Genomic DNA, 57,671 nt, shown 5'->3' with positions numbered 1-57,671 from the left:
AATTGGCGCGCGCCAGCCACTGATCCTGTGGCTGTCGTGCGGCCAGCGCATCGTCGATCTCGACTTCGTCAAACCCCGACCGGCGGGCCATGGCGTATTGATCCGCCAGCACATGTCCCCTGGCGCGCAGACGACCGCCGTAGCCGGCCAGACGCAGGTGCCGTGCAATGGTGAAACCACGCCCATCTGCAAAGTTGGGAAAGTCGATGCGGATCATTTTCAGCCCCGGAGGGAGGGCGATCTCGGATGGATCGGTGTCCGATGCCAGATCCAGCGCCAGGGGGTCGTTTGCGGCATCGCCGGGCACACAATAGCCGTGCGTCCAGTCATCCGGCCCAAAGCCGGTATCGGTTACGATCACTGTCATGTCGTTGCTCCTGTCCGGACCATCTTGCCGTTCACAAAATGGATGCCGCATTCGTCCTTGGTCTGATCGCGCCATCGGCCGGCGCGCGGGTCTTCGCCAGCGGCCACCGGCGAAGTGCAGGGCGCGCAGCCGATCGAGGGATACCCCTTTGCCACCAGCGGGTGCCGGGGCAGGCGGTTCTCGTCCATATAGGCGCGCACGTCGTCGGGGGCCCAATGAGCCAGCGGATTGACCTTGATCCGGCTGGTTCCCTCGTCGACCTCAAAGAAGTCCAACGCAGCACGGGTGCCCGATTGAAACCGTTTGCGCCCGGTGATCCAGCCGTCATATCTATCCAGCGCCCGGTTCAGCGGTTCGGTTTTGCGCAGTGCGCAGCAGGCATCTGTGTCACGCTGGTGCAAGGTTCCGTCCGGGTCGCGCGATGCGATGTCATTGGCGCGGATGATCCGCAAATTGCGCAGGTCCAACCGCTCGGCGACCTCGGCCTGATAGACCAGGGTATCCGTGAAAAGCATTTCCGTGTCGATGAACAGAACCGGTGTACGCCGATTGAGCACCGCGACCATATGTAAAAGCACCACCGATTCGGCACCGAAACTGGATACCAGCGCTATATTGCCGGCATCGCGCAACGCTCCCTGCATCACAGACGTCGCGCTGTGATGACGGTAGCGCTCGTTCAGATCGCACACCCGCTCTTGCAAGTCGGTGGCTGGCGGCGTTTTTGTGTCCGGGGTTTGGGCCGTCCCGGTTCTGGAAAAGCTATTGGCATCAAGCAGCATGGGCCCGAGCCTCAGGATACAGCACCGATTTGAACGGTGCCAGACCAAGACGCCGATAGGCCTGCAAAAAGCTCTCGTCCGCATCCAGCCGCAGGTCCAGATATCCCTGGATCAGCCGCTCGATTGCTGGAACGATCGCGTCAGCTGAAAATCCGGGGCCTGCGCGCTCTCCCAGGGTTGTGTCCTGGGTGCCGTCCCCGCCCAGCGTGATCTGATAATTTTCAACTCCGGCGCGATCCAGCCCAAGGATGCCGATATGTCCGACATGGTGATGCCCGCACGCGTTGATGCAGCCAGAAATCTTGATCTTGAGCTGGCCAATGTCGTGCTCGATCTTCAGCTCGTCAAAGCGGGTGGCGATTTCCTGGGCAATGGGGATCGAGCGGGCGGTGGCCAGGGCACAGTAGTCCATGCCGGGGCAGGCGATGATATCACTGATCAGGCCGATATTTGCCGTGCCCAACCCAAAGGCTTTCAGCGTCGCATGTACCGCGGGGAGGTCCGATTTGTGCACATGCGGCAGGATAACGTTCTGCTCGTGGCTGATGCGCAGCTCGTTATGACCATACTGTTCGGCCAGGTCGGCCATCGCCCGCATCTGTTCGGCGCTGGCGTCGCCTGGCGTGGCACCATGCGCTTTCAGGCTGATGGTGACGATGGCGTGCTGTTGGTTCTGGTGCTCTGCGAGATTGGTATCTGCCCAGCTGCGAAACACCGGGTCGGTGTCATATGCCTGCTCGTAGGCGGCCAACGACGCGTTGCGCAGCGACGGGGGGGCAAAAGCCTTTTCGATCACATCCAGCCGGGCCTGATCGACGCCGGCAAAGGTGGGGCGCAGACGTTCGAAAAGGGTCTCCACCCGCTCGCGGATGGCTTGGATGCCATGTTCATGCACGGTGATCTTGATGCGGGCCTTGTATTTGTTGTCACGTCGACCCAACAGGTTATAGACGCCCAATATGGCCTCGAGGTACGGCAACAAATCGGCCTGGGGCAGGAAGTCGCGAATCACCTTGCCGATCATCGGAGTGCGGCCCAGGCCGCCGCCAACGAGGACGCGAAATCCGATTTCGCCATCCTGCCGCACGATCTGCAGACCGATATCATGGGCTTTGATAACGGCGCGGTCATCGCCGCTGCCGGTCACGGCAATCTTGAACTTGCGGCCCAGGAACTGGAATTCGGGATGATCGGTCGACCATTGCCGGATCAGCTCGGCCACCGGGCGCGGATCCAGAACCTCGTCCGCTGCGGCACCGGCAAAGTGATCCGCGGTCACGTTGCGGATGGTGTTGCCACTGGTCTGGATCGCATGCAGGCCCACCTCGGCCAGCGCATCCAGCATGTCGGGGATCTCGCTGAGCTTGGGCCAGTTGTACTGAATGTTCTGGCGCGTCGTGAAATGCCCATAGCCCCGATCCCACCGTTCGGCGAGAAAGGCCAACTGCCGCATCTGGGCGCTGTTCAGCGTGCCGTAAGGAATGGCGACACGCAGCATATAGGCATGCAGCTGCAGATAGACGCCATTCATCAGCCGAAGCGGTTTGAATTCATCTTCGGTCAAAGATCCGTCAACGCGGCGCTCGACCTGGGCACGGAACTGGGCGTTGCGTTCTTTCAGAAACGCGGTGTCGAACTCGGAATAGCTATACATCTTGTCGATCCTTTCGTGGCCACGAAAATCAGCCGCTCAGCCCTTTGGCTGCGCAAGCGTTTCCTGCTTGCCGTGAAAATAGTTTGAGGGTCCGGTGCGCCGAAATTCCTCTCGGAAATGGGTCGGTTGCGGGCCATCGCGTGTCGGCTGCACGTCCGCCAAATAGGCTCCGACGACGCGATCGACCTGTTGTTCGGCCTCCAGCAGGCGCAACTGCCCATGTGCTTCGTCGGTGATCACCTCGGCCTGGGCCAAATTGCGGGTCCAACTGTCATTGGCTGCCAAATAGATTACGTCCCCAATCAACAGATCGGAGGCAGTGACGACCTTGGGATCAAATTTGCGCGGCATCGTGGTTTCTTTCTGTGATCTTCAGCGCAAATATAGGAAATTTTCCCAATGATACGCTAGATGCCTTGCCAAATAAGGACATATGTTCCAAGTAGTCGGAGCGTTTGAATGAATGGTCTGCACAAGGGGGTGAAATCGGAATGGACGTACGGATCGATGATGTGGACCGGAAAATTCTGGCCGAACTGCAACGCGATGCCAGCCAGTCTCTGGATGAGATCGCGCGGGCGGTCGGCAGTTCCAAGACACCGGTGTGGAACCGTATTCGCAAGCTGCGCGACGCTGGTGTGATCGGCCGGCAGACGGTGGTGCTGGATGCGGAAGCATTGGGGTTTGAGGCGTGCTTTTTCGTGCTGATCCGCACTTCGGAACATGAAGCCAGCTGGCAGGCGGCCTTTCTGAAGGCCCTGCGCGACCGTCCCGAAGTGCAGGAGGCGCACCGGTTGGCGGGTGACATCGACTATATCTTGAAAGTGCGGGTGCAGAATGCCCGTGCTTATGACGCGTTTTATCAGGCGCTGATTTCCGAAGTTCGGGTGCACAATGTGACGGCGCTTTTGTCGATGGAAGAAATCAAGTCGACCACGATGCTGCCGCTATAGTGGCGGCCAAAAGGAGCGCTACAGCGCATATCGGATTCATAAGGGTGAGGAGCGACGCGACATGGCTGACTTTGGGACTGGGCCGAGCGCAAGGCGCGCAGGGATTATCACAGTGCAAATCCAGCGGCTGGCCAAGTCCTGCGATGGTTTGCTAGCCTTACTAGAATGAACGGGCCTCGAACGCATCGGTATTGGGTGGTGCTGGCATTTTTGCTGGCGGTGTCTGTGCTGACAGGAGGCGTCTGGCGTTATGGGTATTTGCAGGCACTGGATCAGTTGGCCCAGCGAGCCGAGGCCGATTTGACACTGGCCAGCGATCGGCTGAGTGCCGAGTTGCAGGTTTATCAGGAACTTGCGGTGCTGCTGACCGATCATCCGATGCTGACAGGGCTTGATGATCCGGTGCGCCATACGGATGCGCAGATGCAACTCCTGGAAATGGCGGACAAGACCGCCGCGCTTGATATTGCCTTTGCCGATGCTTCGGGGCGTATCCTCGTCAGTGCAAACGGGCTGACGGCAAACGATGTTTCGGAGGCGCCCTATTTTCGCCGCGCGTTGCAAGGGGCCTTGGGGTCTGATCACGGGATCCGCCCGCCGCTGAACCGGCGGGCCTATTATTACGCTGCTCCGGCCTTTGACGCGACCGGCCGGGTGCGCGGGGCGGTGGTGGTGGTTGCCGATGTCGCCAGTATCGAACTGGCCTGGCCCGGCAGTGCACCGGCGGTGTTCTTTACCGATGCCAATGGCGAGGTATTCATCACCAACCGCTTTGAATTGCTGTTCTGGACCCGGCCCGCAAGCGGCGTTGGGCTGGCCCCGCCCGAGGGGCCGGCCCTCGCATTTCGTGCGACTCAGACAGGGGGGCATGACATTTGGAATATTCGCTGGGGGCCTTATGTCCCGAACCGCGCCTTGCATCTGCAGCGGCATCTGCCGATCGTTGCCCTGACCGGTGAGATCCTGGTCAACGCCGCACCCGCACGGCGGCTGGCCGGGTTGCAGGCGTCCGCAGTGGCCGCGATCTGTCTGGCTTTTGGAGCGATGCTGTTTCTGGCCACCGAGCGGCGACGGACATTGGCACAGGCCAACGCGGTTCTGGAAGGCCGTGTCGCCAAACGCACACAGGCCCTGTCGGCAGCGAACGCGCATCTGCGTCAGGAGATTGGCGAACGGATGGAGGCCGAGACGGCGCTGAAGAGGGCGCAGGACGATCTGGTGCAGGCCGGTAAACTTAGCGCGTTGGGGCAGATGAGTGCGGGCATCAGCCACGAATTGAACCAGCCCTTGATGGCGATCCGGTCTTTTGCCGAAAACGCTACGATGTACCTCGAGCGTGGGCGGAGCGATGCGGCGTCGGACAACCTGCGCCGGATCTCCGATATGGCCCGGCGGATGGGGCGCATCATCCGCAATCTTCGCGCCTTTTCCCGGCAGGAAAACCAGGCGGCTATGCAGGTCGATATTGTGGCGATCGTGGACAGCGCAATCGAACTGACCGAGGCCCGATTGCGGCGTGACGAGGTGAGTGTCGTGTATACCCGCCCAAATCACTCGGTCTGGGTGCAGGGGGGCGAAGTTCGGTTGGGACAGGTTTTTGTCAACCTGATCACCAATGCTGCCGATGCAATGTACGGGCAGGATTCCAAAAAAATCCTGATTGAGATATCCGAAACTGAATCGTTAACGGTGACTGTGCGGGATACCGGGCCGGGAATCGATATGCCCGACAAGATGTTCGAACCGTTTTATTCTACCAAAGCGGTCGCGTCTGACGAGGGCGTGGGGCTGGGGTTGTCGATCTCATACGGGATCGTGCAGAGCTTTGGCGGCGAGATTCGCGGGGCGAACATGCCGGATGGCGGGGCGATCTTTACAGTGCAGCTGGAGCGCTGGCACGAGGAACAGGCGGCATGAGTGTCCTGACTCAAGTCCTGTTGGTCGACGATGACGCCGCAGTACGTGAAGCGCTGGCCCAGACCCTCGATCTCGCCGACCTGAGGGCTTTGACTGCGGGATCTTTCGTCGCAGCCAAGGATTACATCACACGCGAATTTCCGGGTGTTATCCTGTCCGATATCCGGATGCCGGGCCGGGATGGTTTTCACCTGTTGAACTATGCACACGACATGGACCACGAGTTGCCCGTGGTTCTGCTGACCGGTGAGGGCGACATTCCGATGGCCGTGGCTGCGATCGAGCAGGGCGCGTTCGATTTTCTAGAAAAGCCCTGCGCGACTGCGGATCTGATTTCTGTGCTTGGCCGTGCGCTACAGGCGCGCCAGAGGGTTTTAGAGGCACGGGCCGAACGGCTTCGGGCCGAAACAGGCGATCCGGCTGCGCGGTTGATCTTTGGCGCATCGGATCTGGTCGAAGCTCTGCGCATGCAGGTCCGCCGGTTGGCACTTAGCGATACGGCCGTTCTGGTCAGTGGACCGCCGGGCAGCGGTGTGCCCAAGGTGGCCGAGGTGATTCACCTGTGTTCGTCTCGCGCCGGTATGGCGTTAGAGAAACGCGCTGCGGCCGGATTGGACAGGGCAGGGCTGATGGCTGCGCTGCATTCGGCGGATGGCGGTACGTTGTATCTGGACGAGATCGGAAAAATGCCTGCCGATACGCAGATCGCCTTGCTCGAGGCGCTCGAGTCCGGAGCCGGGACGCGCGTGATGGCGGGCAGCACTGCGGAACTGGACGCACATGCCTTGAACGGCGATCTGTATTTCCGCCTGCAAGCCGCCGGGGTGCGCATCCCCGCACTGTCCGAACGTCCCGAGGATATTCCGGTGTTGTTTCAGCGCTATGTCGAGCAAGCCAGCGAACAGGCCGGGCTTGCCGCGCCCGAGGTGACACCCGATCACATGGCCGCCCTGATGGCGCAGGACTGGCCCGGCAATGCGCGCTCGCTGATGAGTGCCGCCATGCGCTTTGTTCTGGGAATGCCCGGGGAGGTGTTCGAGGCAGCAGAGTTGGGCCTGGCCGAACAGATGGCGCGGGTGGAGCGGTCATTATTGATCGCAGCACTCGGGCGGCAGAACGGACATGCCTCGCGGGCGGCCGAGACGCTGAAGCTTCCACGCAAGACGTTTTACGACAAGTTGAGGAAATATGGCATCCGCCCGGAGGATTTTCGCCGGTAGACGTGTGTGGGTTGTCACACAGTTTTTGGTTCGTCTGTGTGGAAAATCGCACACAAGCGGTCGGGGGCCGCGTCGGTGTGACGTGAGGAATGTTTGATAGCGTATTGTTTATAAATGATATCGATGACGGATTTTCACTGTCCTGTAGAAACAGTTGAGCGTAACCCTTGCATTCGGTTCACTGCGCACAGGGGGCCGAATCTGGTTCCATAGGGGCAATAGCCCCACGGATTGACTGACATTTCGGGAGGAGTAACCGATGAAGAAGATGTTCACCGCCGCCACGGCGGCCGCTCTTGTCATGACTGCAACATCAGGCTTTGCCGCTTGCGACGATGGCGAGATCGTTGTGAAGTTTGCCCATGTGACCAACACCGACAAGCACCCAAAGGGCATTGCCGCCTCGCTGCTCGAGCAACGGGTGAACGATGAGATGAACGGTGTGATGTGCATGGAGGTGTTCCCGAACTCGACGCTGTACAACGATGATCAGGTGCTCGAGGCGATGCTACAGGGCGATGTTCAGATGGCGGCGCCGTCGCTGTCAAAGTTTGAGCAATTCACCAAGGTGTTCCGCATCTTCGATTTGCCCTTCATGTTCTCAGACATCGAAGCCGTTGATGCCTTCCAGAGCTCGGACACCGGGCAGGCGATGAAAGAATCCATGACTCGCCGCGGGCTGTTGGGGCTTGGATTCTGGCACAATGGCATGAAGCAGATGTCGGCAAACAAGCCGCTTCTGGTGCCCGAGGATGCCAATGGTCTCAAATTCCGGGTTCAAAACTCGGACGTTCTGAAGGCGCAGATGTCGGCCATGGGGGCCAGCCCGCAACCCATGGCCTTTTCCGAGGTTTACGGCGCGCTGCAAACCGGCGTTGTGGATGGGCAGGAAAACACCTGGTCCAATATCTATGGCCAGAAGTTCTTTGAGGTGCAGGACGGCACCACAGAAACCAACCACGGCGTTCTGGACTATATGCTGGTGACCTCGACCGACTGGTGGGACAGTCTGCCAGACGAGGTGCGGACCCAGCTGAACACGATTGTTCAGGAAGTGACCGAGACCCGCAACGCCGCAGTGGGCGAAGTAGACGCCGCTGCCCGGCAAGCGATTCTGGATGCCGGCGGAGTGATCCGCGAGTTGACCCCGCAACAGCGCGCCGCCTGGTTAGAGGCGATGAAGCCGGTCTGGACCCAGTTCGAGGGCGACGTAGGCGCCGACAACATCGCGGCGGCCCAGTCGTTCAACGCGACAAACTAAGCGCGTCCTGCGCGTATCGGTTCGGCCCGTTCAGGGCCGAACCTGACATTTCCGAACATGGAACGGAGGACACGGCACCATGTCGTCCAAATACGAAGCACACACCATGCTGGGCCGGGTGGTGAACGAATTCGAAGAATCCGCCATCGCCCTGATCCTGGGCCTGATGACCATCATCACCTTTATCAATGTGATCTTACGCTACGGTTTTAATACCGGGCTGATATGGGGCCTCGAGGCGACCTCTTTCCTGTTCGCATGGCTCGTCCTTTTCGGTGTCAGCTATGCGGTGAAAGTGACTGCACATCTTGGCGTAGACGCGGTTGTCAACCTGCTGTCGCCTTCGACGCGCAAGGTGCTTGCCCTGTTCGCAGCCATCGTCTGCGTGCTGTACGCGGGTCTGGTCATGAAAGGGGCCTGGGACTACTGGGCTCCGTTTGCCGGGCTGGACTCCACCAGCGGGCGGTGGTTCCCGACCGGCTTTGCCAACTCGCGCGATCAGGCCTGGTATGAAGTTGTGGACATCCCGTTTCCGGAATGGCTGCGTTGGATCGAGCCGATCATGAACGAGGGCGAACACTATGAGAAACTGCCGCGTTTCATCCCCTATGCGATCCTGCCCATCGGCATTGCGCTGCTGCTGTTTCGCCTCATCCAGGCCACCCTGCGCATCGCGCGCGGCGATGCGAACGGGTTGATCGTTAGCCACGAAGCCGAAGACGCCGTGGCCGAAGTCAGCCACATGAACAAAGGGGATTGAACCCATGGAAGTTGCTGTTCTTTTCCTGATGGTTATCGGGTTGATGCTGATCGGAGTGCCGATCGCGATCAGTCTTGGCATGTCGTCGATCGTGTTTCTGCTGGTCCTCAGCGATACGTCGCTGGCCTCGATTGCCCAAACGCTGTTTCAAGCGATGGCGGGGCATTACACTTTGCTGGCCATTCCGTTCTTTGTGCTCGCGTCCAGTTTCATGTCCACCGGCGGTGTGGCCAAACGGATCATCCGGTTTGCCATCGCCATCGTCGGCCATTTCCCGGGCGGTCTCGCGATTGCGGGTGTGTTCGCCTGTATGTTGTTCGCGGCGCTTTCGGGGTCTTCTCCGGCGACGGTTGTGGCCATCGGGTCGATTGTCATCGCCGGGATGCGCCAGGTCGGGTATTCCAAGGACTTTGCTGCCGGCGTGATTGCCAATGCGGGAACCCTGGGGATCCTGATTCCTCCGAGCATTGTGATGGTCGTCTATGCAAGCGCCACGGATGTCTCGGTGGGCCGGATGTTCCTGGCCGGGGTTATCCCGGGGCTGATGGCTGGCAGCATGCTGATGCTGACGATCTATGGCATTGCCAAGGCCAAGAACCTGCCCAAAGGCGATTGGCTGGGCTGGGGCGAAGTGTTCGCGTCTGGCCGCGACGCGGGATGGGGGCTGTTTCTGATCGTGATCATTCTGGGCGGCATCTATGGTGGCATCTTTACACCGACCGAGGCCGCAGCGGTGGCGGCGGTCTATGCCTTTCTGATTTCCAGCTTCGTGTATCGTGACATGGGTCCACTCTCCAGCCCGGACGGCGAACGCAACCTGACCTTGCTGGACAAACCGGTCGCGCTGATCACGGCCTTCTTTCACCGGGACACCCGCGACACACTGTTCGAAGCTGGCAAGCTGACGGTCACGCTGATGTTCATCATCGCCAACGCGCTGATCCTCAAGCATGTGCTGACAGATGAACAGATCCCGCAGCAAATCGCCGGGTCCATGCTGGCTGCCGGGTTTGGTGCCGTGGTGTTCCTGGTGATTGTCAATGTGATCTTGCTGATCGGCGGACAGTTCATGGAGCCGTCGGGTCTGATCGTGATTGTCGCACCGCTGGTGTTCCCGATTGCCATCGAGCTGGGGATCGATCCGATCCATCTGGGCATCATCATGGTGGTCAACATGGAAATCGGGATGATCACGCCGCCGGTGGGGTTGAACCTGTTCGTCACCTCGGGGGTCGCCGGAATGCCGATGATGCGTGTGGTGCGGGCCTCTCTACCGTTCCTGGCAGTGTTGTTCGTGTTTCTGATCATTGTGACCTATGTGCCGATCATCAGTACCTTCCTGCCCAACACCTTCATGGGGCCGGAAATCATAGTCAAATAGCGTGCCAGCGCGCTGATCGGATCAGCTGTAAACACCTGCGCCGCCTCTGTAACAGGGGCGGCGTTTTGCTGTGCCGGATATGCGATACGGCAACGTACAGTGTCATGCGCAGCAAGTGCCGGATGGGTTAGCGGGCTTGACAACTCAGCCAACGAGTGGAACCCTGCGAGACTTCGAGGGGGCTCTTTGATACGTGTAAATCTCTGATAGAAAGGGGAAAACCGGCGATGATCGCATGGCTGGGCGTGTGAACTCCTTTGCGTCCTGACCAGGGCGCACAAATGTCGTTAAAAAGAACTATCTACGGGAGACATCTAATGAAACATCAAACCAAGCTGACCCTGGGCGCGATTGCTGCGGCGGCGTTCATGGCTCCGGCGGCATATGCCGAGGAGTTCATCACCATCGGTACCGGTGGTGTCACCGGGGTATATTACCCCACTGGCGGCGCAATTTGCCGGCTGGTGAACAAGGGGCGCAAGGACCACGGTGTGCGGTGCTCGGTCGAATCCACCGGCGGCTCTGTCTATAATATCAAGACGATTCGCGCGGGTGAGCTGGAGTTTGGGGTTGCACAGTCCGACTGGCAGTATCATGCGTTCAAAGGTACATCCGACAATTTTGAAGCCGATGGCCCGTTCGAGGGTCTGCGCGCCGTGTTCTCGATCCATCCCGAGCCGTTTACCGTTGTGGCGCGCAGCGACAGCGGCATCAAGACGTTTGACGATCTTAAGGGCAAGCGCGTGAACCTGGGCAATCCGGGATCGGGTGCGCGCGGCACTTTTGAGATCGTGATGGAAAAGAAGGGCTGGACCAAAGACGATTTTGCGCTGGCTGCGGAATTGAAACCGGCAGAACAATCCGCTGCGCTGTGTGACAATCAGGTGGATGCGATCGTGTTCACGGTTGGTCACCCCTCCGGTACGATCCAAGAGGCAACCACTGCCTGTGACAGCGTCGTGGTGAATGTGGATGGCCCCCAAATTCAGGAGCTGATCGAAGAAAACCCCTATTACCGTAAAGCGACGATTCCCGGCGGCATGTACCGCGGCAGCGACGAAGACGTGGCCACATTTGGTGTCGGCGCGACCTTGGTGAGCTCTGATGCCGTCTCGGAAGAGGCGGTGTATACCGTGGTTGCGGCAGTGTTTGACAACTTTGAAGCGTTCCAGAAACTGCATCCGGCTTTTGCCAACCTCAAACCTGAGGAAATGGCCAAGGACGGCCTGTCGGCTCCGCTGCATGCCGGCGCAGCTAAGTATTACAAGGAAAAGGGCTGGATCGAATAAACACGACCATAGCCAAGCATCGGGGCGCGCGGGCGCCCCGATGACGCCCATAAACGGGCAAACGACATAAAAGCGCGACAAACGCGGTTGGACAGGGAGACGACCAATGGCTACAGAGAAACAGGGCAATCGAGCCTTATCTGAAGAAGAGCTACAGGACCTCGTGTCCTCTTCGGATTCCGGCGCGCGTAACCCGGTCGGAAATGTGGGTCTGTTCCTGGCCATTGTTGCGGTGATCTGGTCGCTGTTTCAGGTCATCCTTGCCTCGCCGGTGTCCAACTTGCTTTTGCCGGGCAGCGTGGTGAATAACTCACGTCAGATCCACCTTGCCTTTGCCATGTTCCTGGCCTTTGCGGCCTATCCCGCACTTAAATCCAGCCCCCGAGACTATATTCCCATCCAGGACTGGATCATGAGCCTCGCGGGGGTGTTTCTGGCGCTCTACGGGTATATCTTTTACGAAAAGATTGTGAATTCCGGTGGTCTGGCGGACAATACCGACAAGTGGTTTGCCCTGGCCGGATTGATACTTTTGTTTGAGGCCGCGCGCCGCGCTCTCGGACCTGCCATGGCAATCATTGCCATCGTCTTCATGCTTTATGTGTTTTTCGGTGCCTCGCCCTGGGTGCCTGAAGTGATCCGCTGGAAAGGGGCCAGTCTGCAAAAAGCGATGAGCCACATGTGGATCACGTCCGAAGGCGTCTTTGGCATCGCATTGGGGGTCTCGACCAAATTTGTATTCCTGTTCGTTCTGTTCGGCGCGCTGTTGGACAAGGCAGGAGCAGGGAACTATTTCATCAAGATGGCGTTTGGCGCCCTGGGGCATCTCAAGGGCGGTCCGGCCAAGGCGGCGGTTGTCGGCTCGGCCGCAACGGGACTGATTTCGGGGTCCTCCATCGCCAACGTGGTTACCACGGGCACATTCACCATCCCGCTGATGAAACGCGTGGGCTTTTCGTCCGAACAGGCCGGTTCGGTCGAGGTTGCCAGTTCGGTGAACGGTCAGATCATGCCGCCGGTGATGGGGGCTGCGGCCTTTCTGATGGTGGAATATGTCGGCATCTCTTATGTCGAGGTCATCACTCACGCCTTTCTGCCGGCAACGATCTCCTATATCGCGCTGGTCTATATCGTTCACCTCGAAGCCGTGAAGCGCAACATGCCGATCTTGGGCAACCGGGTGGTGTCGATGGGCAAAACGATCGGTGGTATGGCCGCATTTTTTGCCGGTTTCGCCCTGTTGTGTTACGGCGTGCAGTATCCTGTCAAAGCGGTCGTGGCGATGATGCCCGGGGCATCTGGCCTGGTGCTGTCTGCGCTGGTGGTTTTGGCCTATGTTGTCCTTTTGTGGCTGGCCGCAGGCGTGGATGATCTGGTGCCGGACGATCCGAATGCCGAAGAGGTCGAATTGCCCGTGGTGGGCGAGATCTACAAGGCCGGTCTGTACTATCTGCTGCCGATCATCGTTCTGGTCTATTTCCTGATGATCGAGCAGAAATCGCCCGGCCTGTCGGCATATTGGGCGACCTCGCTTCTGTTTGTCATCCTGCTGACCCAAAAACCGCTCAAGGCGATCTTTCGGGGTCAGACCAATATGTTGGAGACCTTCAAGTCCGGGGTGAGCGATCTGTGGCAGGGGCTGATTGACGGTGCACGCAACATGATTGGTATTGCGCTGGCCACCGCGACGGCGGGCGTCATCGTCGGAACCGTCACCCTGACCGGCGTGGGCCAGGTGATGGCCGACCTGGTCGAGTTCCTGTCCGGCGGTAATCTGATCCTGATGTTGGTCATGGTGGGTCTGCTATCGCTGCTTTTGGGCATGGGGTTGCCGACTACCGCCAACTATATCGTTGTCAGTTCGCTGATGGCTGGCGTGGTCGTTGAATTGGGCGCGCAATCCGGACTGATCGTTCCACTGATCGCCGTGCACCTGTTCGTGTTCTATTTCGGCATCATGGCCGATGTGACGCCACCTGTGGGACTCGCCAGTTTTGCCGCCGCGGCGGTGTCGGGTGGGGATGCGATCAAGACCGGTTTCATCGCCTTCTTTTACAGCCTGCGTACCGTGGCTTTGCCGTTCGTATTCATATTCAACACCGATCTCTTGCTGATCGATGTGACCTGGGTGCAAGGAATACTGGTCTTTATCATGGCGACCATTGCCATCCTGGTGTTCACCGCCGGTACAATGGGCTGGTTCCTGACCAAGAACCGCATTTACGAAAGCGTGGCTCTGATTCTGATTGCATTCGCCCTGTTCCGTCCCGATTTCCTGATGAACCGGATTCAGCCGCCGTACCTGCAGATCGAGCCTGCGGAACTGGTTCAGCGGTTGGATAAGGCCAAGCCAGGCCGCGAGTTGCGCATGGTCGTCAGCGGACCGGATTTTGACAGCGGTCAGATCAAAGAAACCACCTTGGTCCTGACTGTCGGACCCGAGGCGACCGGCCAGGAACGGGTCGAAGCCATGGGGCTGATGCTGCTGGACGAGGAGGGCATCGTGAAACTGGATGAGCCGATGTTCGGTACGCCGGTCTCCGCCGACCTCGAAAGCTTTGATTTTTATGCCGACACACCGGTGCAGATCGCGACGGTCAGCGTTCCTTCAGATCAGATGCCCAAGGAACTGATGTATATCCCCGCGCTGATCCTGCTGGGTCTGGTGGTCATGTTGCAACGTGGACGCGCGTCCCGAGAAGGAGAGCCCGCATGATAAAATCCGTTATGTGCGCTGTCGATGTCAGCAATGGCGACATTGACAGCACAGTGCTGGAACAGGCGGCGCGCATGGCCGAAATGGATGGTGCACAACTGGACGTGATCACGGTTCTGCCCGACTTCGGCAAAAGCCTGGTGGCTGGCTTTTTCGAAGCTGGATTTCACGAAAAGGCCGAAGCCGAAGCGGCCCGCCACCTGCGAGACCTTTGCATCGCCACGCTTGGCGAAGAGCGCAATCAATCGGTTCGCCACATCGTAGCGACCGGAACGGCTTATACGGAAATCCTGCACGCGGCGGAGATTGCAGGAAGCGACCTGATTGTCATCGGGGCCCACAAACTGGATATCAAGGATTACATGATGGGGCCCAATGCGTCGCGTGTGGCCCGGCATGCCCAGTGTTCTGTTTTTGTCGTTCGTTAGGGCAGTGGGCGGTACACGCCATCCCGCGACACAATCGAGATGCCGATGACCCAGACGGACCGGTATGACAACGCACTGAGCACCCAATCAGACGATGCCCGCCAGAGCTATGTCGCCGGGGTCGACGGGGTGCTCGGCGCGACCTACGGGACGGTTCAGGCCTTTGAACGCGCGGTTTTGGTGGACCCGGGGTTTGCGCTCGGACATGTCGGACTGGCGCGGGCGCATATGATGAGCGGTGATATGGCCGCCGCGCGTATCGCGTTGCGCCAGGCGGAAACCCTCCGGGGTGGACTGAGTGAACGCGAACTGGCCCATATCGATCTCTTTGGCCTGCTGCTTTCGGGGCAAGCTTCGCAGTGCCGTGCAGCGGTAAGGGAACACGTCCTGTCTTATCCCCGCGATGCGATGGTGGCACAACTGTGCACAAACGTTTTCGGTCTGATCGGATTTTCCGGCCACGCCGGGCGCGAGGCTGAGTTGCTGGCCTTTACCAACGCCTTGCTACCGCACTATGGGCGGGATTGGTGGATGATGAGCATGCATGCACTATCTCTGTGTGAAACCGGCCAGATCAATGCCGCAACCGAGTTGATGGACCAAGCGCTGGATCTGAATCCTGTCAACGCGAACGGATCACATTTCAAGGCACATGCCCTATACGAGGCCGGGCAGACCCAGACCGGAATGTCCTATCTGGCGGATTGGCTGGTTGGATATGATGCGCGTGCCGTTTTGCATGGCCATCTCAGTTGGCACCTTGCTCTTTGGGCGTTGCAGACCGGCGACACAGAACGGATGTGGCAAATCATCGACGATGCCGTGGCCCCCGGGGCCGCACAAGGTTTACCGATCAACGTGCTGACCGATACCGCTTCGATCCTGTACCGTGCTGAGCTGGCAGGGGTCGATGTGCCCGACGAGCGGTGGCGTCAGATCAGTGCTTATGCCGGTCGGTTCTTTTCCGAGACGGGGCAAAGCTTTGCCGACATCCATGCTGCCCTTGCCCATGCAATGGCCGGAGATGCAGATCGGCTGGCACATGTGATCGCCACGGCCAAAGGGCCAGTGCGCGACCTGGTCGAACCGGTGGCGCGGGGGTGGCATGCGATCGCGGAACAGGACTGGCAGCGGGCCCTGAACGACCTTACCCCGGTGATGGCCAGCCATGAAAGGTTGGGTGGCAGCCGTGCGCAACGAGACCTTTTGGAGTTGGCCTATCTGAACATCCTGTTGAAATTGGGTCACACGGATGAAGCGCGTCGGTTGGTTCGCAGCCGGCGGCCGGTCCTAACGGCTCAGGCACCGGTCGCGGGACTTGACCAGGGAATCTAACGTTCCGGGTTGTTGCCCGGTAGAGCGGGATGCCTCCATGACACGCGATTTAGTGGACGTGACCGGTGCGGAGGGGCAATTGCAATCCGAGTTGGGGCGGGTATCACGGGTGTTCCCGATCTGGTGGCGCCGGACCGCAGTCAGTCGTAGCCGGTCATTTCAAGATAGCCACGGCCGGTATGGCTCCCGCTGATGCTTACGGGGCCTTCCCAATAGGGAAAGGATGTTTCCATCCAGCTTTGGGCATTCAGCGCGTCGACCACGATGTCCAACTGCCGTGCGGGCAGAGCGACGCGCCAACGGGTCGGGATCGTTCGGCCTTGCACCTTTTGGCTGGTCAGGGGAGTGAGCTGCAATGCGCCATCGGGCAGGGATTGGGTGGTGCCATCCGGGGCGATCCAGGTGGCCGAGGTATATCCGGCACCGGAGTCACGCAGGCGAAACCCCATCATGCGCGCACCACTGTCAAAGGACAGCGAGAACCAGTCCCAGCCACTTTGATTCGCAGACAGGGGCTGGCTGGACCATTCCCGATCCAGCCAGCCCTGACCGGTGACCTGCACGTCCCGATCTGGCAGATACAGTGTGCCGGTGACGTCAAACGCAGGTTGAGAATAGTAATGGCTGGCCTGCCCATCGGCCGATTTTACCGAATATCCCCGCTCGCCCTGCAGGACCAGCGGCGTATCCGCATGCAGTTTCAGATCATATCGAAACTCGGTGCCACGTGCCGTCAGGGACAGGCTGTCCATGCCTGTGCCAATGTCGCCGATCATCGCCCAATCGTCGATCCAGGCTGTAAAGGGGGCCGCTATGACCCCGGCCTGACCGATCCCACCGCGCGCCATCCGCTCGGCAATATGGTGCTCCGTCGCGCTGGTGACAGCGGCATGGCCCATCCACAGTTGCGGTGTCTGCCAGCCGGTGCCGTCCTGGGGGCGCAGGGCCGATCGAAACAGGGTCCACTGGACCCCATAGGGTTGCCCATCGGATCCGGTCAGGGTCGCGGTCAGATACCACCATTCAATCCGAAACCGGGGATGCGCGCCATGGTCCCTGGGAAAGCTCAGGACCGTGTTCCGGTCCGGCACGGCAAACCCCTGGGCAGTCGATCCTAGGTCTGCAAAGCCCTGGGCCTGTGCCGCCGATCCGAACAGAAATAGCATGAGAAAAAGTCTGTAAATATCAGCTTTCACTGGAAAATACCTTTAGAAGATCTGACGGCGGCGTAGAGCGCAACCGGTGTGCCGGCAGCGCAGCGGCAACAGCCCCAGCCAGCGACGCCAGCGCAGTCAGAAGCAGCCAATCCCACGGGAAAATGTACATCGGAAGCCGCCAGCCAAAAGCATCGACATTGATGACGGCCAGCAGTATCCAGGCCAGCAACAGACCCAAAGGCACAGCCAGAACGGCGGTCAAAGCCGCCAATGCGGTGCTGCGCAACAGTTCGAGTTGCGCCAGTTTCCTGCGGGTCATGCCAAGCGCCCAAATCGGCGCAACCTGTGGCAGGCGCAGGGTCCACAGGGTCAGCAGGCTGGTCAGAATTGCAAAGCTCGCCACGCCCAGAGTCAACACGTTCAGCGCCGCAGTGACCACAAAGGTCTTTTCGAATACCGCCAGCGAGCGCGCCTTGATCGCCGACTGATCCAGCACGGCGCTGGCGGGCAGATCAAATGTCTGACGCAGATCGTCGGCCAGATCTGCTGCCCGGGCCTGGGGTATGCGGACACCAAACTGACGGTTGGCGACCCCTTTGAAATGGGCCAGAAGAACGGGCAGCGCGACGATGGCCTGACCGTTGGGATTGCCGTAATCGGAATAAACGCCCACCACCTCGGCGCTCAGCTCTGGCGTAAGGGTCATCCGCGCCCCCGGCCATAGATCGGCGCGGCGGGCCAGTTGTTCGTTGATCAATACGCCCGACCCGTCGCCCAAACGTTGCCAGACATCGGGCTGGGCGTCGATCAGTGGCCAGTGATTGCGATATGTCGGGTGATCGGCGATCCCGTAAACCCGCACCGGCTGGCCCAGGATATGGCCCTCGCCATATCGGATGGGCAACACGGCGTCGCTGCGCGGAATCAGCCAGGCTTCAATGTCCTGCGCGATGTCGTCTTTGGGGGCTGTGACATACAGTTCTGCGGCCAGCCGCTGATCCAGCCAGCCGGTAAAAGTCAGCCTGAAGCTCGAAACCATGGTGCCAACCCCGATATTGGTCGCCAGCGCCAGCAGCAATGCCATCAACGCCAGCGACAGGCCGGGCAAAGTGCTGCGCAGATCGGCCCAGAACCATTCGCCGACCACCCCTTTGGCGCGGCGCGCAATTTGCCCCAGAACAAACGCCAGCATGGGCGGCAGAAGCAATGCCGCGCCCAGCATCAACCCGGCCAACAGCGCAAACCCACCAAGCAATCCTTCAAATAGCCACAGGCCCAATCCTCCGAGGCCGATGCATATGGCTCCGGCGGTGGCCATCACCGGCATTTGCGACAACGATGCCCCCAGCCAGCGCTGCTGTCCCGGTGCCGACAGCAGCGGCAACCGGTATAGTGTGCCCAACCCTTGGCCGCCCGCGATCAGAGCACCGACCATGGCCATGCCCAGCCCGCTGACAAACCAGCTTGGGCGCAGGCTGAGTCCGCCCTGAACCGGCGCGCCATAGAGGCCACGCAACGTAGCGCTGACATCGGGCAACAGGCTTGCGGCAACCAGATATCCCATCACCAGTCCCAAGGCCCCGGACACAAGCGCCAATCCCATCAGCTCGATGAGCAGCAGGCGCGATATCGCGGCAAGGGGCACGCCCAATGCGCGCAGCGTCCGGATCGTGCCGCGCCGTTGTTCGAACGCCAGGCCGATGGTTCCGTGCACGATGAACAACCCGACCGCAAACGAGAGGAAGCCGAATGCGGTCAGGTTCATATGGAAACTGTCGGTCAACCGCGAGATGTCGGTTTCCCGTTGCGGAGCCGTCAGGGTCAGGTCGGGCACAATCTCGGACAGGGCGGGCAGATCGCGGGGTTGGTCCGACAGCACCAGCAGGCGGCTGATCTGCCCTGCGCGACCAAGGATCCGCTCCGCCGTTGCGATGTCGGTCAGGACGATACCGATGGGCAGCCCGTCGGTGCGCAAGATGGGGGCAGGGGTCTTGCCTGGCCCGAGTGCATCGACGGTTGCCGGGTGTGCAAACAGCCGTCCCGGAGGAGTCAAAACATCGACTGGTGCCAATTCGGGCTGTTGTTCCTGCATTGTGGATGCCGTCGGATGACTCAGGAAATCCACTCCCATCAGCGTCACCCAACGATTTCCCAGCCGCACACGTCCTTCCAACACCGGGCTGACCTGCCAACCGGCCCGGCGCAGAGTGACATAGCGCTTCAGCGGGATGGCGCCGGTGGCCGATGTCAGTGTCGCCAGGGACCGTGCCCCCAGCTGCTCGGCGGCCAGGGCATAGCTGGACCGGGCCTGATCGTTGATGGCTTGCACCGCCGACCACAAACCGGTTGCCAGCGCCAACCCAAGGAGCAGCGTCACCAATTGACCCGGTTGCCGGCGCCAATACGACAGCAGCGCCATGAACGCGGCACGTTTCATGCAATGCGACCGGCGCGCAAGTGCAGATGGCGGTCCAGCCGGGCGGCGATCTCGGTGGAATGGGTGACCAGGAACAGGGCGGTGCCCGCGGCGCCGACCAATTCCAGCATCAGGTCCAGGACCCTGTCGCTGGCGATTTCGTCCAGGTTGCCTGTCGGCTCGTCCGCCAGCAAAAGGCGTGGGCGCAACGCCAGCGCGCGTCCAATGGCAACCCTTTGCTGTTGGCCACCTGACAGTTGTTCGGGATAGCGGGCAACGAACTCGGATAGACCCAGGCGCTCGGTCAGGCGGGCAATCCAGTCTGGATCGAAACGTTCGCCCAGGCGGGCGTGAAACGACAGGTTCTGCGCGACCGTCAGCGAAGAGATCAGGTTAAACTGTTGAAATACCAACGCAACCGGTCCCCGTCGCAGTGCGGCCCGACCGGTGTCATCCAATCGCGAAAGCGCCTTGCCATCCAGCAGGATCTCACCGCTGTCAAAGCTGTCCAGCGCGCCGGCCAGGTGCAGCAAGGTGCTTTTTCCGCTGCCGCTTTCGCCGGTCAGGGCCAGGGTCTCACCGGCATTTAGCTGCAACGACACCCCATCCAGTACCGGCCGCGTTACACCGGTGCCGGGATATTTTTTGGTGACATCCTGCACTCTGAGCAGCATCTCGCCACCCTGCTGATCCGTGGTCGTCATGATGGGGCAAGATGGCGTTTTTGACGGAGTTGTCCACCGCTACAGCAGGGCAACGCCAAGATGTCGCGCACAGGGCGGCATTGACAACCGATGATCAAGTCCGACGGTATGATCGCAGGCGCCCAATACGCAAGGAATGACACGATGAGCTTGATGCAGCAGATTCTTTGGGGCAGCGGATTTCTGGGGCTGTGTCTGTTGCTGCATGTCGCCAGCCTGGCACTGGGTATGCATGTCCTGACCCTTGCGATGCGTTGGGTTGCGAGGCTGCGACCCGCGGCGCAAACCGCGATCGCGCTGACGCTGGTGCTGTCGACATTGTTGGCGTCGCTGACAGCGCAGACCTGGATCTGGTCCATCTTCTGGATCAGCAATGGAACCTTGCCGGATTGGAACACCGCGGTCTATTTCTCGCTGGTTACCTTTACCGCGCTTGGCTACGGCGATGTCGTTCTGGGGCCCGAGGCGCGGGTGTTTGCCAGTTTCGCAGCTGTGACCGGGCTGCTGGGGTTCGGACTGAGCTCTGCGTTCCTGGTGGCTGTGATGACGCGGCTGCTGACCGAGTTGTATCCGCGTCACAGAAGTGGGGCGAACAAGCGGGCCAAAGGCGCACCGTAACGCACGTAGACTGGCTGCTGCTTCAGGGTTCGGGTCAATTTTCTAGAGCCGTTGAAATCAGCGCGTAGCATGGCGTCGATTTTTGCCGTCGCAGCGGCGTCAAAGAATAGGGCCATTGCCTCAAAGTTCAGTCGGAAGGACCGGTTATCCATATTCGTCGTGCCGACAGCGGCAAGCCCGTCATCGACGATGAATACCTTTTGATGCATGAACCCTTCAGTATACATATAAACTCCGACGCCGGCCTCGAGCATATCGTCAAAATAGGCGAAAGCCGCCAGCCAGGTGATCATATGGTCTGCCTTTTGCGGCACCAGTATGCGCACGTCCACCCCTCTCAGGGCGGCATGGCGCAGGGCCGTTACGATATCGAAATCGGGCACGAAATAGGGCGAGGCGATCCACAGCCGCTTGCGCGCAGCCGCAATGGCGGAAAAGAACATCAGTCCGCCGGTTTCGCTGACATCGCCAGGGCCCGTGGCAACTATCAACCCGGTTGCGTCGTTGGGCGCGAGCGGCGCGTCCCAGTTCAACTGGTCGAACAGGTTCTCATCGCCCATCCAGTGCCAGTCCTCGACAAAAATCAATTGCAACTGCGACACCATGGGGCCGGCAAGCTGCACATGGGTGTCGCGCCAAGGGGAATACGCAGGGTCGCGACCCATGTATTCGTCTCCGACATTGAGCCCGCCGGTAAAACCGGTGACGCCATCCACGATCACGGTCTTGCGGTGGTTGCGGAAATTCAACTGGAAACGGAACCGGGAACCGTTGGCCGAGCGGCGGTCGAAAACACGCACCCCGGCAGCGCGTAATGCGTCGGAATATGCGTCTGGCAAATTCTTGCTGCCGATGGCGTCGGTCATGAAGCGCACCGTGACACCGCGCCTGGACGCGGCGATCAGGTGATTTTTTAGTGCGCGGCCAAGGCCGTCATCCCGCACGATATAGAATTGTATCAGAATATAGCTCTGCGCATTGTCGATGGCTTCAAATATCGCCCGGAACGTGTCGGCACCATCGACCAGTAGCACGACGCCGTTGCCGCGAAACGCGGGGAGATTGGCACAATATTCAAACGGCTTCAGGTCAATACCGGTACTCTCGGGGGCCGGGGCGTTCCGGGTTGCGAAGTCCTCGATTCCGCGGCGGATCAAGGCACTTTCCCGGCGTGCAATCCGATAGCCCTTGTACCTGTTCTGACCCAGGAACAGATACGCTGGCACGGCCAGGAACGGCGCTGACAACAGAAACACCACCCAACCGACCGCACCCTGCGGCGTGCGGGCTGTCTGCGCGGCGCGCACCGCGCAATAGGCAGCGCTGCAATAAATCAGAAGGATGGCAATACCACCCAGAACCGGCCACATTGCGCACTCCTTTATGATCGTTGTCGCCAGGGCACTTCGACTTGCAACTGAATCATCCAACGCTGACTGAAACCAGGAATTTCAACGCGTTAGATGATCGGCAATGTATCAAGTTAAAACTGAAATGCCATAGATGAAGGCATCGGTACATCCCGGATCGGGGGCGCTAGGATGTACCGGCCTTCAGGCGCCCGCACAGCCAATCGATCCGACGGCGCACAATGTCACGAATTTCTCCATGGCGCGCTGGATCCCGCAAGGTGGTGCGCCAGTGCGCAGGAGGCGATTGGCCGGCCTGACGATGCCAGCGTAACCCACTCAATACCGATTGTGCCGCCTCTGGCAGATGGTCGGGGATTACGCGCCCGTCGAGCGTGGCCCAGACCCCAGCCCATAAACGCGCGACGGACCACGGATTGTACCCGCCCCCGCCCAGCACCAACAGGCGGTCCGACAGGGGTCGCAGGGCGGCAACCGTCGCCCAATGGCAGTTGTTGGACAAGGCAAGACGGGACAGAGGATCCTCAAGCACCGCGTCAGCACCACATTGCAACACGATCGCATCGGGCCGGAAATCGGCGACCGCTGGCAGGATGAACCGATCCAGGATCATCTGGTATTCCGTATCGTTCAAGTTGCGTGGCACCGGCAGGTTGAAGGCGACGCCGCCGCCGGTGTCATCCAGTGCGCCGGTAAAGGGCCAGCGCCCCTCTTCATGAACCGAGACCAACCGGACGCCCTCGTGGCCGGACAACGCCATTTCGACCCCGTCGCAGTGATGCGCGTCGATATCGACATAGGCGATCCGGTTCAGCCCCTGTCCACGCAGAGACAGAATGGCCAGTACCGGATCGTTGAAATAGCAGAACCCGTTGGCGCGGTCCGCCATGCCATGATGCGTGCCGCCGCCGGGCACATAGGCGACGCCGCCCTTCGCAATCAGCGATGCCCCGAAAAGAACGCCCCCGACCGAGGTCGCAGGGCGTCGGTACATTTCGGGATAGACGGGGTTTGACAAGGTTCCCAGCCCGAACCGGGCGCGGGTGGTATCGCTAACGGATTGTGCGCGCTCTGCCCGTCGCAGCGCGGCAATGTAACGGGGGGTGTGAAAGGCGGCCAGGGCTTTGGGCTTGGCGCGCGGGCTGGCGCGATACGCCGCCTGAGGCAACCAGCCAAGTGCACGGCACAGGTCGATCACGGTGGGAACGCGTGGGATGGCCAGGGGGTGTTTGCCGCCATAGCTGGATCCGCGATAGATGCGCGCGCCGATGAAAACGGGAGGGCTGGCAGGCCGGCGGACCGCAGTCGCGGCCAAGATCACTTTTTGTCGCCGCCAATCAGGAGCGTCAGCAACGTCCCGAGAATACCCGGCATCAAGCTGCCCAGGGGATCGCGGATGATGCGGCGCAGGTCGGTCCCCAACGCGCGGGCTTCGGCAATCGTGTCCTCGACATCGGTTTCAAGCTCTGCAACCGCCAGATCGCGCAATTCAATCGCGGGTTCCAGTTCTGCATCTGCGTTCATTCGCAAGGCCAGCCACACGATGAGGGCCGCGAGGCCCAGATCTACAAACGCTGTAACCAGTGCCGCGCCCTGTGGCGACATGGTCTGGCGCATTGCAAAAAAGCCGGCGACGTTCAGCATGATTAACCCAAGCGTCGCCACAAGCGCGGCAAAGGTAATCAGGGCACTCTGATTGCGCAGCACCGCCATCCGACGGCGCGCAATCAGGCGTTCAGTGCGCAGCAGGACCGACAGATTGCGACTGACCCGGGTCATTGTTTTTGAGGACTGGATCACGACCTGCCCATCCGACCCAGCATGAACCCGATCCCGAAGGCGGCGATGGCGGTTATCAGGGGCTTGTTCTGCGGCAGATTGCCCAATTCACGCGAAAACTGCTGCCACAGGGTCGAGATGTCCTCGACGGTTAGGCCCTGGCTTTTAAGCATGTCACTAAAAGCCGCAGGCGCTTCAGTCGAGGCGTCCTGGGCTGCCTGTTTGGCTCCATCGGCCAGTTGCTTGCGTAGATCCGCCAATTCCGCTTCGAGCTCCGCCTTGGTCGCCATCACTGATCTCCCTTGTCACCATGCGCTCCAATGCCGTGTCCCTGCATCGGGCCGACCCTGCCATCCTTGGACAACAGGATCGCGATTGGCCGTGTGGCCGGAATCTGAGAAAACACGATTAACAGGCACACGGTCAAGGGTACGCTTAGAAATGCGCCCATGATCCCCCAGATTGCGCTCCAGAATGTCAACGTCAAGATTACCATGAGGGGCGAAATGTTCAGGGATTTCCCGGTCAGCGCCGGATCGACAAAATTGCCGATCAGGAACTGGACCGTGCCACAGCCCAGAACGATGACCAGGAAAGGCGTAATGCTGTCATACTGAACAATTGCCACCAATGACGGCAGGATCACCGCCAGCACAGATCCGATTGACGGAATGAAGTTCAACGCAAAGGTCAGCACCGCCCAGGTTTCGGCAAATTCCAGTCCCAGCAGACGAAAGACTCCGTAGCTGAACAGGGCCGTCACCGCGCTGATGAAGGACTTGATGCCGATATAACGTTGCAGGCTGACTGAGACGGCATGCAGGATCGTGCTGGTTTCCTGTTGCTGTCTCTCGTCCCGAGTGATGATCTGCAGTTTCTGTGCCATTGCTTTGCGCTCGGAAATCATGAAGGCGACGTATAAACAGATCAGCAAGAATGTAGTGAAAAAGGAACTGGCACCACCGAAGGCGCTGACCGCGATGCGGGACATGTCGATCTGGATCAGATTGACGCGGATGAACGAGACAAGGTCCGCGCCGATCAATCCGGCGATCCGCGCCAGCGCGCTGTCCAGTTGATTTTCGTAGCTCGAAAGAGCGCGGGCGAACTGGGTGGCCTGACTGCCCAGCACATAGACCACCGCGAACAGGCCGGAAAATACCAGTAGCGAACCCAACAGATATCCCAGCCAGGGCGGGGGCGTTCTGCCACCTAACGACATCACGGCGACCCGGTCGCGCACGGCCGTGATCAGAACGAAGACGAGCGTGGCCAGGGCCAGCGGAACCAGAAAGCCAGCCCCGGCATACAATCCGCTGATCGTCAGGGTCGCGATCAGCAGCACGTCGCGCCAATAGGCCAGCGACGAGCGGATCTGACGTGACGTGACCGTGCCGGTGTTCTGGCGGCGGCTCACCGCGGTTTCGCCGGATCGATGATCGGGCGGGGGGCTTGTCGCGCGGTGCCGCGCTGTGAATCAGCCATGATGTGTTCCCGACATCCAATGCGGTTGCTAGTTCGGTGTGCCATGTTGCAACGGTCCGGTTTCCCGTGCAACCTAGCGAGGATCACCGACAGGCAAAACAGTTCGAATCCAAGGGCAAACCCATGATCGCGTCTCACATTTGCCGAACGGCCAACCGGTGAGGGGGGCTTTTGCAGAACGGATAGCGCCGGCACCCCGTGCGCTGATCGATGCAATGGTGCGCTTTAACGACAAGGGCGGCTGGGTGATGAGCAGCCATGTCGCCATGTCGATGATGATGGCGCTGTTTCCGTTTGTACTGTTCGTCGTCGCGCTTGCGGCAACCCTGTCTCAGGACATCGACGTGAACAACCTGATCGAACTGGTGTTCGGATCCTGGCCCGACGAGATTGCCCAGCCGATTACCAACGAGGTGCGTAAGGTTCTGTCATCGGATCACTCCAGCCTGTTGACTGTGGGGGGCGTACTGGCGATCTATTTTGCCTCAAACGGCGTGGATGCGGTGCGTCAGGCCATGACCCGCGCCTATCGCGACAACGATCCGAGACCGTATTGGCGCAAGCGGTTGTTGTGCCTGGGGTTTGTGATTGTCGGCGGTGCCCTGATTTTGATTGCGGCCGCCATCGGGGTTGCGGTGCCGCTATACATGCGGTTTGTCGCCGATGCGGTGCCGGTCCAGATTCCAGGCTGGTTGGGCAGCGAGACGATCAATGGCGTCGGGGCATTGGCCATGTTGTCTGCGGGAGTAGCGGCCTGCCACATTTGGTTGCCCGGACACCGCCATAGCCTGGGCCAGATCCTGCCCGGTGTGGTGTTGACAGTTCTGTTGTGGGGATTGGCCGGGACGGGATTTTCCTTTTACCTCGTACGCTTTGCCAGCTATTCGGCCACCTATGCCGGTTTGGCCGGTGTCATGGTGGCGTTGATCTTTCTGTACCTGATGGCGGCCATTCTGATCCTGGGGGCTGAATTCAACGGCGCTTTGATCAAGCGCCGCGCTGCGCAGGCCTGAACGGTCCGCCGCAGGATATCGGCCGATGTTCAGCACCGATTAACCTGCAGCGGGTCTAATGGGGCTTGCAGCAACCATGAGCGAGGGATCGACATGCCCGCCACCCCGGCAGCCAACCACCGGGCACAGTTATTCAACCTGCTGCGGCAACAACAGGGGTCGGTGACCAGCGCGCAGCCGGGTTCTGTTCGGATCGAACCCAATCCGGACCCGCAGACGATGGAATGTTTGCGCAGGATGGCAACCCGGTCATGGGAACTGCCGCCGCCGCCAATTGTGCACTCAGCCGCGAAACCCGGTCGCCACGACAAATTTTTCCGAACTGTCCGAGCGTGAGGCGGGCGGTTTGACATTCGCCACCTTGGTGAACTTCTGCTTCAACAGTTTCTGCAATTCGCCTTCGGCACCGCCCGCTAGAACTTTGGCGACAAAGGTGCCACCGTCTTCCAGCACGTCAAAGGCGAACCAGGCCGCGGCCTCGCACAGCGAGATGATGCGTAAGTGGTCAGTTTGTTTGTGCCCTGACGACGACGCGGCCATGTCCGACATTACCACATCGGCCTTGCCGCCCAGCCATTGCTTGACCTGTTCGTCGGCATCGTCGGCCATGAAATCCAACTGATGGATTTCGGCCCCGGAAATTGGTTCAACCTCCTGCAGGTCAATTCCCAGAATCCGCCCAACCGCTTTGCCCTGTTTTTCGCCCTGGGCATTGATGCGCTTCACGGCCACTTGCAGCCAACCCCCCGGCGCACAGCCCAGATCGACCACCCGCGCACCGGGAACGAGAAAGCGATACCGGTCGTCCAGTTCGAGGATCTTGTAGGCCGCCCGCCCGCGATACCCTTCGGTTTGCGCGCGTTTGACATAGGGATCGTTCAACTGTCGTTGCAGCCAGCGGGTCGAGCTGAGTTTGCGCCCACGTGCGGACTTGACCTTGACCTTCAGGTCGCGTTGACCGCGCCCGGATGTATTTTTGCCGGTCGGTGTTTTTACCATGTCATCTCACCTCTTGCGCAGACCCATCTGTTGCGCTCCGGTATACTTGGGGGATGTCCGGCGCAAGCGGACAGCGACCGCGCCGCCCTAGAACACCCCGTCTTCCAGAACTCCGTCCGCGCTCATCTGTGCATACAGCAGACCCTCGCGCAGTCCACGATCCGCCACCGACAATCGGTCGGTCGGCCAACAGCGCAACAACGCCTGCAGGATGGCCGAGCCCGACATGATCAGCGCCTGACGGTCCTCGCCGATGCGCGGATCACTCCGACGTCCGATCGGTCCCAGATCCAGATAGCCCCGGATCACCTTGTCAATCTGATCGCTGGTCATACGCAACCCGTCAACCTTGGTCCGGTCATACCGTTTCAGCCCAAGATGGCTGGCAGCGACCGTGGTCACGGTGCCCGAGGTTCCGACGATCTGAAATCCCTCGCGGGCCTGGATGTCTTTATAGGGTGCAAACTCTGCCAGGTTCTCTTCAAAAAACCAACTCATCAGCGCGAAACGGGCCGAATCGTCTTCGACGTCGCTGAATTGATCGCGCAGCGTGGCCACTCCCAGCGGCACGCTGATCCAATCCACCACCTTTGCTGCCGGAAACGGGCTTTCGGGCGGGTGAAACCCCGCATGCAGCCGCATGATCGCCCGAGGACGGTCGCGCCGGGGAACGGACGATATGTCGATCCACACCAGCTCGGTAGAGCCACCGCCAATGTCGACCACCAGCAATTGTTCGGTTCGGGTGCTGACCAGCGGCGCGCAGGAAATAACCGCCAGCCGGGCTTCTTCCTCGGGCTGAATCACTTCCAGCGTCAATCCGGTTTCCCGTTTAACCTGCCGGATGAACTCCCGCGCATTATGTGCGCGACGGCAGGCCTCGGTTGTGACCAGACGCATGCGCAGGACCTTGTTGCGCTTCAATTTTTGCTGGCAGATCCGCAGCGCCTGAACGGTACGCGCCATGGATGAACGCGACAGGCGCCCGGTTCTTTCCAGCCCCGAACCCAGCTGAACAGACTTCGAGAAACTGTCCACCACATGGAATCCGCTGCCCTTGGGTTGGGCAATCAGCATGCGGCAACTGTTGGTGCCCAAATCCAGCGCGGCATAAAGCTCGCCTGGATCGGGCGGATTCGGCGCAGGGCTTTCGACCGCTTTCGGGAACGCGCCCGCACCATTGGGACGCTTGGGCGCCATTTTTTACGCCCTTCCGATTTCGTGTTAAGATCAAGATAAGCGCGCAATTGCGGACACGCAAGATCCGCCGCGCACGGCTGAGAATATTGTCGCGTTGCTGCGCGATCTCATCATGTTCATGAAGATTATGGCGTCGCGACGCTGTGGCATCATGACGACAGCTGAATTAGGTAGATCGGGACAGGTCGTTTGACACGCGTGTTCTGTCGAAAACAGGCGCCGCTGACCAAAGACGGTACAGTACACAGGCCCAAGCGAGAGGGGAATCACTTATGCCCGAGGTCACAGTCGTTTATTGGCGCGATATTCCGGCGCAAGTCATCGTCGGTAAGGGGCGGCGGGGCATTAAGCGGCCCTTGCCCGAACGTTTTGAGCAGGCCATAGACCGTGCCGCGATGAAGGTGAACGCCAAGGATTCAGATGCCTATCTGGCCGAGTGGCGCAAGGCGGCAACCTATACGCTCGATGGCGATCCAGAAGAGATTGCCGACGCAGAGGCGACACGACTGGACGCTGAATTCAACAGGGACCGTATCAAGGCCCTGATCGACAACGACGGGTGGGCATGAGCCTGACATCCATTTGGGAGGCCACAATGGCATTGCTGAAATTCAAGAGGCGGGATGCGCCGGGATCCACTCCGGCCAACGAGAATGTCGAGGCGTTCCTGCAAGGATACTCGATCGAGGTGATGCCGCGGACCGCCGAAAAGGTCGAGGATTTCCGCGCTTTGCTTCCAGAGGGCACGCGGGTCTACATCGCCCATATCGAAGGTACGCCGATCGAAGACATGGTTGCCACCGCGCGCCGCCTGGCCAGGGATGGATACCCGGTGATGCCGCATTTTCCCGCGCGGATCATCAAGGACAAGGCGACGCTGGCGGACTGGATTGCACGCTATCAGGGCGAAGCAGGCGTCGATCAGGCGCTGCTGCTGGCCGGGGGCGTCGCGCAGCCCATGGGCGACTTTGACAGCTCGATGCAGCTGATGGAGACCGGGCTGTTTGACAAGGCTGGGTTCAAGCGCCTGCATGTCGCGGGCCATCCCGAAGGCAACCGCGATATCGACCCCGACGGAAGCATGAAGAACGTCCTGGAAGCACTTCGTTGGAAACAGGAATTTTCAAACCGAACCGATGCGGAAATGGCTCTGGCGACACAGTTTGCCTTTGACGCCAAGCCGATCATCGCCTGGGCAGACAGCCTGCGTGAGGCAGGGATCTGCTTGCCGATCCATATCGGTATCGCGGGACCGGCCAAGCTGCAGACGTTGATCAAGTTCGCAATCGCCTGCGGTGTAGGACCGTCATTGAAAGTGCTGCAAAAGAGGGCGATGGATGTCAGCAAGCTGTTGCTGCCTTACGAGCCGAACGACGTGATCACGGAACTCGCCGCACACAAAGCCGCGAACCCGGATTTCAACATCACCAAAGTGCATTTCTTCCCGCTGGGCGGTATCAAGAGCAATGCCACTTGGGCCATCAACCATGGCGGTGCTTCGGGCCGCCCCGCAAACGCATCCTGAAAGGACGCTCATGACCCGTACCATCGTCGAAAGCAAAACCAAGACCGCCATCATCGGGTTTGACCAGCCGTTCTGCGTGATCGGCGAGCGGATCAACCCCACCGGCCGCAAGAAACTGGCCGCCGAACTTGAGGCGGGCGATTTTTCGACGGTGGAAAAGGATGCGGTGGCGCAAGTTGCCGCAGGGGCAACGGTTCTGGATGTGAATGCCGGGGTCGTCTATAACTCGAACCCGAACCCGAACGAAACCGAGCCCCCATTGATGGTTGAGATTCTCAAGCTGGTTCAGGGGCTTGTCGACGTACCTTTGTGTATCGATAGCTCGGTTCCGGCCGCTCTTGAGGCGGGTCTTTCGGTTTGCGAAGGACGGCCTTTGCTGAATTCGGTCACCGGCGAGGAGGAGCGTCTCGAACGCATTCTGCCGCTGGTCAAGAAGTATAACGTACCGGTGGTGGCGATTTCCAACGACGACACTGGCATTTCCGAAGATCCTGACGTGCGGTTCGAGGTCGCCAAGAAAATCGTACAACGCGCCGCCGATTTCGGCATCCCGGCGCACGATATCGTGGTTGATCCGCTGGTAATGCCGATCGGCGCAATGGGAACCGCCGGTTTGCAGGTCTTTGCCCTGGTCCGACGCCTGCGCGAAGAATTGGGCGTGAATACCACCTGCGGCGCTTCCAACATCAGCTTTGGGTTGCCGAACCGGCATGGGATCAACAACGCCTTTTTGCCCATGGCCATGGGGGCGGGAATGACCAGCGCGATCATGAACCCCGTCGCATTGCCGGTAAACCAGACCAAGATCGCCGAGAAAAAGGCCGAAGTCCAAGCCGCCGGTATCATCCTGCCCGACGATATCGATGACGAAACCTTTGTGACATTGTTCGGAATGGGTTCGATGCAGGCGCTGGCAGGCAAGGAGATGGAGGCCATTCGTGCCGCCAACTTCCTGACCAACAACGATCCGCACGGGTCGGAGTGGATCCGAACCAACAAGCAGCCCGTCAAGGCCGGCGATGAAGGCCGCGGTCGCGCTGGACGAACCGGTGGGCGTCGCCGTCGCGCCTGATTGATCGCACAGGGGGTGATGCTTGCAATGCTTGACGACACGGGTTGAAATCGGGTCGGGTTGGGTATGAAGATTTTATCCAACCCGTATCGCGCGGACGCACAGGAATTTGTGCTGCCTGCGGAAGTTCCGTTTCCCAGTATCGACTTGGAGAAACCGCGCAAGCTGATCCAGAGATGCCCCGTGGCAGCGCAAACGCCGCTGACCCCGTTACCGCAATTGGCTGACCGTCTTGGTGTGGCTGAAATCTGGGCCAAGGACGAACGCAACCGGATGGGGCTGGGGAGCTTCAAGGCTCTGGGTGCTGCCTATGTGATAGCCCATAACGCCGAACAGGGCCGCGCGCGGGGAGCAACCTATGTGACTGCCAGCGCCGGCAACCACGGTCTGTCGGTGGCTGCCGGCGCACAGGCGTTTGGGGCGCAGGCCGTGGTGTTCATCGCCGCCACGGTTCCCGAAGCCTTTGCCGATCGGCTGCGTGCCCTAGGCGCGAAAGTCGAGCGCAAGGGGCACAGCTACGAGGCCAGCATGGCGGCCGCGACGCATGCGGCGCGCGAACAGGGCTGGACTTTGCTGTCTGACAGTTCATGGCCCGGTTATGTCGAAGCCCCGCACCGGTTGATGGAGGGGTATCTGGTGTTGATGGGAGAGGTTTTCGATCAAATCCCGACGCCGCCAACGCATCTGTTTCTGCAGGCGGGGGTTGGCGGTTTGGCCGGGGCTGCGGCGGCTATTGCGCGCGACAAATGGGAGGGAAAGCCAACCATTGTTGTGGTGGAGCCCGAGTTCGCACCGGCCCTGGCAGAGTCGATTGATGCCGGTGCCCCTGTTGTCGCGCCCGGTCCGGTTTCGGTGATGGGGCGTTTGGACTGCAAGGAGCCGTCGCTGATTGCGCTCAAGGGGCTGGCACGGGATGCGGATTTTTTTGCCCGGATCACCGAGGCCGAGGGGCAGGAGGGCGCAAACATCGCTGCGAATTTGGGAGCACCTTCGACACCATCGGGTGCCGCAGGATTGGCAGGGCTTCTGGCGGCTGACTCTTACCGAAAGGAGCTGAATCTGTCTGGCGAGTCGCGCATCCTGGTCGTGCTCAGCGAAGGCTCTGAAAATCCTGACTAATATGCAGAGCAAAAATGCGACCGAGCATGCAACGGGCGCAGATGTTCATGGCGGATTCCGTGCTGAAAAACGGACTGCTGCTAACGGGCGTGAATCTGCGGTTTCTCACGGGCGTTTCCCGCCTCTGAAGATGCGCGGTTCGCTCTTGGGTTGAGGTGGTGCGCCATTCGAGCGATGCGATTTCGGCAGTTTTCAGGGATCGTGTCTGTTGATGGGCCGTTGCAATGTAAGGCGTATCTGACGGTCTGATCTCTTGTTGACACGACAAGATGTCGCTCGCCCCGGTTACAGGCCTGCGTGTAACACGCGCGCGAATCCGGTCCGCCGGGGCACGATGACGAGGGATGCAAACCGTTTCGATCCGACCGACCCCTTGCCGGATGCGATGGCCTTTGTCATCGATGGAATTCCTTGTGCCGATAATTTCCGGGCGTTTTCGGCGGCTTGCATTCTACCGGTCATTTTGGCGTTGGGTTTGATGCTGTTGTTTCAACGCATCGGAATGATCCGCCGATACGGCGAAGTGATGGCAGATGCGGTTCTTCGGTTCCGGTTTCCATTGCAAACCGTTAGGAACCGGTTCACAGAAGCTTCTCGCCCGCTGCTTCGGTTTGGACTCGGGTGTTGACGGAGAACAGGTAAATGACCCCCTTTGCTATCGCTGGCGTGCAGATGCATGTGGCCGCGCTTCATTCCAATGTCGAAGGCATGATCCAACGGCTCGATATTCTAATGGCCCGGTTTCCTTGGACACAGATGGTTCTGTTCAGCGAGCTAGCGCCTTACGGCCCTTTGCACCGTTACGCACAGCCGGTTCAGAACGAGGCAATCACGCAGTTTTGCGAGGCTGCCCATCGCCATCAGGTCTGGTTGGTTCCCGGTTCGATGTTCATCAAGGGTGACGACGGTCTTATTCGGAACACTTCGGTGGTGATCAATCCGCAGGGCGAGGTCGTTACGCGTTATAACAAGATGTTCCCGTTCCGGCCCTATGAGGTCGATGTAGAGGCGGGAACGGATTTCTGCGTCTTTGACGTACCTGATGTCGGCCGGTTCGGCCTGTCGATCTGCTATGATATCTGGTTCCCGGAAACCACGCGCCAACTGACCAGTCAGGGAGTCGAGGTTCTGTTACATCCGGTGCTGACCGGCACGACAGACCGGGATGCCGAACTCGCAATCGCCCGCGCAACAGCAGCGCAGTTCCAGTGTTATGTATTCGATGTCAACGGCTTGGGGGCCGGAGGTGTTGGCAAATCCTGCGTCGTGGACCCTACGGCTACGGTCTTGCACCAATCAGCGGGGCAAGAGGACATGTTCCCGATCGAGGTTGATCTGGACATGGTGCGGCGCCAACGTGAAACCGGCATGAAAGGGTTGGGCCAGGTCCTGAAGAGCTTCCGTGACCGCTCCACCGACTTTTCGGTCTATGATCGCGAAAGCGGCACCGATTCATATCTCAGGACACTGGGGGCGCTTGAAATGCAGCGTCAGGGATCAAGGGCTGGCTTGCATGTGGACGTGCCACAGTCACTTTCGGACTTGACGCAAGAGGTGCCGGCAGATCGGACTCCGCTTGCCAAAGGGCCTGAAACATTGGCATTTCCGGGCAAGATCTCTAACGGATGAACAACTAAGCTCCGCCATTTGGCGGAACTGGTTGCATTTGTTACGCATCAATCAGACACTCCTCTTTCAGGAGGGTCACTGATGCATTCAGTAAACGACTACTATTCTGCGCTTCAGCTCAGGTCTGATCGCTGGAGCGCGCTCCGCGATGCGACCGGAGCGCTGGCACAGGACGCGACAGGGCGCAAAGCAGCCGGTCTGCGCAAGAAGACAGAGGAGCTATTTGCCTCGCTTGCGCTGATCGAACCGTATTGGGCCTTTCCGGGGATGGCGGCCTTTGATCACATGCGCCGGCATTTTGAGCATGATAATTACGCTGACCTGGCGTTTTCCGTCAGCCGCGTCACTCGTGCGCTGACGACCGGGGCGTATCGGCGTCGCCACATTCCGCTGGAACGCGACAGCCTCGACAACGAGGAACACGACGACGAGGCGCAGCTGTCGCCCGAAGCCCGGGCGATGAGCAAACCCTATTTTGAGGTTCTGATCGTCGACGAAGTCAACGAACAGCAGGAACGTTGGCTCAAATCCAACATGACGCGAATGCGGCGCAGCGAGGATCCGTTCACCTACGAGGCGATGGTGGTCCCCAGCCTTGAGGACGCGCTGATCGCGGTGCTGTTCAATCACAACATTCAGGCCATTGTGGTACGCCCCGGCCTGACCCTGCATTCCAAGATGAGTCTTCCGATCCTGACGCGCTATCTTGCGCGGGCAGGGGGCGCGGAACAGCTGGAACAGCTTCAGGCCGAGGACTATGGCCCGGAACTCTGCCGGTTGATCGACAAAGTGCGTCCCGAATTGGATGCCTATCTGATCACAGAGCGTTCGGTCGAGGATATCGCCGGGTTGGATCTGGGGATTTGCCGTCGGGTGTTTTACAATCAGGAAGATTTCCTTGAACTGCACCTGAACATCCTGCGTGGCGTTCAATCGCGGTTCACGACACCTTTCTTCACCGCGTTGGTCGAATATTCCAAGCAACCGACCGGTGTGTTCCATGCCATGCCGATCAGCCGCGGTAAATCGATCAGCCGCAGCCACTGGATTCAGGACATGGGGGCGTTTTACGGACCCAACATCTTTCTGGCGGAAACTTCGGCAACCTCGGGCGGTTTGGATTCGCTGCTGGAACCGCATGGACCGATCAAACGCGCACAGGAACTGGCAAGCCGGGCCTTTGGCAGCAAGCAGACTTTTTTTGCGACCAATGGCACTTCGACCTGTAACAAGATTGTGGTGCAGGCGCTGGTCAGTCCGGGCGATATTGTTCTGGTGGACCGCGATTGCCACAAATCACACCACTATGGAATGGTGCTGTCCGGGGCGCAGGTGGTCTATCTGGATAGCTACCCGCTGAATGAATACTCGATGTATGGCGCGGTGCCGTTGCGCGAAATCAAGCATCAGCTTCTGACGCTCAAGGCCGCGGGCAAGCTGGACCAGGTGCGGATGCTTTTGCTGACGAACTGCACCTTTGACGGCATCGTCTACAATGTCGAACGGGTGATGGAAGAGTGTCTGGCCATCAAGCCGGATCTGATCTTCTTGTGGGATGAGGCGTGGTTTGCCTTTGCCCGGTTCTCTCCAACCTATCGCCAGCGCACGGCGATGAGCGCAGCCGCCAATCTGCGGGCCAAATTCAAGAGCGAAGCGCATCAAAAGGCGTATGACGCCCAGCAAAAGAAACTCGTGGACGCGGATGACGAAAAGCTGCTCAAGACCCGGTTGATCCCGCCTCCCACCGCACGTGTGCGGGCCTATGCCACGCAGTCGACGCACAAGACGCTGACGTCGTTGCGGCAAGGTTCCATGATTCATGTCAATGATCAGGACTTTAAGGGCGAGGTCGAACAGAGTTTTCACGAAGCCTATATGACGCATACGTCGACATCGCCCAATTACCAGATCATCGCCAGCCTTGACGTGGGGCGACGACAGGTCGAATTGGAAGGTTTCGAATTCGTACAGCGCCAGGTCGAGGCGGCCATGTCCATGCGCCGATCCATTGCAACGCATCCCTTGCTGAGCAAATATTTCAAGGTCTTGTCGGCAGGCGATATGATCCCCGAACCGCACCGTGAAAGCGGGGTCACCAGCTATTACGACGTTCAACAGGGGTGGACAGATATCTGGGATTGCTGGGAAAACGACGAATTCGTGCTGGATGCCACCCGTGTCACATTGGCAGTGGGCGGTACGGGCTGGGACGGCGATACGTTCAAGACCGATATCCTGATGGATAAGTACGGTATCCAGATCAACAAGACCTCGCGCAACACCGTCCTGTTCATGACCAACATCGGTACAACACGGTCCAGCGTCGCCTATCTGATCGAGGTGCTTGTCGAGATCGCCAAGGGATTGGACGATTTGCTGGACGATGCCAGCAAAATGGAGCGCCTGTCCTTTGATCGACGGGTCAAGAACCTGATGGAAGACCTGCCTCCTCTGCCGGACTTCAGCCGGTTCCACGATGCGTTCCGAGCCGATTTGGGGACAGTGGAGGGCGACATCCGCTCGGCCTTCTTTCTCAGCTACGACGAGGAAAACTGCGACTATCTGGAACTGGACGGCTCGTTGAAACAGGCAATGGACAGCGGACAAGAGGTTGTGTCGGCCAGTTTCATCATCCCTTATCCACCTGGGTTCCCGATTCTGGTGCCGGGGCAGGTGGTCAGCCAAGAGATCCTGGCCTTTATGCGGGCGCTGGATGTCAATGAAATCCACGGATACCGCGCCGATCTCGGTCTGCGGGTGTTCACCCAAGACGCGTTGAACAAACACGCGCAAATCAAGCTCAAGACAGCTTCTGAATAAACAGGGACCACGACATGTCTACAAAAGTGTTGAACAATATTTCGGAAATCCGCCGGTTCTTTCACCGCAACGAAGACCCGATCTATTTCATCTCTGCGACCAACTTCAACCTGCTGGGGTTGGACGAATGGGTGCGGAATTTCAAGTACATCTGCTACATCGATTGCTACGGCGGCAAACATCCCAATGTATTCTGCCCGTCCGAGCAGCCCCATGCCGAATTCCAGAGCATCGAGGATATCAACAACTACCTGCTTCAGCACAAAGAGGTCATAGATTTCATCAAGCGGCGGGGCGGCAAGCCCAAGTTCGTGTTCCTGATGTTTGACGAAGAAACCGAGCGGCTGTCAAAGGAACTGGGTGCTGAGGTGTGGTTCCCCAAGGCCAAGCTGCGCTCGGGTATGGACAACAAGATCGAAACCGTGCGGATCGGAAACAAGGCAGGGGTGCCCTCGGTGCCCAATGTCCTGGCCGAGGTGAAATCCTATGACGATCTGAAAAAGACCTGCGAAAAGGCCGGAATCGGGCATGATCTGGTACTGCAATCGGCCTTTGGTGATTCCGGGCATACCACATTCTTTATCAAATCCGAGGCCGATTTCCGCCGCCATGAACACGAGATCGTCGGCGAGGGCGAGATCAAGATCATGAAACGAATCGATTGTCGTGGTTCCGCCATCGAAGCCTGCGCCACCAAGGAGGGCACGATTGTCGGTCCGCTGATGACCGAACTGGTTGGGTTCAAGGAATTGACACCCTATCGCGGCGGTTGGTGCGGTAATGAAATCCTGTCCACGGCCTTTCCGCCAAAGGTTCGCGACCACGCGCGGGATCTGACGTTCAAGTTTGGGGAGCAACTGCGCAAGGAAGGCTATCGAGGTTATTTCGAGCTGGATTTCCTGATCGACAAGAAGACCGGCGAACTGTGGCTGGGCGAGCTGAACCCGCGCATTACCGGGGCCAGTTCGATGACCAATCATGCCGCCTTTGCCCATGCGGACGCGCCGCTGTTCCTGTTTCACCTGCTTGAGTTCAGTCGCAAGAAATTCAATCTGGACGTGGACGAGCTGAACGCCCGCTGGGCCAACCCGGACATGATCGACAGCTGGTCGCAGATGGTCATCAAACACACCGATGACAGCGTTGATATCTGTACCCAATCGCCGGAGACCGGTATCTACAAAATGCTCGAAGACGGGCGTGTTGTGTTCGATCGGTTCGATTATCACCGCCGTGCGGTCGAAAGCGAAAACGAAGCCTTCTTTCTGCGTATCCTTCAGCCGGGCGACTACCGATATGAGGGTGCCGATATCGGTATTCTGGTGACACGCGGACGGTCGATGACCAAGAGCTTTCAGCTGAACGAACGCGCCAAGAAATGGATTCACGGTATCAAGCAAAGCGTTTCGGCCAAGCCGCTGCCCGTCGCCGAGGCCGGACCGGCCCTGGCCGATCCCGCTTTCAAGATCATGTGACGGAGGCGCGGCCACAATGTTATGGCGCGCCCTGAACGAGGATACGCCCGGCCCGAAATGGGCCGGGTTGTTTCAGGAATACTGGCCACACTACCGCCGCTGGTGGCTGGGCGAGGGCGACGCCATGCGCGCACCTTACCTGGAAAGCCGTCGCGCCTTGCAGGAACACATGCCCGAGATCGTCCCCTTGTACGATCAGCTCTGCGAACTCGCGGGCGGTGGCGACCAGGCCGCGCGGTTTCTGAGTTTCTATTGCCCACCGCCTTATCTTTCAGGATGTTCACAGGCGATCTGGACCGGTAAAGAGCCGGTCCTTGTACGCAATTACGACTACAATCCAAATGCGTTCGACAGTCTGGTTTTGAATACCAACTGGCAGGGTCGCCGGGTCATCGGCACCAGTGACGGGCTGTGGGGACTCGTGGACGGGATGAACGCCGCCGGATTGGCATTGTCGCTGACATTTGGCGGTCGGCGTGTGGTGGGCGAAGGGTTCGGTGTGCCGTTGATCCTGCGCTATGTGTTGCAGACCTGTTCGACCACCGCCGAGGCACAGGAAGCACTGGGACGCATTCCCACGCATATGAGTTATAATGTTACTGTGTTGGACCGAAAACGCAACTATCTGACCGCGATGATGGCACCGGATCGGGCTGCGGTGATGACCCATGCCGCGGTTGCAACGAACCATCAGGAAGCGGTTGAATGGGTCAGCCATGCCCGGTTCACAGCTACCGTCGAACGCGAACGGTTTCTGTTGCACCGCCTCACCCTGCATCGCGACCCGCAGGAAAAGTTCATCGAGGCGTTTTTAAAGCCACCGCTTTATTCGACAGCGTTCTCCGCCGGGTTCGGAACGCTCTATACGGCGGTTTATCGCCCCAGAAAGCTGGAAATGGAAATCCGCTGGCCCGGAACTGTCTGGCCCATGTCGATGACAGATTTTCAGGAAAGCAGCCGCAACCTGCACATCCCGATCGCAAACGACCGTTCGCAGCCCCATCCAGCGTGACCCTATGAGACGGAAAGATCGCCTTTGAGCCGTGCCAGCAGACGGAATTGGCTTGAAGCGGCAGAAATTGTGGTGGGATCGATCCGCGTATCGCAGGTGTAGCTCAATGATAGAGCAGCAGCTTTCCAAACATAGAAATTCAGTACCGGCCTGTTTGAGAACTGCCAAAAGCGGTTGGATTTACTGTATAAAGTGAAAACGTTGTCCCGGCGTGTTATGCCGCGTTGAAATGTGCTGCCTTCCATTTCATTGTAAAATGGGACAGCGAAGGTGCCAACTGAACGTTTGAAGCTTACCGAAACCGCCTGCAAAAACACCTCTCCAAACGCGAAACTCTGGGACACCGAGATCAAGGGTTTCGGCATGTTCACAGGTAAGACCCGCATAATATTCTACCCCCAGAGGGACGTGTACGGAAAAACGACGCGCGCCAAACTCGGCACATGGCCCGAGACGCGCTTTGCAAACCCCCAACGCGCAGGCAAGCCATGTCTTGCCGGTGCCCGACGCGCCGGAAATTATCAGGTTCTGCTTGCGAGTAATCCAGTCGCATTTCAGTAGGGAGATGAGCGCTGCCTTGTTGAGATTTCTGCCATTCCGAAAGTCGATATCATCCGGGGCGGCCAAGCCCTTGAATTGCGATGCTTTCATCAGGCGAACGATCTTATTTTGATATCGCCGCTCAGTTTCGGTCTGCAACATGCGCAGGATACGATCCGGTATAGGCATGTCGGAGTATTATGGATACTGAAGCTGGTGCTCCAGCTCATCGCGAAACCCAGCCAGCCGTATCTCGTGCAATAGCTCAAAAATCTGCGCATTAGACATCGCCGTCCTCCCCGCGCTGAGTATCAAGTCGCGGCGCAAAATAGGATGGACCATGGACGTTCGAGGCTGGTATTGGTGGCTCGGACAGTTCGGTGGGCTCAGCTTGCAGGCGATCCAAGCCCGAATCCAGAATGCTCTCCACTTTGGCGGCGCTACGCTTGCCAACGGTTATCGCCCGATCACATGCGGCTTCGATGCGTTCCACCGAATACTGATCTGCCAGTGCCCGCAATCTTGATCCTCCCCCGCTGAAGTGGTCCTCCGCTATGTTTAGGAAAACGATGGAAACACATGGTGAACAAGCGACCGAAGCCGAGGAGATTGTCACAAAGTCAGGGCCGGTTGAGCTTCCCTACCGCTATGTATTCGGCGCAGCGTTGAACGAGTTGCAATCGAACGGGATGGACGATGAAGCCAAGATGTATGAGTGTATCGCGGGCACAGCCTAGCAATAACCTGCACCTTTTGGCCTTGCCGATAAGCCTTCAGCAGTGATACCTAGGGAGCGTTGCGGGTGTAGCTCAATGGTAGAGCATTTGCTTCCCAAGCAAGTGACGAGGGTTCGATTCCCTTCACCCGCTCCACCGACAACGATTGATCACCCATAAATCGTTAGCTATCGGGGGTTTGCGCCTGTGTTCCGAGACACATTATTGGACGCAAACAGGACAAATCGAAATGGCGGTGGTGATGAAGTTGAAGCACATTGACGAACTGGCAGGTGGTCGCAAGCGGTTCCGCAGACGCTGGCCTCAGGACGTGAGCAAGGGGCTTGGGGAAAAGTTCATCTAGCGCCCCATGGCGCCCCGTGACCATTGTCCGTCGTCAGGTTTTTTGGACCAATGGTGGTCTAAATTAAGAGAGCGTTTGGCTCATCTTGTTGGTTTGATTATGCGGCGTGCTGGCGGTGATGCAAGCGCCGCGTTTCGAGCGTCTTTCGTTTGATCCTTTCCCTTTGCTTTAGAATGGCGTTGTCACGCCCGAAGTAGACGTCAGCGGGTGTGACGTTGTTGATGCTCTCGTGGTAGCGCTGATGATTGTAGTGGTCGACGAAGGCTTCGATCCAGGCTTCGAGGTCTCCCGGCAGGAAGTAGTTTTCCAGCAAGATGCGGTTCTTCAGGGTCTGATGCCAGCGTTCGATCTTGCCTTGCGTTTGTGGATGATATGGCGCACCGCGCGAGTGCTTCATACCTTTGTCGTGTAACCGTTCTGCCTAGTCGCCTGAGACGTAGCTGGACCCATTGTCACTGAGTAGACGCGGTTTGTGAACGACGTGGACTTGATCACACTGGACGTGTCGCGCTTTTGTGCTGCCCCAAGTGCTCGTTTAAGCCACGTTCCGTTCGAAGGCGACCGGGCTTTTCCAACCCAATGCTGAGTGCCGTCGACGCGGATTGTAGAAGCCGTTGATGTATTCGAAGATCGCGATCGCGGCTTGCCGCCTTGTTTCCCACGACCGTCGCCAGATCAGCTCGGCCTTGATGGTCTTGAAGAAGGTTTCGACGGCAGCGTTGTCGTAACAATTGCCTTTTCCACTCATCGATACCTCGAAGCCATGCTGACGCAGGATCTTCTGGTAGTCGTGGGAACAGTATTGGCTGCCGCGGTCCGTGTGATGGATGCAGCCCCTGGGCGGCGCACGGAACGCAATGGCCATGTTCAACGCCCGGATCTCCAGGTCCCGCTTCATGCGATTGCTGACGGCCCAGCCGATGACACGGCGTGAGTGAAGGTCCAAGATCACGGCCAGATAGAGCCAGCCTTCTTTGGTCCAGACATAACTGATGTCGCCCGCCCATTTCTGGTTCGGGACATCTGCAATAAAGTTACGATCCAGTAGATTGGGCGCAATACTGAACTTGTGGTCGCTGTCCGTTGTCACCTTGTGTTTGTGCGTTCTGATGACTGATATGCCGTTCTGGCGCATCAATCTGCCCACACGGCGATGGCCGACATCCAGCCCAATCTCCTTCAGCTCTTCGGTCATCCTTGGTCTGCCATAGCTACCCAGGCTGAGACGCGATTGTTCTTTGATGTGTGCCAACGTGACCAGATCAGACCGCTGCCGCCGACTGGTCGGGCGGTTGCGGAATGCCGGTAATCCACGTGTGCTGACGCCAACGACATCGCACAAGCGGTTGGCTGGGAAGCTGGCGTGTGTTCTTCGACAAACCTAAATCTCATTGCTTTAGGCCCGCAAAGAACTGGGTGGCCTTTTTAGAATCTCCCTCTCCTCCTTGAGAAGCCGGACTTCACGTCGAAGCCGCTCATTTTCTCTGGCGAGGTCCAAATCTTCTTTCGAAACTACGTCCGTGTCTCGATGTAATGTGATCCATTTGTTCAACGTCGATACGCCAACACCCAGATCGTCAGCAACCTGCTTGCGCGTTAGCCCGCTGGTCAGCGCAATATGCACCGCATCTGCTCGGAATTCGTCCGTTCGGTTCAGTCCCATAGTCAGTCTCCTTTGTCGCAATAAATGCTATCAAAGGAGCGGCATCAAACCGCGACAGGTCCAATTTACGCCCGTCTTGATGACTGGAAACGGGGGCGGCCATCATTGCCAGTAATCTCGACGGCACCGTCGCCATCTCGCCGAAATCCTATTTCGCTCGATGCAGCAAAGCGGCCTCCACCGGTTTTTTGGATCTTGCCCTGCCGCAGCAAGAGACCAAATGAACGTAATCCGTCCTCTCGATTAAAACTGGTCGAACTGATTTGACGTACTTTGGTCATTAATTGTGGTCGTGAAAACTGAGCCCGTCCTTCAACAAAGGACATGTAGGCCGCAGCCGCTTCGAGAAGCTCGGGCAAGCCTGTTGCACCCATTCCGGTTGCGAACTCGACAAAAGACTCATTGCATGTGTGCTGATTGGAAACGTCTTCCATAGCCTCAGCCGGGATGCGTCTCGGGCGAACCGGGCCACCCTGGATATCGCAATCGATACGTTGCTCGGCCACCAGCTTCAGAGGTCCCGGACGTGGTTCGGTGCTCGGCCGGTCGGGACCGATTTCCCGGGCCACCGGTCTGCGCGGACGGATGATCCGTTCGAGGTCTTCGCGAAACGCAGAATCGTCCACGTCGTCAATGGGGCGTTGCTGCTGCGGATTGCCTTTCAGAACGGTCGAAGCAACGGCGCGTGCGTGACCGTAGCTCGCGTGCGCAACTGTCGTCTCGTCGTCCGTCATTTTCTGATCCGTCGTGCCCATCAGGCGCTGCAACTCTTGCTCGTTCATGGGAAGTGGTTGTGGCTCCGTTTCGATGGGCCGGTGAAGTAAGGGCTCTGCGCTGTCCGGTTTCTCTGAGGGATTTACATCTTTTGACGTTGAAGAGCCGACGCTTTCCCTCGCCGTCTGTTCTATGTTGCAATGGAATTTCGGACGAGGTGTGTCCTGGCCGAGTTCCTCCAGTTCTCCGGCGGCAAGAGCGTTTTCAAGTTCGGAACGTTTCACCTTGAGAACACGCGGGCCGTTTTTGAGCGGCAGTTGTTCAAGCTGAAGGCCCTGGGTTCGTGACGCTGTCTCGATCATTTCCGACTTGGCGGAATTCATGTCATCGTGGATAGGACAGATGTGGTCAGCCTCTGACGGAGGCGTCTCGGCGCTCGATTCAGATGCAGAGTCCAGAATGCTAAGCATCATTTCTGTTTCGGGTTCCAAGGCCAGATCGGGGTCCGGCCTGGACCGACCCGTATTGTCTGAGTCGGTATGACCCTCCAACGCTTTCAGAGATGCTTGGAAGCTGTCTTTTTCCGCAAGGTTTGCGTCCTCAAATCGCTCATCGAAGTCGGCAGTTTCATCGGGCAATTCACCCCACTCGGCGTCAGCGTCAAGCCGGATTTCCTCTTCCGGATTAGGGTCACCGGACACAGGTCCCTGCAGGGCTTTTGTATCAACGGCGTCCGTCCGCAGAGATTTTTCTGGCACGTCCTTGACTTCGAGGCGTTTCAGGACGCTGCCCAGCAAGTTGTCCGCATCGGCATTCAGTGCTTCGGTCATCTCATCGGCGACTTTGGTGACAAAGGCGTCCGCGGGTTCGTCTTCGGTCAATTCGCGGGATGCGTTGTTGCCTTGCGCAGCAACTTCATGGCGCGATACCACGGCACGGATCCGTTGCAGTTTAGCGGCAATTGTGTCGCCAAGCCCTGACACGTTGAATCGGGTCTCGGTTGGGGGGGCATCAACTTGGACCGGAGGGGGAGTTCTTTCGATCTCTGGTGTGTCGAAGGGGTAGGAACTGTCCTCCCAAGATTCGTCTGTTGTTTCGACTTCATTGCTGTCCCGTTCGAACCTGTCTGCCACGCAAACATGCGGTTCAGGCGCGGCATCATTGGTCGCGAGAGGCATATCCGATTGCGTTGTCGCAGCGGCGATTGGATCGTCGGCCGGAATGCAAACCTGATCTGAATCCGAAATTTCGGGGTTCGAAGGGCCAATTTCGGTGACTTCCGTTTCCGTGCGTCTTTGTGGTTCAGCCGAGGTGACGTCAGCACCAAAGTCGGAGCCATCTGAAACGAAACCATCGTTGGCCCGGGTATCGGGCGCATCGCATGCAACCGTCCCATCTGGTGTGTCCATCCGGGACGGTTGGGTATCGTCCTTTGCATCCACGAGCGAGGCCGCCATATCGGCTGCGAAGTCCTCTATTTCAGGGGACTCAATTGAGTCGCACGCACTTTCCGGTCTGTCTGATGAGGATGGTGAGCCGGACGACAGCTCAGGCATTGCACCCGTTTCGTTCGGAACTTGCGCGTCGTCCACCAATTCCGGATGCTGTATTTCAAAGACTGGCTCTGGACTTGCAGGGCGGCTTTGGTCTTGGATCTCTATTGTTGCTGCAGGTTCGTCGGCTCTTTGGTGGACGGCCCCTTCAGAGCCAGAGGGGGCCACCGGATCAAGGTCACGGACCCGCAATACGATGCCACGCCCGTCCTCATTGTGTGCCTCTACCTTGCGCGAAATCTCATGCTGCGCAATTCGAGTCATCATTTCGGCATCCGGAACCGGCGGCTCAGCGCCAAAATAGCGATCGTCGGATGCGAGGTCGCGGAAATACTCGGCAATCGCTTTCATTGTGCCGAAAGAATCATCGAACCCTTCGAGGGTGCAGGAAAACGTGCCGTAAGAAACGGTCAGGATCTTGTTGCTTTGTACCACGGGATGCAGGTCCTCACATCGTTGCATGACACTGCTGACATGGCCCGCAGGCCCAGGGGAGGCCCGATTCCCGGGCAAAGGCAGCATCCTTTACCAGCCAGATTGTGCTTACTTTCCAAACAAGCCATTAATGGCCGAATGAAAAATACATTGGTTTTTTCCAAAAATCCCGTGACCCTTGTTGGGGGTGGCGATGTGGGTGCCGAAGATATCGAGTTGGCCCTGGGTCTTGCACCGGAGATGGTTGCCGCCGATGGCGGCGCGGCGAACGTGTTGGACGCGGGCCATATGCCCTTTGCGGTCATCGGCGATTTCGACAGCATCGCGCCAACCGAGCGGGCGCGGATTCCCCAAGACAGGCAGTTCGTAATTCACGAGCAGGCCAGTACCGATTTCGACAAGGCCCTGCGCAGCATCTCGGCCCCTGTTGTGCTTGCCGTCGGGTTTCTGGGGGGGCGCGTAGATCACCAGCTGGCGGCATTCAATGTGCTGGTGCGCCATGCCGACCGGCCCTGTATCCTGATCGGGGTGCATGAGTTGGTGTTTCACATTCCGGAAAAACTGGATCTGGATCTGGCTCCCGGTGATGTGGTTTCGTTGTACCCGATGGCACCGGTAACAGGACGATCAAGCGGTTTGGAATGGCCGATCGATGGATTGACTATGGCCCCGGACGGGCAGATCGGAACCTCGAACCGTGCACTTGGCCCGGTGTCCCTGCGAATGGAGGGGCCGGGGATGCTGGGGATCGTACCGCGTAGCGTTTTGCGCCATGTCATGCAGGCGATTGCAAAGACGGTTTCCGTGCCTGCCGCGCCATAGCCCGTTCACGCAACACCACGTAAAGCCCGGCAGCGATGGTGATGCAGATACCGACGCTTGCCATGGTGTTGGGAAGATCGCGAAAAATCAGCCATCCGATGGCTGTGGCCACCGGTATTTCCAGATATTGCATCGGCGCCAAAGTGGCAGCAGGCGCGAACCGCAAGGACCAGGTCATCATCAGATGTGCACCCGTGCCAAGCACGCCAATCGCCAGCAACAGGACCCAATCCCGGGTGTCCGGCACAACCAGCGTCAGCAACGGCCACCCCATGACATCGCCCGCCAGCACAAGCGGCAACAACAGTGCCGTGGCCATTACTCCACTGACTGCCTGCAGGCCGATGGGGTCCGTATCGCGGGCCAGCTGTCGTGTGACCAGGATAAAAAACGCAAAGATAAAGGCAACGGCAATCGGCCAGAGCGCCGGCCACCCAATGGCATAGAAACTGGGTTGGATCACCAGGAGCGTGCCGATGAAACCGACCAGACAGGCCATCATCCTGCGAGTTCCGACCTCTTCGTTGAGCACGAACCGCCCCAACACCAGCAGGATGAAGGGCATAACAAAGGCGATGGCCACCGCATCCGCCAGCGGCAGGTATTTCAGCGCCGTGAACATGGTGCCGATCCCGCCGATATGCAGCAGGGTGCGCAGAAAGGCCAGGCGCAGGATCCGCCCGCACATCCGCCACACGCGCCCGGCGGCAAAAACGATCGGAATCAGGATCAGCGCCTGCAGAGCAAAGCGCGCCAGTATCAACTGTCCCAGCGGGATCGACTGGCCCAATACCTTGGCCATCGCGTCGCCCATAGGCGCGACAACGCAGAACCCAAACATGAGAGCGATGCCCAAAACGGGCCGATCCTTCGACATGAGCGCACGCTAGCAGCGGAGTGCCGGAATGCAATGCCCCCGCCAGGCGTGAACGCTGATCTCAGCAGTTCGGGATGTTCACGGCCAGCCCGCCCAGCGATGTTTCCTTGTATTTCTCGCTCATATCTGCACCTGTCTGACGCATGGTTTCGATGCAGGCGTCCAGTGGCACCAGATGCGTACCGTCGCCGCGCAGTGCCAGGCTGGCGGCGCTGATGGCTTTGATCGCGCCCAAGCCATTGCGTTCGATGCACGGCACCTGGACCAGCCCCCTGACCGGATCGCAGGTCATGCCCAGGTGATGTTCCAGAGCAATCTCGGCGGCGTTTTCCACCTGTTCGGGAGATCCGCCCATCACCGCGCAAAGGCCGGCAGCAGACATTGCGGCGGCGGATCCGACTTCGGCCTGACAGCCGGCCTCGGCCCCCGAGATCGAGGCGTTGAACTTGACCAGTCCGCCAATTGCGGCTGCGGTCAGCAGGAAATCTTCGATATGTGCCGTACTGGCACCGGGCACGTGATCCAGATAATAGCGCAAGGTCGCCGGAAGCACTCCGGCGGCCCCATTGGTGGGGGCGGTGACGACCTGACCGCCGGCGGCATTCTCTTCGTTTACCGCCATCGCATAAACGCTCATCCAGTCGTTGATGGTGTGCGGTGCCGTCAGGTTCATGCCACGTTCGGCCAGCAGCGCATCATGGATCGCCTTGGCGCGACGCTTGACCATCAATCCGCCGGGCAGGATGCCATCGGTGGACAGGCCCCTGTCGATGCAATCGTTCATCACCTGCCACAGCCGGGCGGTGCCCCTGGACAGATTGACAGCGCCACCACGCGCGATTTCGTTGGCTCGCTTCATCGCGGCGATGGTTTTACCGCTTGCTTTTGCCATCTCCAACATTTCGGCTGCCGATTTGAACGGGTAGGGCACAGGCGGGCCTTCGTCTGTTGCCTTGCCTGCGGCCAACTCTTCTTCGGTCATGACAAAGCCGCCACCGATCGAATAGAAAACCTGTTGCAGGGTGATATCGCCCTGGGCGTCGGTTGCCATCAGGATCATGCCGTTGGCATGGCCTGGCAGGGTGCGGTCGTAATCGAACACCAGATCGGTTGTCGGATTGAACGCCAGCGTGCCCAGGCCAGCGGGCGTCAGGGTGTGTGTCGATTTGATGTCCGCCAGGGTACGGGCCGCATCGTCGGCGTCATAGCGTTCGGGCGTGAACCCGGCCAATCCCAGGATGGTGGCGCGGTCGGTGGCATGGCCAACGCCTGTAAAGGCCAGACTGCCGTGCAGCGAGGCCCGCACCCCGGCAAAGTGGAACGGCGCGGCGCGCATCTGATCCAGAAACCGCGCGGCGGCCACCATCGGTCCCATGGTGTGGGACGATGACGGGCCGATTCCGATCTTGAACATGTCAAAGACAGAGAGAAACATTCAGGTCGCACTTCCGTGTGAAGGGTTTGCGTAACGAGGCGATGTAAAGGGCGTGGGGCCAAGGCCCTCGGAAACTGCGGCCGCCTGGGTTGCAGAACGGGTCTCTAAAGCGGCCAGCAATCCGTGAAGGTGCGGCGTTGCACTCAGATCGAACCAATTGCGATCCGTCACTTGCGGATAAAGCGCCATCCAGCGCAGCAGGCAGGCGATATAATAGCACAGCCCGGTCGGGGTCGTACCGCTCAGCCAGCGCGGCGTCTGTCGCGCGACGCTGTCCAGATTGGACAGATGCACCCGCAGACGTTTCTGCACTGTGTCCGACAACGCGGATTGGGCGGGCGGATCGGGGCCGACATAGACGCCCGGATAAAAGGTCATGCGCAGATCCGTGTGCAGCGTGTTGGACACCCAGAATAGCCACTTCAGATAGTCCGCTCGATCTGCGTCTTGCGGTGCCGGGGCGAGGGAACCGTGCGCGTCCGACAGCCACAGCAGGATCGCGCCGGTTTCAAACAGTGGCCCCTGCGGTGTTTCGAGTACCGGGATCAGGCCGTTGGGATTGAGTTTCAGATAGGCCGGGCTGCGCTGTGCCTTTGCTGCCCGGTCGACCAGCACAGTGGCATAGGCCAAACCCATCTCTTCCAGCGCCAATCGGATGATCAGCGAGGCGTTGTCGGGCGCATAATGCAAGCGATACGGCATGGTCATGGCGAGACCATAGGCATCTGACGACCGGCCCGGCAGCCCCAAAGCGACGCAAACAGCTCGAAATCGGCCAATAGCTGGCGGTGGCGCCTATCTGGCGGTCGCCGTGACGACAAAATGTGTGATCGCAAAGAAGAACTGTCCAGACCGGGCCAGATCCTGCTGTTCCTGAAACCAGGCGCGGGCCTCGGACTCGGGTATGCCGCCGCTGGATATGGCATAATTGCGTATCAGAATCATCATCATCCGCGCCAGGCCATCCGGACGCAGGGTGATGTCGCACAGAGATTCCGGGTGAAGATGGTCCACCGCGAATCCGCAGGTGCGCAATTCGCTCGGAAGCAGCGCAGGAAGCCGCCGTTCCGCCAGATGAGCGTCCCAGACATCGATCATGCGCGTCATGCGATCCATATCGGAGCTGTGCCAGGCCAGCGTGTCCCAATGTATGTCGCCGATCACCAGCCGCCCGCCGGGACGGAGAACCCGGTGCAGTTCATGCAAACACGGGGTGCGATCGTCGAAATACTCCATGACCTGCAGCACGATGGCCTTGTCGAACTGATCGGATTTCAGGGGAAGATCCGCGGCAGCTCCCTGAAGCAAGGTCACGTTGTCTCGCCCTTCACACCGCGTGCGCGCCACTGCCATCATGTCGGGGCTGGGATCAACGCCAGTGACATGCCCCCGCGAGCCGACCGCGCGGGCCAGCTCCAAAGTCATCAAGCCGTTGCCGCAGCCAAGGTCAAGAATCCGCTCGCCCCCGCACGGGGACAGGGCGTCGAAACTGGCCCGGCGCCGTCGCGAAACATCTGCACCCTGATATCCCTCTTCCAGGATTTGGGCGGTTGCAGCATCGAACTTTAGCATGGTGCACCTCAGCAGTCAGTGTATCACAACAGCGAAGAAATATGAATTTCCGTGTGATATACCGACCGTATCAGCCCATCTCGATGGTCGTTTCCCACCTGACCAGGGCATGGTGTGCGGCTTCATTTCGTCTCTCGCGCCCTGGACCGGTCCGTCCTATAAGGCCGCAAACCAAACAGGAGTGCCGTTGATGTCCGCCGATATGACCCCCGCCGACAAGGCCAAGTACGTTTCCGCCCGCCGCGCAGCTGATCTTGTCGAGAATGGCATGCGGGTTGGATTGGGAACCGGCAGCACGGCGGCGTTCCTGGTGCGTCGGTTGGGCGAGATGGTGCGTGACGAGGGGTTGAAGATTCGTGGCGTTCCGACCTCGACCCGCACTGCCGATCTGGCCCGAGCCGAAGGGATAGAGGTGATCACTTTGGAACAGGCGGGATGGCTGGATCTGACCATCGACGGGGCGGATGAATTCGACAACGACCTGAACCTGATCAAGGGCGGCGGCGGAGCGCTGTTACAGGAAAAGATTGTGGCCATGGCGTCGGATCGCATGATCGTGATCGCCGATGCCGGCAAGCATGTCGAGACCCTGGGCGCATTTCCGCTGCCGGTCGAGATCATCCCTTTTGGCTGGCAGGCGACGCGCAAGCTGATCGAGGAACTGCTGATCTCGATGGACGTGCAGGGTCATGATACAGCGTTGCGAATGGCCAGTGAGTCACCTTTTGTCACCGACGAGGGCAATTACATCCTGGATCTGGACCTCAAACGCATCGGCGACGCGCAACAATTGGCCCAGGCCCTGAACCAGATCCCCGGGGTGGTCGAAAACGGGTTGTTTATCGATATCTGTGATACGGTTGTGATCGGCTATGATGACGGTCGGCTGGAACTGCGCGATCTTACCAAAGGCACAATTGTACGCGAACAGCTGGATTTGCCGGATCGCGACAACCTGTTCACCGACATCGCCAAGTGATCCCGATGTGTCCATCGGCGGTGTGACGGACGCAATGGCCGTCAGCGGCACTGCCCGGGAGCCCCGTCTTCAGATCGCCAAGCAACGGCATTGTGAACAACAGGGCACCGTCATGAAATGAAAGCCGGCCCGCGCTTGCATCTCGTCATAGCAAGTCAGTGAAAGCGCCAGCGCTCCGCCCGCGAGGGCAGTTTTGAGTTCGCGAATACAGGGCGCACCGAAAACGATCATGGGGCGCATATGGACGAGGTCGCTCTGGCAGAGCCGTTCCGGCGTTCATCCGGGCAGAAAGATGCAAGGGGTGGCGAGACGCATCGGTTCGACGACGCGAAAGAGGGCCGGGGGGTCGAACAACCGGTGCTGGACTTTGCGCTGACCGGCGACGCCAATTTCTGACGGCCAGGCGTCTGCAAATATTGGGCGGCTTTTTCTGGGCCGACCTCTGGTTTTCCACCAAGTTGCATGACATATCCCCTTGCAAGCGAGCAAGGAGACACCGATGAGCGATTTCGACTACGATCTGTTCGTCATCGGCGGCGGTTCGGGCGGCGTACGTGCCGCACGGGTGGCTGCGGCAGAGACCGGGGCCAAAGTGGCGCTGGCCGAGGAGGACCGCTATGGCGGGACCTGTGTGATCCGGGGGTGTGTCCCCAAGAAGCTCATGGTTTTTGCCTCGGGCTATGGCGCGCTCGCGGACGAAGCCCGCGCTTATGGCTGGGATATGCAGGACGGCGCGTTTGACTGGGCCGCCTTTCACACCCGGCTGAACGCCGAACTGGACCGGCTGGAAGGTGTCTATCGCAGATTGCTGGCCAATGCCGGCGTCGAAACCTTTGATGCCCGGGCCAGGTTGAAAGACGCCCATACGGTCGCCTTGTCCACCGGTCAGGAGGTCACCGCAAAGCATATTCTGATTGCAACCGGCGGCCGTCCGGTGCGGCCGGACCTGCCCAATGCCGGTCTGGGCATCGTGTCCGATGACATCTTTCATCTGGAAACCTTGCCGAAATCCATCCTGATTGTCGGCGGCGGATATATCGCCTGCGAATTCGCCTGCATTCTGAACGGGCTGGGCGTCGAAGTGACACAATATTATCGCGGCGCGCAGATCCTGCGTGGCTTTGACGACGAGGCCCGCGGTCTGGTGGCCGAGATGATGCATGAAAAGGGCGTCAACCTGCACCTGGGGACCAACATCGTAGAGATGGCCAGCGCCACCGAAGATCATGTGCTCAGCCATGCCGGGACCGGGTCGGATGCGGCTATGGGCGGGGCGGCTATTAAGGGCTCGGGGGACAGTGCGCGCAAGGGCCCGATCTGGGTCAAATCCACCAATGGCACGGAAAAAGTCTTTGACGTGGTAATGTTCGCCACCGGTCGGGACCCCAACACCCAGGGTATGGGGCTGCACGAGGCGGGGATCGAATTGGGACGTCGGGGCGAGATCGTCGTGGATGGCTATAGCCAGACGGCGGTTCCCTCGGTTTACGCTATCGGGGATGTTACCAACCGGGTGAACCTGACGCCGGTGGCGATCCGCGAGGGAATGGCTTTTGTCGAAACCGTGTTCAAAGGCAATCCGACACCGGTGGATCACGATTTGATCGCCAGTGCGATCTTTACCCAACCCGAGATGGGCACCGTCGGGTTGAGCGAGGAAGACGCGCGTGAGCAGGAAGCCATAGAGGTCTATTGCACCAGTTTCCGGCCGATGCAGTCCGCCTTTGCCGATCGGCCAGATCGGGTGTTGATGAAGCTGGTGGTGAGCAAATCCAGTCGCAAGGTCCTGGGGTGCCACATCGTGGCCCCCAATGCGGGTGAACTGATCCAATTGGCGGGCATCGCCGTCAAGATGGGCGCGACTAAGGAAGATTTCGACCGGACTGTGGCGGTGCATCCGACCATGGCCGAGGAACTGGTGACCATGCGCAGGGCCATGCGCAGCGGGTGATCGTTTGTGGGTTGAAAATTTCGGACGCGCATACAGGTAATTAGACAAATATCCAGATGGCGCCGCAGGGCGCAAGATGAGAAGGGAATAACGCGAATGGCGGGCAACAGCGGTGGCCCCTGGGGGGGCGGAGGCTCATCCGGCGGTGGAAACGACGGTGGCAGGAATGGCGATGGGCGAAACGACGGCGGGCGCAAGCCCGGCGGCGATGGCCCGCAAATTCCCGAAATCGACGAGCTGGTCAAAAAGGGCCAGGAACAGCTGCGTGTGCTGATGGGCGGTCGCGGTGGCGGCGGAGGCCAGGGAAGTGGCGGTCGCGGCGGCGGCAATGGCCCGAAATTCACCAAGGGGACCATCGGTCTGGGCGTGATTGCGGCGGCGGTCCTTTGGGGCCTCGCCAGCTTTTACACAGTGAAACCCGAAGAACAGTCGGTTGAATTGTTCCTGGGCGAGTTCTCCGCTATCGGCGGACCCGGTTTGAACTTTGCGCCCTGGCCGTTTGTCACCGCCGAGGTCATTCCGGTCACGCGCGAACAGACCGAAGACATGGGCGGCGCGCGCGGCAACAATGACGGGCTGATGCTGACCGGCGACGAGAACGTGGTCGATATTGACTATCAGGTGGTCTGGAACATCAACGATCCGGCCAAGTACCTGTTCAACCTCGCCGATCCGCGCCAGACCATTCAGGCGGTGTCTGAATCGGCCATGCGCGAGATCATCGCGCAATCCGAGCTGGCGCCGATCCTGAACCGGGATCGTGGCGTCATCGCCGACCAGTTGCACGATCTGATTCAGGTGACGCTGGACAGCTACAGCAGCGGCGTCAACATCATCCGGGTCAACTTTGACAAGGCCGATCCGCCAAAGTCGGTGATCGACGCCTTCCGCGACGTTCAGGCCGCGGCACAGGAACGCGACCGGTTGCAGAACGTGGCGGATGCCTATGCCAATCGCGTCCTTGCCGAGGCCCGCGGTGAAGCGGCGCAACAGCTGGAACAGGCCGAAGGTTACCGCGCCCAGCAGGTAAACGAAGCCCAGGGTGAAGCCAGCCGTTTTTCGGCGGTTCTGGAAGAGTATGTCAAGGCACCCGAAGTGACGCGTAAACGTCTGTATCTGGAAACCATGGAACAGGTACTGGGCGGTCTGAACAAGATCATTCTGGATGAAAGCGGCGGCGGTTCTGGCGTTGTGCCTTACCTGCCGTTGAACGAACTGCGACGTAACACCGAGGAGGCCAACTGATGCGTAAAACGACCTTCATTCTGCCGATTCTCGTCGTCGCGATTGCCGGCCTGCTGTCTGCGGTATTCATCGTCGATGAACGGGAAAAGGCGCTGGTGCTGCAATTTGGCCGTGTTGTCGCGGTCAAGGAGGATCCCGGCCTGGCGTTCAAGATTCCTCTGATCCAGGAAGTCGTGCGCTATGACGACCGCATCCTGTCCCGCGATATCTCGCCGCTGGAAGTGACACCGCTGGATGATCGCCGCCTGGTGGTCGACGCCTTTGCGCGCTATCGCATCGCCGATGTGAAACAGTTCCGCCAGGCGGTTGGTGTCGGCGGTATCGCCATCGCCGAAAACCGTCTGGATTCGATCCTGCGGGCCGAAACCCGCGAGGTTCTGGGTTCGGTCAGTTCCAAGGATATCCTCAGCTCGGACCGGGCCGCACTGATGCTGCGGATTCGCAACAGCGCGATCACCGAGGCCCGCGGATTGGGGCTGGACATCATCGACGTTCGTCTGAAAGCCACCGATCTGCCCGAGCAGAACCTTGAGGCAACGTTCGACCGGATGCGGGCCGAGCGGGAACGCGAAGCCACCGACGAACGGGCGCGTGGTAACGAGGCGGCGCAGCGGGTTCGTGCCCAGGCCGACCGTACCGTGGTCGAACTGGTATCCGAAGCGCAGCGCGAGGCCGAGATCATCCGAGGCGAAGCCGATGCCCTGCGCAACAACATCTTTGCCGAGGCTTTTGGAAAGGACGAGGAATTCTTTGAATTCTACCGTTCTCTGACAGCCTATCAACGGGCGCTCAAGGGCAGCAATTCGTCCATGGTGATGAACCCGAATTCCGAGTTCTTCAACTATATGCGCTCGCCCACCGGCGATTCGCCAAAACCGCCAAGGTAAGGTTCGGGCGTGGGCGTGATCTTTCTGGCTTTCGGGCTGGTCTTGATTGTCGAGGGGCTGGCATGGTTGCTGGCCCCTTCGCTTGTCGAGCAGTTGCTGGAGATGCTGCGGATGCTTCCCGAGGCTGCGCGGCGCCAGATCGGAGGGCTGGCGGTTGTGAGCGGGCTGATCCTGCTGTGGATCGCCGATTGGCTGGGCGCGTTGTGAGCCCGGTTCGGGCACAGGCTGGAGATCTGCGCTTTCACATCCGCTTGAAAGATCTCAACACCCTTTGCGGTGGATCGCAAAGACACTACATTGACGGCAGTATCCTGCGCCACCGTTGTTCCAATGCGGTCAGGCTCGGACGTCCAGGTTTTACAAAGGAGATGGCACAGTGCAGCCACAGGCAATAGCAATCAAGGCACCCGGCCCACAAATTGATCAAGGCCGGATGCGCCTATTCTGGGTTGGCGCATTGACGATTATGTTCGTGCTGGCGCAGACGCTGATCGCCCAGGCCAAACCCGAAAGCCTGGCACCGCTGGCAGAGAAGATCAGCCCATCGGTTGTGAACATCACCACCTCGACCACGATCGAGGGGCGCACCGGCCCGCAGGGCATCGTGCCCGATGGCTCGCCGTTCGAGGATTTCTTTCGCGAGTTCCAGGACCGCAACAACAATGGCGACGGCCCGCGTCCCCGCCGATCTTCGGCATTGGGTTCGGGTTTCGTCATTTCCGAGGATGGCTATGTGGTGACCAACAACCACGTCATCGAGGGTGCCGACGAAATCCTGATCGAGTTCTTTGCGGGGGGCGAACTGCCTGCCAAGGTGGTGGGCACGGATCCCAACACCGACATTGCGCTGCTCAAAGTTGAATCCGACAAGCCGCTGCCGTTCGTGACCTTTGGCGACAGCGACCTCGCCCGCGTTGGCGATTGGGTGATTGCGATGGGCAACCCACTGGGGCAGGGGTTTTCAGTGTCGGCCGGGATCGTCTCGGCACGCAATCGCGCTCTGTCAGGCACCTATGACGACTATATCCAGACCGATGCGGCCATCAACCGGGGCAACTCGGGCGGTCCGCTCTTCAACATGGATGGCGAGGTTGTCGGCGTAAACACCGCGATCCTGTCACCCAACGGCGGGTCCATCGGCATCGGGTTCTCGATGGCGTCCAATGTGGTGACACGTGTGGTCGACCAGTTGAAGGAATTCGGAGAAACCCGCCGCGGTTGGCTGGGCGTTCGGATACAGGACGTGACCGATGAGATTGCCGAAGCAATGGGGCTGGAATCGACCGCAGGCGCGCTGATTACCGATGTGCCGGAAGGTCCTGCCATGGAGGCGGGGCTGCTGTCGGGGGACGTTATCGTCAGCTTTGATGGCGTCGAGGTCGCGGATACGCGTGCTTTGGTACGTCAGGTCGGCAACACGACCGTCGGCAAGGCCGTGCGTGTGGTCATCAATCGCGAGGGCAATCGCAAGACCGTTCTGGTCACACTGGGTCGGCGTGAAGAAGCCGAAGGTGCCGTTCCCGCCGCGATGGAGAAATCCGATCCCGAGATGCAGGAAAAGACGGTTCTGGGCATGACGCTGAGCCTGTTGAATGATCAACTGAGGAGCGAGATGGGCCTGTCCGAAACCCAGACCGGTCTGGTCGTGTTGTCTGTGGACGAAACCAGTGAGGCCTTTGAAAAGGGGTTGCGGGCCGGCGATCTGATCACCGAAGCCGGCCAGCAGAAGGTGACTGCACTGGACCAGTTGGATGATCGTATTGCCGAAGCCAGGGACGCGGGACGCAAGTCGCTGCTGTTGTTGGTGCGGCGGGGAGGCGATCCTCGGTTTGTCGCACTCGGCCTGGACGACTAGGACGAATTGCGTTGAACCGGATTTCTGTATTCGGTGGGCATGATGAGGCAGCGTATGCTGTAGAAAACGCGCTTGGCATGCTCGGCGAATACAATTGAACTGAACTGCACAGAACGCAATGCGCAGTCGTTCGCGGTTATATCACTATGAAATCGAAAAGAGCCATGTGCGATGCACATGGCTCTTTTTTCCTTGGGCCAGACAGGGAGGAGACACAAAACACAGTGGCCCTAGGGAAACACAACAGGGAACCCGAAGTCCGAGTAAACTTAGTTCAGCAATGCCCCCCGGCGAGTGTAATGATTAAAATGACACCACCGGGGGAAGGGGAGTGACCTCAAATACTGGAAGCAACTGACCAATAGGGGAAAGACCGGTGCTGTTGGTACGTATCAGAGGCGGTGGTCGGAACTGTTAATATAACCAGGGGGCTTTGCTGAACTTATGCATCCACATTGCCATCGATTCGTGATTCTGTATGTGAAGTAGAACACACACGATCATCTTTCAGGCTGTAGACCGGGATGTCGACGAGTCAGATCTGATCCGGCTCCGCCAGCAGCGACAGCGCGTTCCAGTCCAGAATAACCAGCCCTCCCCGGGTGCT

50 protein-coding genes, 1 tRNA gene and 2 pseudogenes (2 of these 53 cut by a window edge) are annotated in these 57,671 nt (G+C 59.3%); 30 read left to right on the top strand and 23 right to left on the bottom strand.

Annotated features, from left to right (window positions below):
* The 4 genes in view from NANH_RS0105760 to NANH_RS0105745 are tightly spaced (at most 36 nt apart) and all read right to left on the bottom strand, a layout consistent with a single transcriptional unit that may run on beyond the window.
* Positions 1 to 367, bottom strand: partial view of a DUF934 domain-containing protein gene (locus NANH_RS0105760; RefSeq protein WP_027261164.1) — the 5' portion only. 38 nt of this gene lie to the left of the window's left edge; the window shows 367 of its 405 coding nt (coding positions 1–367); it begins with the start codon at positions 365 to 367; its stop codon lies off the left edge, out of view.
* A complete protein-coding gene (locus tag NANH_RS0105755; protein ID WP_074920691.1) occupies positions 364 to 1,149 on the bottom strand; it encodes a phosphoadenylyl-sulfate reductase in 786 nt (261 codons plus the stop codon). Before NANH_RS0105755 ends, NANH_RS0105760 begins: the two co-directional genes overlap by 4 nt.
* The gene (locus NANH_RS0105750) at positions 1,139 to 2,803 is read right to left on the bottom strand and encodes a nitrite/sulfite reductase (protein WP_027261162.1); all 1,665 of its coding nucleotides are present in this window, start codon (positions 2,801 to 2,803) and stop codon (positions 1,139 to 1,141) included. The genes NANH_RS0105755 and NANH_RS0105750 overlap by 11 nt, the downstream gene beginning before the upstream one ends.
* A 36-nt stretch (positions 2,804 to 2,839) precedes the next feature.
* Positions 2,840 to 3,154: a DUF2849 domain-containing protein gene (locus tag NANH_RS0105745; protein ID WP_027261161.1), complete on the bottom strand. Its 315-nt coding sequence runs from the start codon at positions 3,152 to 3,154 to the stop codon at positions 2,840 to 2,842.
* A gap of 140 nt (positions 3,155 to 3,294) precedes the next feature.
* On the opposite strand from NANH_RS0105745, the gene NANH_RS0105740 reads away from it, so the two are divergent.
* The 10 genes from NANH_RS0105740 (at position 3,295) to NANH_RS0105695 (ending at position 16,063) form a co-directional block, all read left to right on the top strand.
* Positions 3,295 to 3,756, top strand: coding sequence for an Lrp/AsnC family transcriptional regulator (locus tag NANH_RS0105740; protein WP_027261160.1), 462 nt, complete (start codon positions 3,295 to 3,297; stop codon positions 3,754 to 3,756).
* 165 nt (positions 3,757 to 3,921) lie between these two features.
* Positions 3,922 to 5,673, top strand: coding sequence for a sensor histidine kinase (locus tag NANH_RS0105735; protein WP_027261159.1), 1,752 nt, complete (start codon positions 3,922 to 3,924; stop codon positions 5,671 to 5,673).
* Positions 5,670 to 6,893, top strand: a complete 1,224-nt coding sequence (locus tag NANH_RS0105730; protein WP_027261158.1) for a sigma-54-dependent transcriptional regulator — start codon at positions 5,670 to 5,672, stop codon at positions 6,891 to 6,893. The genes NANH_RS0105735 and NANH_RS0105730 overlap by 4 nt, the downstream gene beginning before the upstream one ends.
* 259 nt (positions 6,894 to 7,152) lie before the next feature.
* A complete protein-coding gene (locus NANH_RS0105725; RefSeq protein WP_027261157.1) occupies positions 7,153 to 8,154 on the top strand; it encodes a DctP family TRAP transporter solute-binding subunit in 1,002 nt (333 codons plus the stop codon).
* Positions 8,155 to 8,233: 79 nt separating this feature from the next.
* Complete coding sequence (locus NANH_RS0105720; protein ID WP_027261156.1) at positions 8,234 to 8,914, top strand: TRAP transporter small permease; 681 nt, start codon at positions 8,234 to 8,236, stop codon at positions 8,912 to 8,914.
* 4 nt (positions 8,915 to 8,918) lie between these two features.
* Positions 8,919 to 10,295: a TRAP transporter large permease gene (locus NANH_RS0105715; protein ID WP_027261155.1), complete on the top strand. Its 1,377-nt coding sequence runs from the start codon at positions 8,919 to 8,921 to the stop codon at positions 10,293 to 10,295.
* 317 nt (positions 10,296 to 10,612) lie between these two features.
* Positions 10,613 to 11,584 (top strand): TAXI family TRAP transporter solute-binding subunit, encoded by a 972-nt coding sequence (locus NANH_RS0105710; RefSeq protein ID WP_027261154.1) that lies wholly within the window; start codon positions 10,613 to 10,615, stop codon positions 11,582 to 11,584.
* A gap of 106 nt (positions 11,585 to 11,690) precedes the next feature.
* Positions 11,691 to 14,300: a TRAP transporter permease gene (locus NANH_RS0105705; protein WP_027261153.1), complete on the top strand. Its 2,610-nt coding sequence runs from the start codon at positions 11,691 to 11,693 to the stop codon at positions 14,298 to 14,300.
* Entirely contained in the window at positions 14,297 to 14,728 is a 432-nt protein-coding gene (locus NANH_RS0105700; RefSeq protein WP_027261152.1) for a universal stress protein, read from the top strand. The genes NANH_RS0105705 and NANH_RS0105700 overlap by 4 nt, the downstream gene beginning before the upstream one ends.
* A 45-nt stretch (positions 14,729 to 14,773) precedes the next feature.
* Positions 14,774 to 16,063: a tetratricopeptide repeat protein gene (locus NANH_RS0105695; RefSeq protein ID WP_027261151.1), complete on the top strand. Its 1,290-nt coding sequence runs from the start codon at positions 14,774 to 14,776 to the stop codon at positions 16,061 to 16,063.
* A 140-nt stretch (positions 16,064 to 16,203) separates the two neighbouring features.
* Here NANH_RS0105695 and NANH_RS0105690 read toward each other — a convergent pair whose 3' ends face one another.
* From NANH_RS0105690 to NANH_RS0105680, 3 genes are read right to left on the bottom strand one after another with little or no spacing between them, the layout of a single operon-like run.
* A complete protein-coding gene (locus NANH_RS0105690) occupies positions 16,204 to 17,229 on the bottom strand; it encodes a lipocalin-like domain-containing protein (protein WP_051372255.1) in 1,026 nt (341 codons plus the stop codon).
* A 19-nt stretch (positions 17,230 to 17,248) separates the two neighbouring features.
* Complete coding sequence (locus NANH_RS0105685; protein ID WP_027261149.1) at positions 17,249 to 19,657, bottom strand: ABC transporter permease; 2,409 nt, start codon at positions 19,655 to 19,657, stop codon at positions 17,249 to 17,251.
* Positions 19,654 to 20,340 carry an ABC transporter ATP-binding protein gene (locus NANH_RS0105680; RefSeq protein WP_407694748.1) on the bottom strand — a complete coding sequence of 229 codons (687 nt, stop codon included), beginning with the start codon at positions 20,338 to 20,340 and terminating at the stop codon, positions 19,654 to 19,656. The genes NANH_RS0105685 and NANH_RS0105680 overlap by 4 nt, the downstream gene beginning before the upstream one ends.
* A 144-nt stretch (positions 20,341 to 20,484) precedes the next feature.
* Between NANH_RS0105680 and NANH_RS25605 the strand changes: the two genes are divergently transcribed.
* On the top strand, positions 20,485 to 20,958 hold the full coding sequence (locus NANH_RS25605) for a potassium channel family protein (RefSeq protein ID WP_051372608.1): 474 nt from the start codon (positions 20,485 to 20,487) through the stop codon (positions 20,956 to 20,958).
* On the opposite strand, the gene cls is transcribed toward NANH_RS25605, so the two are convergent.
* The 5 genes from cls to NANH_RS25595 form a co-directional block, all read right to left on the bottom strand.
* A complete protein-coding gene (cls, locus tag NANH_RS0105670; protein WP_027261147.1) occupies positions 20,916 to 22,328 on the bottom strand; it encodes a cardiolipin synthase in 1,413 nt (470 codons plus the stop codon). The two genes, NANH_RS25605 and cls, sit on opposite strands and share 43 nt — an antisense overlap.
* Positions 22,329 to 22,494: 166 nt before the next feature.
* Positions 22,495 to 23,646 (bottom strand): acetoin utilization protein AcuC, encoded by a 1,152-nt coding sequence (locus NANH_RS25600; protein WP_036050509.1) that lies wholly within the window; start codon positions 23,644 to 23,646, stop codon positions 22,495 to 22,497.
* On the bottom strand, positions 23,646 to 24,128 hold the full coding sequence (locus tag NANH_RS0105660) for a phage holin family protein (protein ID WP_139236530.1): 483 nt from the start codon (positions 24,126 to 24,128) through the stop codon (positions 23,646 to 23,648). Before NANH_RS0105660 ends, NANH_RS25600 begins: the two co-directional genes overlap by 1 nt.
* Positions 24,125 to 24,397, bottom strand: coding sequence for a hypothetical protein (locus tag NANH_RS0105655; protein WP_027261145.1), 273 nt, complete (start codon positions 24,395 to 24,397; stop codon positions 24,125 to 24,127). The genes NANH_RS0105660 and NANH_RS0105655 overlap by 4 nt, the downstream gene beginning before the upstream one ends.
* Positions 24,397 to 25,524 (bottom strand): AI-2E family transporter, encoded by a 1,128-nt coding sequence (locus NANH_RS25595; RefSeq protein WP_051372254.1) that lies wholly within the window; start codon positions 25,522 to 25,524, stop codon positions 24,397 to 24,399. The genes NANH_RS0105655 and NANH_RS25595 overlap by 1 nt, the downstream gene beginning before the upstream one ends.
* Before the next feature lie 283 nt (positions 25,525 to 25,807).
* On the opposite strand from NANH_RS25595, the gene NANH_RS0105645 reads away from it, so the two are divergent.
* Positions 25,808 to 26,605, top strand: a complete 798-nt coding sequence (locus NANH_RS0105645) for a YihY/virulence factor BrkB family protein (RefSeq protein ID WP_051372607.1) — start codon at positions 25,808 to 25,810, stop codon at positions 26,603 to 26,605.
* 282 nt (positions 26,606 to 26,887) lie between these two features.
* Here the strand turns inward: NANH_RS0105645 and NANH_RS0105640 are convergent, their stop codons facing one another.
* Positions 26,888 to 27,604, bottom strand: coding sequence for an RlmE family RNA methyltransferase (locus NANH_RS0105640; RefSeq protein ID WP_027261143.1), 717 nt, complete (start codon positions 27,602 to 27,604; stop codon positions 26,888 to 26,890).
* A gap of 87 nt (positions 27,605 to 27,691) precedes the next feature.
* Positions 27,692 to 28,804 (bottom strand): Ppx/GppA phosphatase family protein, encoded by a 1,113-nt coding sequence (locus NANH_RS0105635; protein ID WP_027261142.1) that lies wholly within the window; start codon positions 28,802 to 28,804, stop codon positions 27,692 to 27,694.
* A gap of 272 nt (positions 28,805 to 29,076) precedes the next feature.
* Between NANH_RS0105635 and NANH_RS0105630 the strand changes: the two genes are divergently transcribed.
* From NANH_RS0105630 to NANH_RS0105585, 8 genes are all read left to right on the top strand, one after another.
* Positions 29,077 to 29,373, top strand: coding sequence for a virulence factor (locus tag NANH_RS0105630; protein ID WP_027261141.1), 297 nt, complete (start codon positions 29,077 to 29,079; stop codon positions 29,371 to 29,373).
* A gap of 26 nt (positions 29,374 to 29,399) precedes the next feature.
* Positions 29,400 to 30,329, top strand: a complete 930-nt coding sequence (locus NANH_RS0105625; RefSeq protein WP_027261140.1) for a methylenetetrahydrofolate reductase — start codon at positions 29,400 to 29,402, stop codon at positions 30,327 to 30,329.
* A gap of 10 nt (positions 30,330 to 30,339) precedes the next feature.
* Positions 30,340 to 31,401 (top strand): methyltetrahydrofolate cobalamin methyltransferase, encoded by a 1,062-nt coding sequence (locus NANH_RS0105620; RefSeq protein ID WP_027261139.1) that lies wholly within the window; start codon positions 30,340 to 30,342, stop codon positions 31,399 to 31,401.
* 66 nt (positions 31,402 to 31,467) lie between these two features.
* Positions 31,468 to 32,520, top strand: a complete 1,053-nt coding sequence (locus tag NANH_RS0105615; RefSeq protein ID WP_027261138.1) for a pyridoxal-phosphate dependent enzyme — start codon at positions 31,468 to 31,470, stop codon at positions 32,518 to 32,520.
* 642 nt (positions 32,521 to 33,162) lie between these two features.
* Positions 33,163 to 34,149 (top strand): carbon-nitrogen hydrolase family protein, encoded by a 987-nt coding sequence (locus NANH_RS25590; RefSeq protein ID WP_081710430.1) that lies wholly within the window; start codon positions 33,163 to 33,165, stop codon positions 34,147 to 34,149.
* Between the two features lie 81 nt (positions 34,150 to 34,230).
* Positions 34,231 to 36,969: an aminotransferase class I/II-fold pyridoxal phosphate-dependent enzyme gene (locus tag NANH_RS0105595; RefSeq protein ID WP_036049470.1), complete on the top strand. Its 2,739-nt coding sequence runs from the start codon at positions 34,231 to 34,233 to the stop codon at positions 36,967 to 36,969.
* Positions 36,970 to 36,983: 14 nt separating this feature from the next.
* Positions 36,984 to 38,444 carry a biotin carboxylase gene (locus tag NANH_RS0105590; RefSeq protein ID WP_027261135.1) on the top strand — a complete coding sequence of 487 codons (1,461 nt, stop codon included), beginning with the start codon at positions 36,984 to 36,986 and terminating at the stop codon, positions 38,442 to 38,444.
* A 16-nt stretch (positions 38,445 to 38,460) separates the two neighbouring features.
* Positions 38,461 to 39,456, top strand: coding sequence for a C45 family autoproteolytic acyltransferase/hydolase (locus NANH_RS0105585; RefSeq protein WP_027261134.1), 996 nt, complete (start codon positions 38,461 to 38,463; stop codon positions 39,454 to 39,456).
* A gap of 246 nt (positions 39,457 to 39,702) precedes the next feature.
* On the opposite strand, the gene NANH_RS27370 is transcribed toward NANH_RS0105585, so the two are convergent.
* A complete protein-coding gene (locus NANH_RS27370; RefSeq protein ID WP_081710429.1) occupies positions 39,703 to 40,185 on the bottom strand; it encodes an ATP-binding protein in 483 nt (160 codons plus the stop codon).
* Between the two features lie 380 nt (positions 40,186 to 40,565).
* On the opposite strand from NANH_RS27370, the gene NANH_RS28405 reads away from it, so the two are divergent.
* Both NANH_RS28405 and NANH_RS0105565 read left to right on the top strand, forming a co-directional pair.
* The gene (locus NANH_RS28405) at positions 40,566 to 40,733 is read left to right on the top strand and encodes a hypothetical protein (RefSeq protein WP_154665563.1); all 168 of its coding nucleotides are present in this window, start codon (positions 40,566 to 40,568) and stop codon (positions 40,731 to 40,733) included.
* 61 nt (positions 40,734 to 40,794) lie between these two features.
* Positions 40,795 to 40,868, top strand: a tRNA-Gly gene (locus NANH_RS0105565).
* A gap of 305 nt (positions 40,869 to 41,173) precedes the next feature.
* On the opposite strand, the pseudogene NANH_RS25580 reads toward NANH_RS0105565, so the two are convergent.
* The 3 genes and pseudogenes from NANH_RS25580 to NANH_RS29045 form a co-directional block, all read right to left on the bottom strand.
* Positions 41,174 to 41,569: pseudogene (locus NANH_RS25580) on the bottom strand (integrase core domain-containing protein); the annotation flags it as partial.
* 42 nt (positions 41,570 to 41,611) lie between these two features.
* Positions 41,612 to 42,739: pseudogene (locus NANH_RS0105550) on the bottom strand (IS3 family transposase).
* A 65-nt stretch (positions 42,740 to 42,804) separates the two neighbouring features.
* Positions 42,805 to 45,441, bottom strand: a complete 2,637-nt coding sequence (locus NANH_RS29045; protein WP_175543435.1) for a hypothetical protein — start codon at positions 45,439 to 45,441, stop codon at positions 42,805 to 42,807.
* A 138-nt stretch (positions 45,442 to 45,579) separates the two neighbouring features.
* Between NANH_RS29045 and NANH_RS0105535 the strand changes: the two genes are divergently transcribed.
* Positions 45,580 to 46,263 carry a thiamine diphosphokinase gene (locus NANH_RS0105535; RefSeq protein WP_027261129.1) on the top strand — a complete coding sequence of 228 codons (684 nt, stop codon included), beginning with the start codon at positions 45,580 to 45,582 and terminating at the stop codon, positions 46,261 to 46,263.
* On the opposite strand, the gene NANH_RS0105530 is transcribed toward NANH_RS0105535, so the two are convergent.
* The 4 genes from NANH_RS0105530 to NANH_RS0105515 form a co-directional block, all read right to left on the bottom strand.
* A complete protein-coding gene (locus tag NANH_RS0105530) occupies positions 46,217 to 47,140 on the bottom strand; it encodes a DMT family transporter (RefSeq protein WP_027261128.1) in 924 nt (307 codons plus the stop codon). The genes NANH_RS0105535 and NANH_RS0105530 overlap by 47 nt on opposite strands.
* Positions 47,141 to 47,201: 61 nt before the next feature.
* Positions 47,202 to 48,575, bottom strand: a complete 1,374-nt coding sequence (locus NANH_RS0105525; RefSeq protein ID WP_027261127.1) for an L-serine ammonia-lyase — start codon at positions 48,573 to 48,575, stop codon at positions 47,202 to 47,204.
* A complete protein-coding gene (locus tag NANH_RS0105520) occupies positions 48,576 to 49,283 on the bottom strand; it encodes a glutathione S-transferase family protein (RefSeq protein WP_027261126.1) in 708 nt (235 codons plus the stop codon). It lies immediately after the preceding gene.
* A gap of 87 nt (positions 49,284 to 49,370) precedes the next feature.
* Positions 49,371 to 50,147 (bottom strand): methyltransferase domain-containing protein, encoded by a 777-nt coding sequence (locus tag NANH_RS0105515; RefSeq protein ID WP_027261125.1) that lies wholly within the window; start codon positions 50,145 to 50,147, stop codon positions 49,371 to 49,373.
* 190 nt (positions 50,148 to 50,337) lie between these two features.
* On the opposite strand from NANH_RS0105515, the gene rpiA reads away from it, so the two are divergent.
* From rpiA to NANH_RS0105475, 7 genes are all read left to right on the top strand, one after another.
* A complete protein-coding gene (gene rpiA, locus NANH_RS0105510) occupies positions 50,338 to 51,126 on the top strand; it encodes a ribose-5-phosphate isomerase RpiA (RefSeq protein ID WP_027261124.1) in 789 nt (262 codons plus the stop codon).
* Between the two features lie 240 nt (positions 51,127 to 51,366).
* Entirely contained in the window at positions 51,367 to 51,522 is a 156-nt protein-coding gene (locus NANH_RS28395; protein WP_154665562.1) for a hypothetical protein, read from the top strand.
* A gap of 103 nt (positions 51,523 to 51,625) precedes the next feature.
* The gene (locus NANH_RS0105495) at positions 51,626 to 53,077 is read left to right on the top strand and encodes an FAD-dependent oxidoreductase (RefSeq protein WP_027261123.1); all 1,452 of its coding nucleotides are present in this window, start codon (positions 51,626 to 51,628) and stop codon (positions 53,075 to 53,077) included.
* 96 nt (positions 53,078 to 53,173) lie between these two features.
* Positions 53,174 to 54,322: an FtsH protease activity modulator HflK gene (hflK, locus tag NANH_RS0105490; RefSeq protein ID WP_027261122.1), complete on the top strand. Its 1,149-nt coding sequence runs from the start codon at positions 53,174 to 53,176 to the stop codon at positions 54,320 to 54,322.
* Entirely contained in the window at positions 54,322 to 55,209 is an 888-nt protein-coding gene (gene hflC, locus NANH_RS0105485) for a protease modulator HflC (protein ID WP_027261121.1), read from the top strand. Before hflK ends, hflC begins: the two co-directional genes overlap by 1 nt.
* Positions 55,210 to 55,218: 9 nt before the next feature.
* Positions 55,219 to 55,416 (top strand): DUF2065 domain-containing protein, encoded by a 198-nt coding sequence (locus tag NANH_RS0105480; protein ID WP_027261120.1) that lies wholly within the window; start codon positions 55,219 to 55,221, stop codon positions 55,414 to 55,416.
* Positions 55,417 to 55,642: 226 nt separating this feature from the next.
* Complete coding sequence (locus NANH_RS0105475) at positions 55,643 to 57,064, top strand: Do family serine endopeptidase (RefSeq protein WP_139236575.1); 1,422 nt, start codon at positions 55,643 to 55,645, stop codon at positions 57,062 to 57,064.
* A 535-nt stretch (positions 57,065 to 57,599) separates the two neighbouring features.
* On the opposite strand, the gene NANH_RS0105470 is transcribed toward NANH_RS0105475, so the two are convergent.
* Positions 57,600 to 57,671, bottom strand: the 3' portion of a protein-coding gene (locus tag NANH_RS0105470) for a Crp/Fnr family transcriptional regulator (RefSeq protein ID WP_027261118.1). It continues 603 nt past the right edge of the window; the window shows 72 of its 675 coding nt (coding positions 604–675); its start codon lies off the right edge, out of view — the gene reads right to left on this strand; its stop codon occupies positions 57,600 to 57,602.

It is taken from the genome of Sedimentitalea nanhaiensis DSM 24252, assembly GCF_000473225.1.
Taxonomy (GTDB): domain Bacteria; phylum Pseudomonadota; class Alphaproteobacteria; order Rhodobacterales; family Rhodobacteraceae; genus Sedimentitalea; species Sedimentitalea nanhaiensis.
This window is presented reverse-complemented; position numbering and strand designations above follow the sequence as displayed.

Coding starts and splice junctions, on each gene's coding strand:
- NANH_RS0105525 (WP_027261127.1), bottom strand. CDS start 48,575: ATGTTTCTCTCTGTCTTTGACATGTTCAAGATCGGAATCGGCCCGTCA.
- NANH_RS0105705 (WP_027261153.1), top strand. CDS start 11,691: ATGGCTACAGAGAAACAGGGCAATCGAGCCTTATCTGAAGAAGAGCTA.
- NANH_RS0105520 (WP_027261126.1), bottom strand. CDS start 49,283: ATGACCATGCCGTATCGCTTGCATTATGCGCCCGACAACGCCTCGCTG.
- NANH_RS0105755 (WP_074920691.1), bottom strand. CDS start 1,149: ATGCTGCTTGATGCCAATAGCTTTTCCAGAACCGGGACGGCCCAAACC.
- NANH_RS0105515 (WP_027261125.1), bottom strand. CDS start 50,147: ATGCTAAAGTTCGATGCTGCAACCGCCCAAATCCTGGAAGAGGGATAT.
- NANH_RS0105615 (WP_027261138.1), top strand. CDS start 31,468: ATGAAGATTTTATCCAACCCGTATCGCGCGGACGCACAGGAATTTGTG.
- rpiA (WP_027261124.1), top strand. CDS start 50,338: ATGTCCGCCGATATGACCCCCGCCGACAAGGCCAAGTACGTTTCCGCC.
- NANH_RS0105740 (WP_027261160.1), top strand. CDS start 3,295: ATGGACGTACGGATCGATGATGTGGACCGGAAAATTCTGGCCGAACTG.
- NANH_RS0105750 (WP_027261162.1), bottom strand. CDS start 2,803: ATGTATAGCTATTCCGAGTTCGACACCGCGTTTCTGAAAGAACGCAAC.
- NANH_RS0105730 (WP_027261158.1), top strand. CDS start 5,670: ATGAGTGTCCTGACTCAAGTCCTGTTGGTCGACGATGACGCCGCAGTA.
- NANH_RS0105695 (WP_027261151.1), top strand. CDS start 14,774: ATGACCCAGACGGACCGGTATGACAACGCACTGAGCACCCAATCAGAC.
- NANH_RS0105530 (WP_027261128.1), bottom strand. CDS start 47,140: ATGTCGAAGGATCGGCCCGTTTTGGGCATCGCTCTCATGTTTGGGTTC.
- NANH_RS0105645 (WP_051372607.1), top strand. CDS start 25,808: ATGGTGCGCTTTAACGACAAGGGCGGCTGGGTGATGAGCAGCCATGTC.
- NANH_RS0105495 (WP_027261123.1), top strand. CDS start 51,626: ATGAGCGATTTCGACTACGATCTGTTCGTCATCGGCGGCGGTTCGGGC.
- NANH_RS0105640 (WP_027261143.1), bottom strand. CDS start 27,604: ATGGTAAAAACACCGACCGGCAAAAATACATCCGGGCGCGGTCAACGC.
- NANH_RS0105630 (WP_027261141.1), top strand. CDS start 29,077: ATGCCCGAGGTCACAGTCGTTTATTGGCGCGATATTCCGGCGCAAGTC.
- NANH_RS0105590 (WP_027261135.1), top strand. CDS start 36,984: ATGTCTACAAAAGTGTTGAACAATATTTCGGAAATCCGCCGGTTCTTT.
- NANH_RS0105715 (WP_027261155.1), top strand. CDS start 8,919: ATGGAAGTTGCTGTTCTTTTCCTGATGGTTATCGGGTTGATGCTGATC.
- NANH_RS25605 (WP_051372608.1), top strand. CDS start 20,485: ATGAGCTTGATGCAGCAGATTCTTTGGGGCAGCGGATTTCTGGGGCTG.
- NANH_RS0105475 (WP_139236575.1), top strand. CDS start 55,643: ATGCGCCTATTCTGGGTTGGCGCATTGACGATTATGTTCGTGCTGGCG.
- NANH_RS0105710 (WP_027261154.1), top strand. CDS start 10,613: ATGAAACATCAAACCAAGCTGACCCTGGGCGCGATTGCTGCGGCGGCG.
- NANH_RS0105595 (WP_036049470.1), top strand. CDS start 34,231: ATGCATTCAGTAAACGACTACTATTCTGCGCTTCAGCTCAGGTCTGAT.
- NANH_RS0105745 (WP_027261161.1), bottom strand. CDS start 3,154: ATGCCGCGCAAATTTGATCCCAAGGTCGTCACTGCCTCCGATCTGTTG.
- NANH_RS0105735 (WP_027261159.1), top strand. CDS start 3,922: ATGAACGGGCCTCGAACGCATCGGTATTGGGTGGTGCTGGCATTTTTG.
- NANH_RS0105685 (WP_027261149.1), bottom strand. CDS start 19,657: ATGAAACGTGCCGCGTTCATGGCGCTGCTGTCGTATTGGCGCCGGCAA.
- NANH_RS0105725 (WP_027261157.1), top strand. CDS start 7,153: ATGAAGAAGATGTTCACCGCCGCCACGGCGGCCGCTCTTGTCATGACT.
- NANH_RS0105655 (WP_027261145.1), bottom strand. CDS start 24,397: ATGGCGACCAAGGCGGAGCTCGAAGCGGAATTGGCGGATCTACGCAAG.
- NANH_RS0105690 (WP_051372255.1), bottom strand. CDS start 17,229: ATGCTATTTCTGTTCGGATCGGCGGCACAGGCCCAGGGCTTTGCAGAC.
- NANH_RS25590 (WP_081710430.1), top strand. CDS start 33,163: ATGACCCCCTTTGCTATCGCTGGCGTGCAGATGCATGTGGCCGCGCTT.
- NANH_RS0105585 (WP_027261134.1), top strand. CDS start 38,461: ATGTTATGGCGCGCCCTGAACGAGGATACGCCCGGCCCGAAATGGGCC.
- hflC (WP_027261121.1), top strand. CDS start 54,322: ATGCGTAAAACGACCTTCATTCTGCCGATTCTCGTCGTCGCGATTGCC.
- NANH_RS0105625 (WP_027261140.1), top strand. CDS start 29,400: ATGGCATTGCTGAAATTCAAGAGGCGGGATGCGCCGGGATCCACTCCG.
- hflK (WP_027261122.1), top strand. CDS start 53,174: ATGGCGGGCAACAGCGGTGGCCCCTGGGGGGGCGGAGGCTCATCCGGC.
- NANH_RS28395 (WP_154665562.1), top strand. CDS start 51,367: ATGGACGAGGTCGCTCTGGCAGAGCCGTTCCGGCGTTCATCCGGGCAG.
- NANH_RS0105535 (WP_027261129.1), top strand. CDS start 45,580: ATGAAAAATACATTGGTTTTTTCCAAAAATCCCGTGACCCTTGTTGGG.
- NANH_RS0105635 (WP_027261142.1), bottom strand. CDS start 28,804: ATGGCGCCCAAGCGTCCCAATGGTGCGGGCGCGTTCCCGAAAGCGGTC.
- NANH_RS0105720 (WP_027261156.1), top strand. CDS start 8,234: ATGTCGTCCAAATACGAAGCACACACCATGCTGGGCCGGGTGGTGAAC.
- NANH_RS27370 (WP_081710429.1), bottom strand. CDS start 40,185: ATGCCTATACCGGATCGTATCCTGCGCATGTTGCAGACCGAAACTGAG.
- NANH_RS0105680 (WP_407694748.1), bottom strand. CDS start 20,340: ATGACGACCACGGATCAGCAGGGTGGCGAGATGCTGCTCAGAGTGCAG.
- NANH_RS0105700 (WP_027261152.1), top strand. CDS start 14,297: ATGATAAAATCCGTTATGTGCGCTGTCGATGTCAGCAATGGCGACATT.
- NANH_RS0105620 (WP_027261139.1), top strand. CDS start 30,340: ATGACCCGTACCATCGTCGAAAGCAAAACCAAGACCGCCATCATCGGG.
- cls (WP_027261147.1), bottom strand. CDS start 22,328: ATGTGGCCGGTTCTGGGTGGTATTGCCATCCTTCTGATTTATTGCAGC.
- NANH_RS28405 (WP_154665563.1), top strand. CDS start 40,566: ATGGAAACACATGGTGAACAAGCGACCGAAGCCGAGGAGATTGTCACA.